This is a genomic window from Synechococcus sp. ATX 2A4, from assembly GCF_024346375.1.
Taxonomy (GTDB): domain Bacteria; phylum Cyanobacteriota; class Cyanobacteriia; order PCC-6307; family Cyanobiaceae; genus MW101C3.
In genome coordinates, this window is sequence record NZ_JAGQCV010000002.1 from 113,949 (window position 1) to 170,223 (window position 56,275).

Here is a 56,275-nt window from a genome sequence, read left to right on the forward strand (position 1 = left end):
CGGCGGAGCTTCGGCCACCGGTGGCCAGTGCCTCCCCCGCCACCCTGCTGGCGCTGCGCAGCGGCGAAAGGCTCAATGGCGAGGTGCAGCGGCGCCTGCGCCTGGGCGGCGATGCCGACAGTGACACCGAACTCGACCTCCTGATCGATCGCCTCCATGACCTCTGTGAGGCGGATGACTGAGCGTGGGAGCCGGCCTGGCCCGTTGCGACGCTTCCGCCGGCTGGCGCACTTCAGCCTGGTTGCCATCCTGGTGACAACACTGTTCTGCGGACCTGTCATGGCGGCCCAATTGCTCACCCCTGAAGAGATCAGGGCGCTGCCCGCCCAGTTGCCGGGCTGGAGCGTGATCAACGGCAAATTGCAGCGCGCCTTCGTGTTCGCTGATTTCAGCGCCGCTTTCGGCTTCATGGCCCGGGTGGCCCTGCTGGCGGAAACCCTCGGTCACCATCCGGAGTGGAGCAACGTCTACAACCGCGTGGTGATCGATCTCACCACCCACGATCCCGGCGGTCTCTCCAGCCTGGACCGGGAGCTGGCGCGGCGCATCAACGGTCTGCTCGTTCCCTGATCATCAGATCCTGAAGGCTGGACCCAAGACGCCTGACTCTCCAGAAGCCGGAACGCTGAGGCACGACTTCAAGACGCCTCCCACATCCAGGACTTCCGGGTTGAAGAAGCCCCAAGCCAAGACCCTGGGTCCGGGATGATTGGGTCCAGGAAGATTGGGTTTGGGAAACAAGGGTCCGGGAGGGCTGAATCTCAATCAGAGTCCTGACCTTCGGCCGAACCGGGCCCAATTTCGGTCGTACCGTCCGAGCCGCCCCTGATGATCCGCTTCCACAGCTCCATCAGCAGCGCGGTCGGCGCATCGCTGGCGTGGAAGCGGAGGGTGTGCCGCTGCTCCAGCGGTGTGAGCGGTTCCGCCTGACGGCGTTGCAGCGCCGCCACGGCCATATCGGCATCGCTGGGGTCGTCGTTGCGCAGCAGGCGCGTCCGCAGGCGTGTCTCGATCAGTTCAGGTGAAGCGTCCACGTCGACGATGCACCAGGGCACCCCCAGCTCCTCCGCCAGGGCGGCGGCCCGTTGGCGGCTGGCCTGGCGCAGGTGGGTGGCATCGAGCAGTAAGGCGCGTCCCGCCTTCAGGCGCGCGGCAGCCTGCTCCAGCAGCTCTGTTTCGGTGCGTGCGTGGGCAGCGGCGCTGTAGAGGCGATCGCGCTGGTCGCCATCGGAGCGGGCCAGGGGATCCAGACCGAACAGCGCCTTGCGCACCCGGTCGCTGCTGAGCGTATCGGCGATCAGCCAGGGGGCCAGCTGGGCCGCCAGGTGGCTCTTGCCGCAGCCCGAAAGGCCCCGCAGCAGGATCAGCGGCGGCGGCTGCAAGCCGCTCCGGGCGTAGGCGAGCGCCAGCGACAGATGGCCGCGCGCGCCGTGTGCGCCCGCCAGGCGTTCGCTGGCGGCGCGGTCGTGCTCGGCCCAGGTCACCGTTTCCACCTTGGCCCGCACATGGGCCCGATAGGCGCAGAAGAGATCCAAGACCGCTGGATCGATTGGGCGGCCGTACCCCGCCAGCAGAGCTTTCACCTGCTCAGGGTGGCCGCTGGCCTGCAGCTCCATCACCAGGAAAGCCAGGTCGGAGGCGCCATCCACCTGCCGCAGCCCCGCATTGAATTCCACGCAATCGACGATCAAGGGGCCTGGGTCGGTGCGCCCCTCTGCCTGGGCGCCGGCAGTGCCGAACCCTGCCTTCAGCAGCACATGTTCAAGGCGCAGGTCGCCGTGGCCGTTCACGCCCCAGTCGGCGGCGATCCGCGCCGCCAGGGCGTGGCGCTGCCGGCGCAGCTGGGCGGCCAGGCTGCTCACCAGGGCGGCATGCACCGGGGCGGGAAACAGTGCGGGCACGGCGCTGGCGGTGGCCTGCACGTTGCTGGCCAGCACATGGGCAAAGCGCCGGATGGCGGCGCGGCCATCGGCGCCAGGCCTCCCATTGGCCGCGTGAAAGCGGGCGATCACGCCCCCCAGCGCCTGCAGTTGCGCGGCGGGCACGGGCCCGGCTTCAAGCCGGGCGCGCAGGGTGCACTGCCGATCGAAGCGACGCATCACCACCACCGGCTCTCCAGCCAGCGCCCGCACGCCCAGGTAAATGGGTGCGGCCAGGCGCTGGTTCAGCCGCACTTCCACTCGGCACCAGTGCCAGCGCCGCTCCAGGCTGCTGTAATCGAGCAGGTCCCAGAGCTGCAGCGGCTTCTTGAGCTTGTAGGCATGGCGCGGGGTGAGAAACACCACGCTGATGTGGGTCTGCACCACCTCCACCCGCCGCTGGCCGGGCGCCACGCCCTGCCAGTCGGCTTCGGGATAGATCGACGGCCGGCTGAGGGCGGCGATCGTGGCGGCCAGACTGGCCGTTGCCGCTGCGGAAGTTGGGGGGGGCGCGTCACTCATCGGCACGCCTCCGGCAGGAGCCTCATGCGAGGGCAGGCTCCACCTGGCGCAGGGGCTGAAAGTGCAGCCGCTCGCCGAGCACCGACACGCCGATGCTGGAGCCCTCGCCGTAGGTGCCGGCCAGGATCGCCTTGGCGATCGGGGTTTCCAGCTCCCGCTGGATCGCCCGCTTCAACGGCCGTGCGCCATACACCGGGTCATAGCCGGCGGTGGCGAGCCAGTCGAGGGAGGCGGCATCAAGTTCCAACCCGATCTTGCGATCGGCCAGCCGCAGCCGCAGCCGCTCCACCTGCAGCTCCACGATCTGGCGCAGTTCCTCGGCCCTCAGGCTGTGGAAGATGATCGTTTCATCAAGGCGGTTGAGGAATTCGGGGCGGAAGTGGCCGCGCAGGGCCTCATTCACCCGCCGCTCCATTTCGCCATGGCGGGCCGGATCACCGGCCAGATCGAGAATCGAAGCACTGCCGATGTTGCTGGTGAGGATCAGCACGGTGTTGGTGAAATCCACCGTGCGCCCCTGCCCATCGGTGACGCGACCATCATCGAGGATCTGCAGCATCACGTTGAACACATCGGGGTGGGCCTTCTCCACCTCATCGAACAGGATCACCGCATAGGGCCGGCGCCGTACCGCTTCGGTGAGCTGGCCGCCTTCCTCATAGCCCACATAGCCGGGAGGCGCTCCGATCAGGCGGCTCACGGCGTGCTTCTCCATGTATTCGCTCATGTCGATGCGCACCATGGCGTCGGCGCTGTCGAACAGCTGGGCCGCCAGCGCTTTGGAGAGCTCGGTCTTGCCCACACCGGTGGGGCCGAGGAACAGGAACGAAGCGATCGGCCGGTTGGGATCGGAGAGGCCGGCGCGGGAGCGCTGAATGGCATCGGCCACGGCGGTCACCGCCTGCTCCTGGCCGATCACACGGCGGTGCAGTTCCGCTTCCAGATGCAGCAGCTTGTCCATCTCCGATTGCACCAGCCGCGCCACCGGAATGCCAGTCCACTTGGCGATCACCTCGGCGATGTCGTCTTCGGTGACCTCCTCGCGCAGCAGGGTCTTGTCGGCACCGGCGGCATTGAGCTCGCTCTCCTTGGCCGCCAGTTTCTTGTTCAGCTCCGCCAGGGTGCCGTATTCCAGCTGGGCCGCTTTGTTGAGGTCGTAGCTGCGCTTGGCCTGCTCCACCTGCAGTTGCACCTGCTCGATGTCTTCCTTGATGGCGCTGAGCTCGTCGATCGAGCCTTTTTCCTTCTGCCACTGGGCATTGAGGCCGCTCTGCTGCTCACTCAGCTCCGCCAGTTCCCGCTCCAGCCGTTCGAGCCGGTCGCGGCTGGCCGTATCGGATTCACGGCCCAGCGACAGCTTCTCCATCTCCAGCTGCAGGATCTTGCGATCGATCTCATCGATCTCTTCGGGCTTGGAGGTGATCACCATCTTGAGCCGCGCTGCCGATTCATCCATCAGATCGATGGCTTTGTCGGGCAGGAAGCGATCGGCGATGTAGCGGCTGCTGAGCACGGCCGCTGCCACCAGGGCGTTGTCGGCGATGCGCACGCCGTGGTGCACTTCGTAGCGCTCCTTGAGGCCCCGCAGGATCGAGATCGTGTCCTCCACGGTGGGCTGATCCACGAACACCTGCTGGAAGCGCCGCTCCAGGGCCGGATCCTTCTCGATGTGCTGGCGGTGCTCATCGAGGGTGGTGGCGCCGATGCAGCGCAGTTCGCCGCGGGCCAGCATCGGCTTGAGCAGGTTGCTGGCATCCATCGCCCCGCCGCTGGCGCCGGCTCCCACCACCGTGTGGATCTCATCGATGAACAGCACGATCTGGCCTTCGGAGGCCGTCACTTCCTTGAGCACGGCCTTGAGCCGCTCCTCGAATTCACCGCGGTACTTCGCCCCGGCGATCAGGGCGCCCATGTCGAGTGACACCAGCTGCCGGTTCTGCAGCGCCGCTGGCACGTCACCGTTGACGATCCGCTGGGCCAGGCCTTCCACGATCGCGGTCTTGCCCACGCCGGGTTCGCCGATCAGGACGGGGTTGTTCTTGGTGCGGCGGCTGAGAATCTGGATCGTGCGCCGGATTTCCTCATCGCGGCCGATCACCGGGTCGAGCTTGCCGTCCTTGGCGGCCTCGGTGAGATCACGCCCGTACTTCAGCAGCGATTCATAGGTGCCTTCGGGGTTCTGATCGGTCACGCTCTGGCTGCCGCGCACGGCTTCGATGGCCTGACGCAGTTTCGTGGCATCCACGCCTGCCTGTGAGAGCAGCTGGCGGCCACAACGGCCGTCGTTGGCCAGGGCGAGCACCAGGTGCTCGATGGAAGTGAAGCTGTCGCCGAATTCCTTCTGCAGGGTGGCGGCGTGATCCAGCAGCAGGTTCAGCCCTTTGCCGAGGTACACGCTCTCGGGCGCCGAGGCGAGGCTGGGCTGGCCGGCGATGAAGGCCTCCACCTTCTCGGCGAGCACAGCAGGGTTGACGCCGGCCTTCTCCAGAATCCGTCCCGCCAGCCCCTGCTGGGCCAGCAGGGCGGCGAAGAGGTGCTCGCTCTCCAGCTGCTGCTGCCGTTTCTGCTGGGCCAACTGCTGGGCGGCCACGATGGCGGCCCAGGCCTTTTCGGTGAAGGTTTCGGAGGTGGGGTGCATGGCGGAGTGTGCGCGTTGCGCCGTCAGGGGGGAGATGAAATCACCCTATGAATCCCTTCCGCGCTGGGTTCAGAGGGAGCACCGAACCGATACCCACAGAAAACCCCCCATGGCGGTTGTGATCAGGGCCCCACTGGGGCGGGGCCGGTGAGCGGGAGCTGTATGCGCCGCAAACTCTCGGTGTTGGTGCAACGGCGCAGGGGGCAGCCATCGGGCCCGTAGATGGCATCAGCCGACGAAAGGCAACCCATGGCGTTCTTGCGTTGCACCTGCTCAGGCTTCAGCTGCAGCGGCTGCAGGTTGGAATCAGGCGTAGGTGGCAGCCGCGGGCAGATCTTCATCGGCGCTGTTGAGGGGCTGATCGCGGCCGGCTGGTTGGGTGAAGGGGCCTGGGCGAGGCCAGGACCTGCCGCTGCCCCCAGCAGGGCGGTGCCGACGGCAGCCGTCAAGGACGCCACGGTGGCCAAGGCGTGGCCCTGGCGGTGGTGAAGCGGCGGTGCCGCGGGGCTCAAGGCCATGGAGTGTGCTGCGCGCCTGCCTAGTCTCGTTGGCTTGACGCGTGGATGGTGCGCCCGCCGATGCCAGAGTTGCCCCCCGATTTCACCCCGACCGACGAGCTGGTGAACCAGCTGGCGGAAGAATCAAGGGTGTTCGATGCCACCGCAAGGGATCCGGAGCGCAATTGCTGGCTGGTGGTGCACCGCTATGCCCATGGGGTGTTGCCCAGCGAGTACGACATCCGCGATGTGCCGGAAGACCTCTATCTATCTGTGCTCGCCCGCCGCAAGCAGCTGGGCTGAAGATCACCACAAGCCGCCGGGCTTTGGATCAGCCCAAGCTGCAGGGCTTTGGATCAGTCCCAGCTCCTGGGCTTTGGATCAGCCCCAGCTGCTGGGCTGCTGCACCGGCATAAAAAATCCGCCCCAGGTAAGGGGCGGATCGCCGGAGGGCTGCTAGGCCCGCCTCACAACTGGGAAGCAAAGCCCCAACCATTGGAGGCCGGGGGCTGAGAGCTGAAAGGAGGGAACCGAAGGGGGTGGAGCCTGATTCAGTGATCAGGACCAGCCTTCAGAGGATTTCTGCTCGATGTAGGCGGCCACATCAGCGATATCAGCTTCGGTGAGCTTGCCGCCGAAGGCTGGCATGGCGTTCTTGCCGTTGGTGACCTGATAAGCGATGGCCGACTCATGGCCTTCGCTGTAGTTGGCCAGGTAGGCCTCGAGGGCTTCTTTCTTGAGTGTGCGCTCGGCGTTCACGACGTTGCCGCCGCCCATGTGGCAAGCCGCGCAGTTGGCGGAGAACACCTGGCCGCCATGGGCGACATCCGCGGCGTACGAAGGAGACGCGGTACCCAGCAGAAACGCCAGGGCAAGGGCAACAAATGACAGCAGACGGCGCATCGAAAAGCGTGCAACGAAAAGAAGTTAGGGTCTCGGGCCCTCACGGCGTTGCAGCACGCGAGAGGATCGAAACAATCTCGTTACGCAAGCGGGGGTTGGCGGCGGGCCTTCAGCCCACAACACCGCGGTGCGGCAGACCTGCGGCGGCGAACACCTGCTCCAGGGTGGGGGCATGGCTCACCAGGCCGAAGCGCTCCGGCGGGCTCACCGGGCTGTGGATGAAGTGGCGCTGGCGGATGCTGAAGCGATCCCAGGCGTTCACCTCGATCGGCAGCACCTTGATCAGGGCTTCGATCAGCCAGCCGCTCAGGGCCAGGCCGAACGGCGGCCGCCAACATTGGCGCCAGCGGCACAGGCTCGTGATGGCTCCGTCCACTGTGACGGCGGGCTGACCGAGCACCAGGCGCCGCACCGGACCCTGGCCGGGTTCCCTGTTGGGCTGGTGCGGCTGCAGGCACAGGTGGACGCACACCCGGCTGATGTCCACGGCATGGATGAAGTGGAAGCTGGCCTCGGCCCTCAACCAGCGCGCCAGCCACAACCAACGCACGCCCTCCTGCAGACCGGCGGTGAGGTAGCTGGTAGGGAAGCGATCACCCGGCTGCACCGAGCCGCCGAACACCAGCGTTGGGAACACCGCCACAATCCGCTCGGCCAGGGGGTGCTGCTCCAGCTGCTGCAGGCACAGGGCCTTGGTCTGGATGTACTCGGTGCCGTAGGCCTGCGCTTCCGGCAGCAGCTGCAGGTTGCGATCCAGGATGCTGGCGGTGGAGAAATAGATCACCTGCTGCAGCCGTTCGGGATCGGTGCGGCCCAGCAGTTCCTTCACCGCCACCACATTCACCTGCTGGGCCCGCTCGGGATCGCCCCAGGCGGTGGCGGTGTGGATGATGCGGTCGGCGGAGGCGATCGCCTCGGCATGGGGTTCTTGGTCCCGCAGGTCGCCCACCAGCAGGGTGATGCGCGGATCATCCGCCGGCACGGCGGTGAGCTTGGTGGGATCCCGTAGCCAAAGCAGCAGGTCCACGTCGCTTTCGCGGTAGAGCTGCTCAGCGATCGTCTGGCCGACGCAGCCGCTGGCGCCGGTGATCAGCACCCGCTGGCGCGGGCCGGGCGATGCGGAGCTGCTCAAACAGCCGCCCCGATCCACTCATTCACCGACTTGCCGGCTTCAAAGAACACGCGGGCGTTGTCTTCGGGGGTGCCGGGCAGGATGCCGTGCCCGAGGTTGAGGATGTGACGGCGGCCGCGGGCCTTGCGCACCGTGTCCTCGATGCGGGCGCGGATTGCCTCAGGCGTGCCGAAGAGCAGGCCGGGATCCACGTTGCCCTGCACCCCGAGGTGCTGGGGCAGGCGGGCGCAGCCGTCGGCCATGTCCACGGTCCAGTCGAGGGAGATGAAATCCACGCCGGTGGTGGCCATGCGTTCCAGCACACCGGCGCTGCCGGAGATGTAAAGGATCAGGGGGGTGTCCGGGTGCTTCGCCTTCACCTGGTCCACCACCCGCTTCTGGTAGGGAGCGGCGAAGGTGTCGTAGTCGAGCGGGCTGAGCTGACCGGCCCAGGAATCGAACAGCTGCACCACCTGGGCGCCGCTTTCGATCTGGTAGCTCACGTAGGTGGCGATCGAATCGGCCAGGTGGCCCAGCAGCTGGTGCAGCAGCGCCGGCTCCTGGAAGGCCATCGCCTTGATCACGGCGTAGTTCTTGCTGCTCTTGCCTTCCACCGCGTAGGCGGCGAGGGTCCAGGGGGCGCCCACAAAGCCGAGCACGGCCGCCTGGTTGCCAACGCTCTGGCGCAATCGGCCCAGCACCTCGCCCACGAAGGGGAGGGCGGCGGCGGGTTCCAGCGGCCGCAGGGCATCCACCTGGGCCTGGCTGCGGATCGGCGGATCGATGATCGGCCCCTTGCTCTCGATGATGTCGAAGTCGATGCCGATCCCCGGCAGCGGCGTGAGGATGTCGGAGAACAGGATCACCCCGTCGGGCGCGAAGGCCTCGAACGGCTGCATCGAGATCTCGTAGGAGAGGTCGGGGATCTCCGAACGCTCCCGGAAGCCGGGGTGGCGGTCACGCAGGTCGCGGTAGACCTTCATATAACGGCCCGCCTGCCGCATCATCCAGACCGGCGGCCGCTCCACCTGCTCGCCTCGGGCGGCGCGCAGCAGCAGGGGGAGGGGTTCGGCCATGAAGGGAGGGAATGCCAGGGGCGAACCTACCCGACCAGCTGGCCTGCTTCGGCGGATTCGTCACACAGGGCCTGGCTGCGGGCGTCGTCCCGTTGCAGCACCAGCACGCTGAGGGGGGGCAGGCAGAGGTTGATGGATTGCTCGTAGCCGTGCATGGCTGACTTGTCGGTGAACTTGCCGCCGAGATTGCCGAGGTTGCTGCCGCCGTAACGACTGCTGTCGGTGTTGAACACCTCGCCGTAATAGCCCTCAAGCGGCACCCCCACCTGGTAGTGGGAATGGCTCTGGGGAGTGAAGTTGGCCACCACCACCAGCCAGCGCCCGGTGGTGCTCTCCCGGCGCATGAAACTGATCACAGAGTGGCGGTTGTCGCTGCAGTCGATCCACTGGAAGCCGTATTCCACGAAGTCGTCGCGCCAGAGCGCCGGCTCCTCGCGGTAGAAGCGGTTGAGGTCGTCCACCATGGTCAGCAGGCCCTTGTGGGCGTCGTACTGGAGCAGGTCCCACTGCAGATCGCCCCACACGTTCCATTCGGAGCGTTGGCCGAATTCCATCCCCATGAAGATGGTTTTCTTGCCGGGATGGGTCCACATATAGGCGAGCAGGGCGCGCACGTTGGCGAACTTCAGCCAATCGTCGCCAGGCATTTTATGCAGCAGGCTGCTCTTGCCGTGCACCACTTCATCGTGGCTGAGGGCCAACATGAAGTTCTCGGTGTAGTGATACCAAATCGAGAAGCTGATGTTGTTCTGATGGAACTGGCGGAACCAATGGTCCAGCTCGAAATAATCGAGCATGTCATGCATCCAGCCCATGTTCCACTTCAGGTTGAAGCCAAGGCCGCCCATTTCGGTGGGTTTGGTGACCATCGGCCAGGTGGTGGATTCTTCCGCGATTGAAAGCGCCCCGGGGAAATGATGGAAGAGCACTGCATTGGCCTGTTGAAGGAAACGCACGGCCTCTAGGTTCTCCCTGCCGCCGTATTCGTTGGCCAGCCACTCACCATCCGGACGGAGATAATCGCGATACAGCATGGATGCCACCGCATCCACTCGGATGCCATCGATGTGGAATTCCTCGAACCAATACACGAGATTGGCCACCAGGAAGTTGCGCACTTCGTTGCGGCTGTAGTTGAAAATTAATGTGCCCCACTCCTTGTGCTCGCCAATGCGGGGATCGGCGTGCTCGTAGAGGTGGCAGCCATCGAAGAAGGCCAGGCCGTGGCTGTCCTTGGGGAAGTGGCCCGGCACCCAGTCGAGCAGCACCCCGATTCCTTCGGCGTGGCAGCGATCCACGAAGGCGCGGAATTCATCGGGTGGGCCGAAGCGGCTGGTGGGGGCATAGAAGCCGGTGACCTGATAGCCCCAGGAGCCATCAAAGGGATGCTCGGCGATCGGCAGCAGCTCGATGTGGGTGAAGCCGCGTGCCTTCACGTAGGGAATCAGGCGGTCGCCCAGTTCCGGGTAGGTGAGCAGGCGGGCGCCGGGCTTGAGATCGGCGGCGGGCACCGGCGGCCGGGGTGTGCCATCAGGCTCGAGGAACGGCTCATCGATGGCCGCATGCATCCAGCTGCCCAGATGCATCTCGTAGACGCTGATCGGCTGCTCCAGTGGATCCCGGCTGTCGCGGTCGGCCAGCCAGGCCTGGTCGGACCAGCGGTATTGGCCCAGCTGTGCCACCACCGACCCCTGCTGCGGGCGCACTTCGTGCTGGAACCCGTAGGGATCCGCCTTCTGATAGCAATGCCCGTGTTGATTGCGGACTTCGTATTTGTAGATCGCTCCCGGCGCCAGTCCGGGGATGAACAGCTCCCAGATGCCGCCGAGGCGCAGCTGCATCGGATGGTGACGGCCATCCCAACCGTTGAAGTCGCCCAGCATCGCCACGCTGAGGGCATTGGGAGCCCACAGGGCGAACTGAACGCCGGCCACACCATTGCGTTCGCACACGTGGGCACCCAGCCGCCTCCAGATGTGGTGGTGGTTGCCTTCAGCGAACAGGTGGCGATCTAGCTCGCCCATCCACTCTTCACGGAAAGCCCAGGGGTCGTGCTGCAGGTGTTCAATGCCACCGCGCCGTACCCAGAGTTGATAGCTCTGGCCGGGATCATGATCCACTTGGGCTTCGAACAGCCAGCGGTGATGGGGGCACTCCATCGCCAGCGACTTGCCGTTCAGGCGCAGTTCCACCCGTTCGGCATCGGGCATCCAGGCCCGCACCACCCAGTGATCATCCAGTGGTTGGGGCCCCAGCACCGCAAACGGATGATCGTGACGGCACTCTTCGAGTTTCTGACCGTCTTGGACCATCCAGTCGAGGCTGGCGGGAGCCATGGGCGCACATGCGGGCGGAGCCGGGAGCTTAGGCCGCCCACCTGCTGGGGGCGCTCAGCGCGGCGGAGTGGTGGGGAAATCGATGCCGATGATGTGGCCCGCGGAATCGAGGATCACAAACAGGTTGTCGGTGAGACGATTGAACTGGGTGGTGACGAGCACCAACTGCTGATCTCCTCCCTCGCTGGCCAGCAGGCTGCCGCGGATCCGCACGAAGCTGCCCGTGCGCTTCTCCAGGTTCTGCCAGCGGTTGGCGAGTTCCTGCGCGGAAATCTGCTCCTGCAGTTCCAGCGAGAGCAGGCTGCGCGCGCTGACCACCTCACCGCGGCTCAACGACCGCACAAAGCTGGTGGCGATCCGGCGGATCGGCGTGTTGGCCCGTTCCCATTCCCAGGCCAGCAAACGGCCCTGTTCGTCGAACACCAGGGTGATCTTGCGCACGCCGCTGGGGGTGGTGAGCTCGGCGTCCACCGTGCTGTCGTCGATCCCGCTCACCACCTCGAGCACCTTGCTGCCGAGGATTTTTTCCTGGTTCTGCAGCCGCAGATTCACCTTGTCGGCGGTGGTGGCTTGGCGCAGCTCCGGAGCGAGCTGCTCGTAAATCACCTGGCTGTTCCTCTGGCTGAGAGCCTTGAGCAGGGTTTCAGCGGCGCGCTGGGCGGCGGCCGGGGTGAGGGTGGTGGTGGCCCATGCCGCCGGCCCCGAGAGGCCGGCGAACAGGGCGGCAGCCAGCAGGGCAGAACGGAGAGCCATGGAGGTGAGCAGGTTGGGTTCAGCAAAGTTTCGCTGATGTGAGTGGCTTGAGGTGCAACTGCGCGTCACGGAGGCTGAACTGCAGCGTGATCACCCGGTGGTCGGGTCCGCTGGGTCCGCTGGGTTGGCGGCCATCGCCTGGGTTGACGGCGATCTGCGGCCAGGCCGCCGCCGCCAGTGACAGGCGCAGGCACTCACCAGCCCGCAATGTGGCCAGCAGGGGCTGGAACTGCAGGCGGCGGCGTTGCAGGCGCAGGGCGTCTTCGCCAAGCCAGCGGCCTACCCCGGTGCAGAGCTGCAGCACCTGGCTGCCCCCGCCGCGCACCACTGAAAGTGCCCCGCAGAGGTCGTGGCCGGGCTGATCGGCGGCCACATCCAGCATCAGTTCCGGCCGGCCCCACAACTGCAGATCCTGCGCCAACGGCGCTGAGGTGAAGCACACCACGTCGCTGCGCTGGTCGATGTCACCGCGCTCCACCAGGCCGGCCTCCAGGGCCAGATGGCCGCCGCGGCCGGGGCAGGGCCGCCAGGGGTCGTGCACGAGCCACACGCCACCGCCCCCCTCCCCGGCCACTGTCAGCTGCCCCTCGCGTGCATCGACGGCCGCCAGCCCGGTGCTGCGCAGGCCCCACACCAGAGGAGGGGAGGCCTCCACTGGGGCATGGCTCCAGGCGCCGCTGGTGAGATCACCAAGCGAGCACACCGCTGGCCGCTGGGCGAGCTCACGGCCGCGCAGGTGCCTGTCGAAGAAGGCCAACTGCAGCCGGTCGATCCCGCCCTTCCAGTTGAGGTGGGTCCAGGGTCCCACCAGCAGGCTTGCTGAGCCACCGGCCGCCTGGCTGCGTTCCAGCAGGTCGAGCACGCCGCCGAGATGCGGGTCGAGCCAGCCGCCGACCAGGAGCATGGGCTGCCGCAGCAGGGCTGTCGGGGGTTGGTGGCAGCGCCAGCCCTGCGGTTGCTGGGGGTCAAGGCGCAGCCAACCGAGCCCCATGCCGCTGGGGTCGTGGCGCTCCAGCAGCGCCAGCCCCTCCGCCAGGAAGTGCCCGCTCTCCAGGCTGCGGCGGATCGTCTGCCAGGCGTCGTGGTCGTTGGCCCGGCGCATGGTTTCGGCGGCCAGCTGCAGGGCCCAGCCCAGTCCCAGCGCCCAGCGGTGCGCCCCGCCATCGCTGGCCCAGTGCAGCCGCTCATCGAGGCCGGTCATGGCCGGGACCAGCGCATCGGGTGGGGGCGTGTCTGCGTGGCCCAGCAGCTGGGTGAGGCCCTGGTAGGAAAAGCCGTAGGTGCCCACCTTGCCATCGGCGCAGGGCAGGCTGCGCGCCCACTCCAGCGCCGTGGCCCCATCCCGCGCCTCCTGGGCGAACCCTTCGAACTGCCCCGCCGAGTCGCCCCGACCGCGCACGTCCTGCACCACCACCGCGTAGCCCTGACGGGCATACCAATGGGGATGGGCGGCGGTGATGGTGGAGGCGATCGCCCGGCCATAGGGCTGGCGCATCAGCAGCACCGGCCAGCGGCCCGGCTGGCTGGGTTTCCAGACGCGGCTGGCCAGCTTCACCCCATCGGCGCAGGGCATCCAGGTGTCGCTGGACTCCACCGGCAGGGCGTCAGGCACGGGCGCGGCTCAGCGCACGTCCGGGCAGTAGAGGCCCACCACGTAGGTGGTCAGCACTTCGGCGTCCTGGGTGCTGACGTTTCGGCTCTGGGCCACCATCGCCACGGCCTGGGGGGAACTGGAGCGCACGCCCTGGGCATTGAGAGCACGCAGCTGGCCGCAGAGGTTCTGGGCCACCTGGGGATTTTGTTTGACCGATTCGAGCAGGGCGGAAGCGGCCCCGGCCGGGCCGGCTGCCAACAGGGCGCAAGACGCCAGAACCGCGGTCAGGGAAAGCAGTGGACGGCTGGGGTCTCCCCAGCGGCGGAGGTGAATCAATGCAGGGCCATGGAGGGAGTGATCCCATTCCAGTCAGCCGGAAGGTCCGGCAGGGGCGCGGCGGGTCAGTTTGGGGAGCGACTGGACGCCTTGCGGGCCCGAAGGATCCAGCCACGGACGGTGTCACGGTCGATTCTGGCCAGAGCGCCTGGCCGCAGGGCCCGCTCCAGCCGGGTGAGCTGCACCTGCAACCGCTCCGGTGAGCATTCCGCCAGGGCGGTGGCGGTGGCGATGCCGGCATGCAACAACAGGGCCGCGTCACCGGCCTCAAGGGCCAGCGCCTCCATCAGCCGTGCCTGGCCGCGCAGCCGGGTCAGCCGCTGTTCGGAGGCTCCCTGCCGGGCCAGTTGGCGCAGAGCACCGTCCTGGAGCCTGGCCAGGCTGCCCCATTCGTTCACACCTGCGGACTGAAGTTGCTCCTGCTCCAAATGGAAGTGCTGGGGCAGGGGATACATCGGGGTGGGGGTGTTCAGGGCTTGATCACCACCACGGTTCCATCGCGGCCGCGGGTGGCTTCCGCCAACACCACCGGCCGGCTGACGCCCGGTGCCACCGTTTCAACACGCCGCAGGCGCACATGCACGCTGCCGTCGGTGGTGATGCGGCCACTGCCGCGCAGGTTGCGGGCCACCTGCTCCACGGTGGGCCCATACGCGGCCGGGCTCAGATCGGCACCGGCGGTGGCCACCACCAGGTTGGTGCCGTTGTCAAACACGATCGGGGCGTTGACCGCTCCTTCCACCGGCTCGCGGGGGTTGTAGCTGATCGCAAAGGCCCAGCAGGAGAGTGAGAGCAGCACGGTGAAGCTGGTGACCCCCACCAGCCGGAAGCGGATGCCCCAGCTGGAGACGAACCCCGCCAGGGTCGCCACGGCCAGCACCGCGCTCGCCCCCGCGAGCCATTGCCCGGCTTTGAGCAGGATCGGATCGGCGGGCATGGGGGCTGGGCGGCAGGGGATTCAACTTATATATTGCGGCCACCTCAGGCGGTGACAGCAGCGAGCCGATGGGGGACGACGCTGAGCGGAAAGCAGGGACCGCGGCAGGGCCATTGGTGGTGGCCGCGCTGCTGGGCGCAGGCCTGGTGGCCACGGGCTGGTTCGGCGCCGATCACCTGGGCCGCACCCTTTACGACCGCTCCCGCCCGCAGCTGGAACGCCAGCTGAGCCTGGCGCTTGGCCATCCCCTTGAACTCGGCCCCTATCTCGGGTTGCGCCCTTGGGGCCTGGCGATCGGCGCCAGCCGCTTCCGCCCCGGCCCGAACGACAACTCCAGTCTGAAGGTGCGCTCCCTCACGGTGGGGTTCGATCCGCTGGCCAGCCTGCAGGCCTGGACCCCGACCCTGCAGCTCACCGTGAAGGGCGCCCGGCTGGATCTGGTGCGCAATGCCGCCGGCGAGTACTGGGTGTTCGGCGGCACCGTCGCCGGCGAGGAGCCGCCGCGGCTGAATCTGAAGGTGCGCCTGGCCGATTCCACGCCGGTCACGATTTCTCCGGCGGGGCTCAACCTGCGGCTGCGGGGTGCGGTGGCGGTGAACCTGCAGGAGCGCCTGGTGAATTGGCGCCTCACGGCATGGCAACGGCCGCCGCGCGGCCCGGAGCCGGAAGCCTCCGCTAGGCGGCCAGCGTCCAGCGGCGTTCCTGCGGGCCGCATCCGCGCTAGAGGCCGTTTCCAATGGGAGCGCAGCGAGCTTGAACTGGCGCTGCGGCTGCGGCAGGTGCAGCTCGAGCCCCTGGCCGGTCTGTTGCCGGCGGGCAGCGGCTTTGCGCGACCAGGGGTTGCCGGAGCACGCCGGTTCAGCGGCCGCGCCGATGGCCGCCTGTCGCTCTCCCTGCCGCAGAACGCCAACCGCTTCCGCTGTGGCGGCAGCCTGCGCCTGAGCGGGCTGCAGTTGCAGGATCCCCAGCTGCCCGCCCCCTGGCAGGCCAACAACGCCCAGCTGCGCTGCCGCGACGATCAGATCACTCTGGGCCCCATGGGCTGGAGCATGGCCAACTGGCGTGGCAGTGCCGGTGGTTCCCTGGTGCCGGGCCGTGCCTTCGATCTCAACGCTGCCGCTGAAGACCCCCAGCGTGGCGATCGCCTGCAGGTGCTGATGCAAGGCCCCTGGCTTCAACCCAGCTTGACGCTCACCGCCCGGGTGCCGCTCGGCAAGGGCACCCCCAGCAGTCCGCCTCCGCTGGCGCTCAGCGCCGATCTGGCCATCGACCGGCGCCGCGCCCTGGCGGTGGAGCTGCGGCGCCTGCAGCTGACCTCCGGCCGCTCCCAGCTGGTGGCCGGCGGAGCGCTCTGGCCCCGGCTGGCGGTGCGCAGCCAATCGGGATCGCTGCATCCCAGCCTGTGGAGCGCCGCTCCCTGGTTGGGTTCGCTGCTGGGCCGTCAGCAGCCGGTGGCGCTGGCGTTGGAGTCGTCGGGAACGCTGCTGGCGCCGCGCCTGCAGGCCTCGCTGGCCCGCCAGGGCCTCCCGCTGCTGAACTTCGATCTGCAGGCCCGTTCCGCCACACCCAGGCCGGACGCCGCCCCTGCCATGCCCGACACGCTCACGGCCGTGGTGCGGGCACCGGCCGGTGTGAACGTGGAGGGCCGGCCCGTGCTGGGGGCCACCACCGCGCAGCTGGGCTGGAGGGACGGGCTGCTGCGTCTTGACGACCTGACGGCACCCGGCTTGACCGCCCAGGGGCGCCTGCCGCTGCGCTGGCAGAACCGTCGCGGCCTGGTGGCCGGCGACCTCGATCTGTTGCTCGACCTGCCCGCTTACCCCCTGCAGCGCCTCAGTCCGCTGGTGGGAGTGCGCCTGTTCGGCACGCTGGGGGCCCGTGGCAGCCTGCGCGGCCCGCTGGCGGCCCTGCGGCCCGACCTGCGCCTGGAGGTGGCGGATCTGGGCAGCGGCCCCCTGCAATTACGTGAACGCTGGACCGGGCAGCTGGTGCCCGCCGGCAGCGGCAGCACGTTGAACATGCGCTCCAGTTGCACCGCCCTTCCCGGCACGCTCACCGCCAGCCTTGATGCCTCCTGGTTGCCGCGCCAGGTGACCCTGCAGCGGCAGGGGGGCACACTCGCGCTCAGCGGCAGCCGTGATCAATACCGCTGGCAGGCCACAGGCCTGCCCCTCACCGGCCTGCAACTGCAGACCACCGCGGGCGGCCGCCGCGAGCCGCTGCAGGGACTGCTGAGTGGCCAGGGGGTGGTAGGCCTGTCGCCGCTCACGATGAACGGCCGGGTGCGGGTGGAGCGCCCGGCGCTGCTGGGGCTGCTCGCCCGCGAGCTGGTGGCCGACGGTGATCTCCGCCAGGGCCGCTACCGGCTCCGCGGCCAGGTTGACCCCATCAGCGGCGGCCAGCTCAGCCTGCAGGCCTCCGGCAGCAGCGGCGGCCCGCTCCAGCTCGCCTTCGAGGGCCGCTCGCTCACAAGTGCCTTCTTTGAGCAGGTGCTGCAGCTCCGGGCCCGCACCGGCGGTGTGGCGGGTCCACCCCAGGGCCGCGCCAGCGATCTGGGCGAGCTGGCGATCGACACGCTCGGCGGCACCCTCGCCGATCAGCTGGCGGCTCTTGCTACGGCCCGCGCCCGCCTGGAGACCTCTGCCCAGGCCGGTGTGGCGCCGAGGCCGAAGTTCCGCGCTGATCTTTTGCGCGGCCTGGTGGACCTCGACGGCAACCTCACCGGGCCCAGCCTCGCCGCCCTCAGGCTGACCCTCAATGCCAAAGGCCACCTGTGGCTGAAAGGAGACGACCGCGACCAGGCCCTGCAGCTGGAGCCCTTCGTGGTGCGGTTGCAGGGACCGCTCGGGCCGGGCCGCGGCCAGTTCGCGCTCGAAGGCCTGTCGCTGGGGCTGCTGGCGCTGATCACACCGGTGCCCAACGGCCTGCGCGGCACGCTTGATCTGAAGGGACGTTTCCGGATCGGGGACCCCAGCGGGGCGGGATCCGCACCGGATCCTCAGTTCGCTGCCGAGCTGGCCCTGCGCGACGGTTCGCTTAACGGCATGCCGCTGGTCCTGGAGAACGCCCAGGTCAGCCTCGATGAGGCGGCCGTCTCGGCCCAGGCCTCCCTGCGCGGTGACAATGCTGCCGACAGCGTGGATCTGAGTGCGCGGGTGCCGCTCGATCCCGCCAATGAGGGCCTGCGCATGCGGCTGTCCAGCCGCGGCGATGGCCTGCGCTTCCTCACGGCTCTGGGCGGCGAGCAGTTGCTGTGGCGCAAGGGCAGCGCCGATCTGGAGCTGCTCGTGCGCGGCAGTCTCGATGACCCCTCCGCCAACGGCTTCCTGCGTTTCCGGGGCGGCGAGCTGTTGCTGGCCGGTCAGGAGGTCACGAAACTTGAGGCCACCGTGCTGTTCGACTTCGAACAACTGTTGGTGCAGGAGTTCAGCGCCCAGGTGGGCGAGAAGGGGGCGATCAAGGCGGCCGGCAACCTGCGGCTGTTCACCCCGCTGGCTGAGGCGAAGCTGCTGCAGGTGGACCTCACCGCTGCCCGCCTGAGTGTGCCGCGCCTCACCGCCCAGACCGACGCCTCGCTCACGGTTGCCGGCACTTTGCTGCAGCCGCTGGTGGGCGGGGAGGTGACGATCAGTCGCGGCAAGCTCAATGTGCAGCCCGGTGAGCTGGCCCAATCGGAGCAGATCGAGGGCGGCGCGGGCAAAACCGTGGCCGTCAAGCCGGTCACGGTGCAGAGCCTGATGGAATCCAACTGGGATTTCCAGCAGCCCCTGGTGCTGTTGGGGGCAGGTGTGGACACGGGGGCGGAGGAGGCGCTGCGCAGCTCGTTCCCCGACCTTTCCTATTTCAACCTTGATGACCTGCGCCTGAACCTCGGCCCAGATCTGGAGGTGGTGATGCCCCCGGTGGCCACCTTCCGCACCGCAGGCCTGCTCACCTTCAACGGCCCGGTCGACAGCAACCTGCAGGCCCGTGGCGTGGTGCGCCTCAAGGGCGGCCGGCTCACGCTGTTCACCACCACCTTCACGCTCGATCCCGATGCGCCCAACGTGGCGGTGTTCACCCCTTCGCTCGGGTTGGTGCCCTTCCTCGACATTGCCCTGCGCACGCGGGTCTCGAACAGCCTGGAGGTGGGCCGCAGCCCGGGCTTCGTGAGCGACCAGGACCTGCGCGGTGGCTTCACGCCCCTCGACCAGCTCAACCTGGTGCGGGTGGTGATGAAGATCAGCGGTCCAGCCGACCGGATCGGCGAATCGCTGGAGCTGCGCAGCAATCCGCCGCTCTCGCAGGAGCGGTTGGTGGCGTTGATCGGCGGTAATTCATTGGCGGGCCTCACCGGCGGCAATGCGGGCGCGGCGTTGGTCACGGTGCTGGGCCAGTCGTTGCTGTCGCCCCTGGTGAGCACGCTCACCGATGCCCTCGGCCAGCGGGTGAGCTTCGCGATCTATCCCACCTATGTGGTGCCCACCGAGAGCCAGAACCCCAACAGCAGCAACGGGCGGGTGCCCTCCCAGCTGGTGCTTGCGACCGATTTCGGCCTGGATCTCAGCGATCGCATCAATCTGTCCATCCTCGCAGCGCCGAACCGGAGCGACATCCCTCCGCAATTCACCCTGCGCTACCAGGCCAGTGATACCTACGGCGTGCAGGGATCGGTGGATGCGGAAGGCCGCTGGCAGACCCAGCTGCAATTCTTCTTCCGGTTCTGATCGCCGTGTCCGTGGCCGACGCCCCATCCCAGGCCCCAACGCCCGCCATGGCTGCCACCGCCCTTGAGGCCTCCACCCTCAGCCTGGGCTTCACGGCACCCCAGCTCTCTTCGCTCGGGCCGCCCTCCGCGGCAGACCAGGCCATCGGGGTGGATCTCGGTGGCACCGCCATCAAGCTGGCCCGCGTCGCCCGCAACGGGCAGGCCCTGGCGGAATTGGAGCTGCCCACCCCCCAGCCGCCGGTGCCTGGCGCGGTGTGCATGGCGATCGCCGAGGCGATCGAGCAACTCGACCCCGAGCGGCAGGCGGCCGTGGTGGGTGTGGGCGTGCCCGGCCCGATCGATGCGGCCGGACGCCTCGCCCGCATCGCCATCAACCTGCCGGGCTGGCGCCGGGTGCCCCTGGCCGACTGGCTGGAGGCCCGCCTCGATCGGCCTGTGGTGCTGGCCAACGATGGCAACGGCGCCCTGCTGGGCGAAGCCTGGCGCGGCGCGGCGCGAGGGGAGCAGAACGTGCTGCTGCTGACACTGGGCACCGGCGTGGGCGGCGGCGTGCTGCTGGGCGGCCAGCTGTTCACCGGGCCCCACGGGGCGGCGGCGGAGCCTGGGCTGATCGGAGTGGATCCGCAGGGCCCCGACTGCCAGAGCGGCAACCGGGGCTCGCTGGAGCAGTTCTGCAGCATCAACGGCCTGCGGCGCCTGTCGTTGCTGGACCCCCGCGAGCTCTGCCGCCGCGCCGATGCGGGCGAGGCCGAGGCCCTGGCGGTGTGGGACCGCTACGGCCAGTTGCTGGGCACGGGCCTCAGCTCCCTGCTCTATGTACTTACGCCCGAGCTGGTGCTGCTCGGCGGTGGCCTCAGCGGCGCCAGCGACCACTTCCTGCCGGCGGTCTGGCGGGAGGTGGAGCAACGGGTGATGCCCGAAAGCCGCCAGGGGCTGAGCCTGCGCCGCTGTGCCCTCGGCAATGGGGCCGGGCGGCTCGGGGCGGCCTGGCTGGCCTTTGAGCGCTTCGCCCCCCTGCCCCCCACCGATTGAGAGGATGGGGCCATGACCAGCCCCGTGCCCGATCCCTCGCCTGAACTGCTGCAGCGCGCCCTGGCGGTGCGGCAAGCAGCGGGCCAGCTCGCCCAGACCAGTGATGCCGAGCGCCAGGCGGCACTGGAGGCGATGGCGGTGGCGCTGGAGCAGGCATCTGAGGAAATCCTCGCCGCCAATGCGGCCGATCGCCAGGCGGCAGAGGCCGATGGCCTGCCGGCGGCGCTGGCGGCCCGGCTGGTGCTGGATGGCCCGAAGCTGGCGGCGGCCGTGGCGGGGGTGCGCCAGGTGGCGGCCTTGAGCGATCCGCTCGGCCAGCGTCAGCTACACACGGAGCTCGACCAGGGCCTGGTGTTGGAGCGGATCACGGTGCCGCTCGGGGTGGTGGGGGTGATCTTTGAAGCGCGCCCGGACGCGTTGGTGCAGATCGCTGCGCTGGCGGTGCGCTCCGGCAATGGCGCCCTGCTCAAAGGGGGCCGCGAAGCCCGCCGCAGTTGCGCCGCCATCCATGCGGCCCTGCAGCAGGGCCTGGCCGCCAGTGCGGTGTCGCCGCAGGTGCTCGATCTGCTCACGACCCGTGAGGAGAGCCTCGCCCTGCTGAAGCTTGATGGCCTGGTGGATCTGATCATTCCGCGCGGCTCCAACGCCCTGGTGCGCTTCATCCAGGACAACACCCGCCTGCCGGTCCTGGGCCACGCCGACGGCATCTGCCACCTCTACGTGGACGCGGAGGCCGATGGCGGGGAGGCGTTGAAGGTGGCCTTGGATTCCAAGCTTCAATACCCCGCCGCCTGCAACGCGATCGAAACCCTGCTGGTGCACCGCGCCATCGCGGCCGATTTTCTGCCGCTTGCTGTGGCGGCTTTTGCGGCGGCGGGGGTGGAGCTGCGAGGCGATGCCGGTGCCTGCGCGCTCGGCGTGCCGCTCCCCGCCAGTGAAGAGGATTGGGGGACGGAGTACTCCGATCTGGTTCTGGCGGTGAAGCTGGTCGACGATCTGGAGGCGGCGCTGGCCCACATCGCCCGCTACGGCTCCCGCCACACTGAGGCCATCTGCACCGCCAATCCGGCCACAGCCGAGCAGTTCCTGGGCGCCGTCGACAGCGCCGGGGTGTTCGCCAATTGCTCCACCCGCTTTGCCGACGGCTTCCGTTATGGCCTGGGCGCCGAGGTGGGCATCAGCACCCAGACCCTGCCCCCGCGCGGGCCGGTGGGGCTGGAGGGCCTGATCACCTACCGCTACCGCCTGCGCGGCCACGGCCAGATCGTGGCCGACTACGCCCGCGGGGATCAGCGCTTCCTGCACCGCCCCCTCCCCCTGTGACTGTCGCCCCGACCCCGCCCGGCCACCCTGCCGGCTTCGGCGCCGATGCCATCCACGTGCGTGGCCTGCGGCTCTGGGCCCATGTGGGTGTGCTGGAGCGCGAACGCCTGCTGGGCCAGTGGTTCGAGCTGGATCTCACACTTTGGTGGCCGCTGGCGCCGGCGGGGCGCGGCGATGCCCTGGATCTCAGCCTTGATTACGGCGTGGCGATCCAGGCCCTGCAGCGGCTGGCCCGGGAGCTGTGCTGCCTCACGCTGGAGGCCTTCGCGGAGCAGGTGCTGGATCTGATCGAGCGCTTGTACGGTCCGGTGCCGCAGCGGCTGGAGCTGCGCAAGTGCCGGGCCCCGGTGCCTGGCTTCCGCGGCACCGTGGCGGTGGAACGCTGGCGCCACCTGGAGCGGCTCACCCAGCCTGCTGCGCTGGCTGCTGCAGCGGCAGCTTCAGGTTCTTCCAGCGTCCGCTGAACCCCCCGGCCATCAGGATGGCCCGATGACGGCGCTTCCCCCCCTTGTTCTCGTCCACGGCCTCTGGGACACCCCGCGGTTATTTGAACGGCTGACCCGCCAGCTGGCTGGCGCCCGTGATCCACTGCTGATACCCCACCTGCCCCACCGGCTCGGGGCCACCCGCATGCGGCCGCTGGCCGAGCGCCTCGGCGCAGCGATCGAGGCGGCCTTCGGCCCGGATCAGCCGATCGACCTGTTTGGCTTCTCGATGGGTGGGGTGATCGGGCGCACCTGGATCCAGCTGCAGGGTGGCCACCGGCGCACGCGGCGCTTCATCAGCGTCGGCAGCCCGCAGCAGGGCACGCTCGCCGCCCAGCCGTGGCCCTCCTGGCTGGTGGGAGGCATCGCCGAGTTGAAGCTGGGCAGCCCGCTGGTGCGCGAGCTCAACGGCGATCTCAGCGGCCTCGATCAGGTGGACTGCCAGAGCTACTACTCGCCCCGGGATCAGGTGGTGGTGCCGGCCTGGCGCGGCGTGCTGCCAGTGGGCCCTTCCACGGCGCTGCCGCCCACCCTGCACCAGCACATCCTCAGCGACCCGCGCTCGCTCGAAGCGCTGCGGCAGGCGCTGCTGGCCCCCTGAACAGGGCAGGCTCAGGCCGCCGGTACCAGGCCCGAGTGCCGGATCAGCGCCTCCGGCGAGGGCTGCCGACCGCGGAAGGCCTCGAACACCTCGGCCGGATGGCGGCTGCCCCCCAGCCCCAGCACCGTGGCGCGGAAGCGGCGCCCGGTGGCCTGGATGGCGTCCTCGTTGTCGAGGCCCACATCTTCAAACGCGCTGAAGGCATCGGCGCTGAGCACCTCAGCCCACTTGTAGGAGTAGTAGCCGGCCGCGTAGCCGCCGGCGAAGATGTGGCCGAAGGAGCAGAGCAGCGCATCTTCCGGGATCGGCGCGATCACGGTGGTGGTGGCGGCGAGCTCACGGCGCAGCGCCTCCGGGGAGCGGCCGCCCTCCGGGCTCCACTGGCTGTGCAGGCGCAGGTCGGTGAGCGCCAGGTGCACCTGGCGCAGGGTGGCGGCACCGGTCATGAAGGTGCGGGCCGCCTGCAGCTTGGCGAACTCCGCTTCGGCCAGCGGCTCGCCGCTCTGCCAGTGGCGGGCCATGCCCAGCAGGGTGGCGCGGTCGTAGCACCAGTTCTCCATGAACTGGCTGGGCAGCTCAACGGCGTCCCACTCCACGTTGTTGATGCCTGCCGCCTGGGGCCGCTCCACCGTGGTGAGCATGTGCTGCAGGCCGTGCCCGAACTCATGGAAGAGGGTCTCCACTTCCTCAAAGGTCATCAGGCTGGGGATGTCCCCCACCGGCGGGCTCTGGTTGCAGATCAGGTAGGCCACCGGCAGCACCGGCTGGCCGTCGTCCGCCACGCTGCGCACCAGGCATTCATCCATCCAGGCGCCGCCCCGCTTGCTGCCGGGCCGGCTGTAGGGGTCGAGGTAGAACGCCGCGATCGGCTCGCCGCTGCCGGCGTCATCGACGCGGAAGTAGCGCACATCGGGGTGCCACACGGGGGCGGTGCCATCGGCGGCGCTGATGCGGATGCCGAACAGCCGGTTGCAGAGCCCGAACAGCCCATCCAGCACACGCGGCAGCGGAAACCAGGGGCGCAGCGCCTCGCTGTCGAGGGCAAAGGCCTCTTGCCGGCGCACCTCCGCCCAGAAGCTCACATCCCAGGCACGCAGCTGCTCGGCTTCGGGAGCGCCGGCTTGGGCGGCGCAGGCGCGCAGCTCGGCCAGTTCCTGAACGGCCACGGGATGGGCGGCGGCGCGCAGATCCTCCAGCAGCTGCTCCACCTCCTCCACCGAGCCGGCCATCTTGGCGGCCAGGCTCACATCGGCCCAATGGGCGTAGCCCAGGCGCTGGGCCTGCTCGCGCCTCAGGGTGAGAATCCGCTCGATCAATGGCCCGTTGCCGCCCTCCTCGCCGGAGGCCCGGCTCACATGGGCTTTGTAGAGCCGCTCGCGTAGATCACGGCGCTGGCTGTATTTGAGAAACGGGGCGTAGCGGGGCATGTCGAGACCCAGCAACCAGGGGCCTGTGGCGGCGCTGGCCTCGGGATGACCGGCCTGGCGGGCCGCCTGGGCCAGCTGCCCGCGCAGGCTCTCGGGCAGCCCTTCCACCTCGGCCGCTTCGGTGAGCAGCAGGCTCCAGCTGTTGGTGGCATCGAGCAGCTGGTTGCCGAAGCGGGTGGTGAGGTCGGCCAGCTCCTGGGTGGTGGCGTTGAAGGCGGCCTGGGCGTCGCCATCGAGCCCCACGCCGCGCAGCTCCATGTCGCGCCGTTCGGCGGCAAGAATGCGCTGCTGGGTGCCATCGAGGCTGTCGCTGGCTTGCAGGCTTTCCAGTGCCCGGTAGAGCACCCGGCTCTGGCCGACGCGGCTGCCGAAGGCCACGACTGCCGCCTGCTGGCCGGCGTGGGCGGTGCGCAGCTCCGGCCCGTTGCAGACGCCGTTGAGGTGGCTCACCACCCCCCAGCTCCAGCGCAGGCGTTCGCCCAGCCGTTGCAGCGGCCCCATCACCTGCGGCCAGCTCAGCGGATCGCCAGCCTCAAGAGCTGCTGTGAGGCTGGCTTCCAGGTGGTTGAGCTGCTGATCGAGCTCAGCGAGCAGGCCGGGCATGTGCGCGGTGACCTGCTCAGGGGTGATCGCTGCGTAATCGGGCAGGCCCTCGCCGGCCAGCAGGGCCACAGGAGCTTCGAGGGTGGGGGGCATCGCCGGGGGGCTTGGGGTTGTTGTGGTCCCATTTCACCCCAGCGCTGCAGGCTGCGGCGGCTCAACCCAGGACGGGAAGCCGGCCAAGGGCCAACTGGGCGTGGGCACTGAGCTTCTCGGCCAGGGCGTTGGTGCTGGCACCGTAGAGATCGATGGCCAGGCGGGGCCAGAAGCCGATCGCCAGCGTGGGCACCAGCAGCACCAGGCCGATCACCAGTTCGCGGGGTTTCATGTCACCCACCACGGCCAGGGCCGGAATCCTGGGGCCGAAGAACACACGCCGGCTCATCGACAGCAGATACACGGGGGTCAGCACCAGGCCGACGGCGGCCAGCAGGACGGCGATCACGCGGAAGCCGATCGTGAAGCTGTCGTTGCTGGTGACACCCAGGAACACGGTGATTTCGCTGATGAAGCCGCTCATGCCTGGCAGCGCCAACGAGGCGAGCGAACTGGCCAGGAAGAAGGCGAAGGTGATCGGCAGCACCTTGGCCAGGCCGCCCATGTTGGGGATCGAGAGGGTTTTGGTGCGCTCGTAGAACACACCGGTGACAAAGAACATCGAGGCCGCGATCAGCCCGTGGCTGATCATCTGCAGCATCGCTCCGCTCAGGCCGAGGGTGTCGATCGCACCGATGCCGAGCAGCACGAAGCCCATGTGGCTCACCGAACTGCAGGCGATTCGCCGTTTCACGTTGTCCTGGCCGAAGGCGTTGAGCGCGCCGTACACGATGTTGACGATGCCCAGCACGATCAACGCCGGCGCCAGACGCAGGTGGGCGTCGGGAAGCATCTGCACGTTGAAGCGCAGCAGCGCATAGCCGCCCATCTTGAGCAGCACCCCGGCCAGCAGCATCGATACCGGCGCATTGGCTTCGCCGTGGGCGTCGGGCAACCAGGTGTGCAGGGGGAACATCGGCAACTTCACGCCGAAGCCGATCAGGAAGCCGAGGTAACAGAGCAGGGCGAAGCTGCCGCCATAGGAGCGCTCACTGAGCTCCTGCAGGTTGAGGGTGAAGCTGTCGCCGCCGAGGGCCAGGGCCAGGCCGCTGATCAGGATCAGCAAAGATGCAGTGGCCGTGTAGAGGATGAACTTGGTGGCGGCGTATTGGCGCTGTGCACCGCCCCAGATGGCGATCAACAGGTACACCGGCACCAGCTCCAGTTCCCAGGCCAGGAAGAAGAGCAGGAAATCCTGCGAGAGGAACACCAGCGATTGTGCTGAGGCCTGCAGCAGCAGCAGGCCGAAGTAGAGCTGGCATTTGCGGTTGAGGTTCCAGCTGGCGGCCACCGCCAGCAGGGTGACCAGGCCGCTGAGCACCACCAGCGGGGCGGAGAGGCCATCGGCGGCCAGCGACCATTCCAGGCCGAGGGCGGGCAGCCAGGGCACCCGCTCCACCAGCTGCAGGCTGCTGAGGCTGCTGTCGAAGCGCTGGCTGAACACCCACAGGATCAGCAGCAGGTCCACCAGCAGCACGCCGAAGGCGATGGTGCGGGGCGCACGGGGATCGGTGCCATCGCCCGGCACCAGGGGCATCAACAGGGCTCCCGCCGCCGGAATCAGGGCGATCAGCGTGAGCCAGGGAAAGTCAGCAGGGAGAGAGGACGCGGCCGTCAGGGGCAGATTGGCGTCCATTTCAGCCTGCGAGGGGAACGTTCGGTCCGCCGGTGGGGCGGTTCAACCTGGAGAATTTATCAGTTGCAAGAACGGCACTGAGTAGTTGTACTCAGAAGGCCCGCTATCGCCGCTGGCGAGAGAGGCCGCGCTCTCGGCGATGGGGATTGTGGCGAAGCCCCGGGCTCAGCTGCGGTCGGGCAGCGGCCCCCAGCGGCTGCCGCCCAATTGCAGATTCAGCACCTGAAAGCGGGAGGCCACCCCTTCCCGTTCCCAGGCCTGGGTCATGGCGCGGCCCACTGCTGGCGCCTGCTCCCGGTTGCTGAGCGCCAGCAGGGTGGGCCCGGCGCCGCTGATCACACACCCCCAGGCGCCCGCGTTCAGCGCCGCCTCACGCACCTGCCGGCCGCCCTGGATCAGGCCCCAGCGGTAGGGCTCATGCAGACGGTCGTGCATGCCATCGGCGATCAGGTCGCCATTGCCGGTGCGCAGGCCCTGCAGCAGCAGCGTGAGCGAGCCGAGGTTCACCACCGCATCGGGGATCGGCACCACCCGCGGCATGGCCCGGCGCGCCTCACTGGTGGACAGCCGGATTCCCGGGATCGCCACCACGGCTTTCACCGCCTCATGCCATTCGCAGCGCACCACGCGCCAGCGGTGTGAGGCGGCCTTGGCGGTCATGCAGAGGCCACCTAACAGGGAGGGCACCACGTTGTCGGGGTGGCCCTCGATATCGATCGCCAGCTCCAGCAGCTTCTCGCGGCTGAGCGGCTCTCCCACCAGCGCATTGGCGCCAAGCAGGCCGGCCACGATCGCCGTGGCGCTGCTGCCCAGTCCCCGCGCCGGCGGCACCGCCAGCCGCACGCGGGCTTCGAGCGCCACCGGCTCTTCGCCCGCCTCCTTCCAGACCCGCTGGGCCGAGCGGTACATGAGGTTGTCGGGGCCACCGCGCAGATGGGCGCCCTCGCTGCCCTCGATCAGCAGCTCAAAGCGCTCTCCATCCCCTTCGATGCAGGTGAGCCTGAAGTGGTTGTTGAGCTCGAGGGCGGCGCCGAGACAATCGAACCCCGGCCCCAGATTGGCGGTGGTGGCGGGAACATCCACCGCCACTCCCTGCCCGATGCGGGGCCTGACCATGCGCTGCTTCCTGTCCTACTGATCTTGATGGGTTTCAGTGTCCCATTTGCTGGTGCGCGCCGATACAAGCCAGCCGACGCCAGCCAGCCGATACAAGCCAGCCATGCCAGGGCGCCGTCGCAGGGCCGCCCGTTCCACCCCTGCCCTCAGCCCATCAAGGCGCAGGCGCGGCAGGCGGCGCTGAACAGGCCAGCCTCCGGATCCACCAACGCCCGCAGGGGGATGGTCTTCAGCACCGGCGAGAGCCGCCCCTTCGCCCCAAAGGCCGCCAGGAAGGTGGGGGAACGCAGCTGGGGGAGCAGCTTGGCGGCCGTGCCGCCGCCCACCCACAGGCCGCCGCTGCAGAGCGTCTGCAGGGCCAGATCGCCGGCGACGCTGCCGTAGGCGCCCAGCCAGAGATCAAGCGCCGCAGCGGCGAGGGCATCCCCGGCCTGGGCCGCCTGGGCCACCAGGGCCGGCAGATCCGGCCGCTCCGCCTCCCCCTGCCGTTCCGCCTCCCACCAGGCCTCGGCGGGTGCGCGCAGCTGGTGGCTGCCGCCCGGATCGCGCTCCCGCAGCATCCAGCGCGCCACATGGCCAAGCCCGGTGCCGCTCACCACCCGTTCGATCGAGACACGCTCCAGCTCCAGCTCGTTGAGCAGCCACTGGCGCAGGCGCCATTCCTGCTCCTGGCGCGGCGCAAAGGCGGCATGGGCCGCTTCGCTGGCCAAGGCGATCGGACCGTGCGGGCCGGGCACACCGATCGCCACCCCCAGGCCGGTGCCGGCCCCGAGCACGGCAACCGGCCCGTGCATGGCGCTGGCGGGGGGCGGTGGCGCTGCATTGCCCCGCAGGGGCTGTTGCTGCGCGGCCGAGAGGTGTGGCAGGCCATGGATCAGCACGGCGAAATCATTCACCAGTTCCACGGCTTCGAAATCGCAGGTTTTGGCCAGGGCGCCGGCATCGAGATGCCAGGGGAGGTTGGTGAGCTGTACCTGGCCGTTCTGCACGGGCCCCGCCACCGCGAAACAGGCCTGGTGGGGCCGGGCCCCATCGCCTTGACCACCGCCTTGGCCTCCGCCTTGGCCACCGCCGCCGCCTGCACCAGAGCCTTCCGTCAGAAAGTGGCGCACCATGGCGCTGAAATCACCCCAGGCGGCCGAGGTGTAGCGGGCCGAGCGTTGTCGCACCAGCTGGCCCTCGCGCACGGCATAGGTGGCCAGCAGGGTTTTGGTGCCGCCGATATCGCCGGCCAGCAGGGTGGGCATGGGGAAGGTGCGCCGTGGTGGGATGCTGCCAGGCCCGATGACGACGCGCCGCAGGGCTGAGGGCTCAGCCGGCCGGCAGCTCGAGGCCCGCGGCACGCACGCTGTTGGCCTGGGCGGCGGCGGCCAGCAGGGCAGGCAGGGCCACGGCGCCTAGATCGCCGTCGCGGCGGCTGCGGAGGTTGACGCTGCCTTGCTCGGCTTCCTGGGCGCCAATCACGCCGAGCAGTGGAATCTTCATCTGCTCGCCATTGCGGATCAGCTTGCCGAGCCGTTCGCCGCTGCGATCAAGCGTGGCTCTCACCCCAGCGGCGTTGAGCTGGGCCAGCACCGTCTGCGCATAGGGCAGCACCTCATCGGTGACCGGCAGCAGACGCACCTGCTCCGGGGCGAGCCAGAAGGGGAAATCACCGGCGTAGTTTTCCACCAGGATTCCGAAGAAGCGCTCCAGCGAACCGAAGATGGCGCGGTGAATCATGATCGGCCGTGCCCGCTGGCCATCGGCGGCCACGTAGTGCAGATCAAAGCGCTCAGGCAGGTTGAAATCCAGCTGAATCGTGGAGCACTGCCACAAGCGGCCGATCGCATCTTCGATCTTGATATCAATCTTGGGGCCATAGAACGCGCCACCGCCTTCATCGATCCTGTAGGCCCAGCCCTTGCGATCAAGCGCCTCCACCAAGCCGGCAGTGGCCAGCTCCCACACGGCATCTTCGCCGATCGATTTCTCGGGCCGGGTGGAGAGGTGAATCTCGTAGTTCTGGAAATCGAAGGTGGAGAGAATGGTTTCGGTGAGGTTGAGCACACCGAGGATTTCATCGCCGATCTGCTCGGGCAGGCAGAAGATGTGGGCGTCGTCCTGGGTGAAACCGCGCACGCGCATCAGGCCATGCATCACCCCCGGCCGCTCGTAGCGGTACACCGTGCCCAGCTCTGCCCAGCGGATCGGCAGCTCCTTGTAGGAGCGCAGGGTGTTGGCGTAAGTGAGCACATGGAAGGGGCAGTTCATCGGCTTGAGCTGGAACTGCCGCTCATCCACATCCATCGGGCCAAACATGCTCTCCCGGTAGAAATCCAGGTGCCCGGAGGTTTTCCAGAGGCTCAGATCGGCCACATGGGGTGTGTAGAGCAGTTCGTAGCCGGCGGCGAAGTGCGCCTGCCGCCAGAAATCCTCGATCAGCAGCCGCATGCGGGCGCCGCGCGGATGCCAGAACACCAGGCCGGCGCCGGCCTCGTCTTCGATGGAGAACAGGTTGAGGTCGATGCCGAGGCGGCGGTGATCGCGCCGCAGGGCTTCCTGCTTGCGGCGCTGGTGCTCCGCCAGCTGCTCAGGCGATTCCCAGGCGGTGCCGTAGATGCGCTGCAACTGGGCGCGCTTTTCATCGCCGCGCCAGTAGGCGCCGGCCACGCTTTCGAGCTCGAAGGCCTTGGGGTGCAGCTCGCTGGTGTTGGCCACGTGGGGCCCGGCGCAGAGATCCCACCATTCCTCGCCGAGCGTGTAAAGGGTGATCGGCTCGGTGAGGCCCGCGAGAATCTCCAGCTTGTAGGGCTCGTTCTGGGCCGAGATGCGCGCCTCCGCTTCGGCGCGGCTCACCTCGATGCGCTCCAGGGGCAAGCGGCGGCCGATGATCTTGCCCATCTCCTTCTTGATCGCCTTGAGATCGGCTTCGGTGAAGGGTTCGGGATGGTCGAAGTCGTAATAGAAGCCGGATTCGGTCCAGGGGCCGATCGTGACCTGCGCCTTGGGAAAGAGCTTCTGCACCGCCATGGCCAGCACGTGGCTCATCGAATGGCGAATCTTGAGCAGCTGGGGGCTTTCGCTCGTTTTGGGCAGCAGCACGGGGGTGGTGACCGTTTCCCCAGAGCGGCTGGCGGGCTCGGCGGCAGGGGAAGCGGCAGGCACGGCAGCAGGCGAATGGCACCCGATCCTAAGCAACGGCTACGGAGTTGCCCTCTGGGCGGGTGGGCTGGTGCGGCCGAAGCCAGCCTGGCCGGAGGCTTTGCCGATGGGCCGGCAAAAATGATGCTAGCCTGAGAAAACCATGAAACTCTCTGAGAGATGCTGGTGCCTTGCCTTAAGCCTTGGCTAGCGCCTTTGGTGGTCGGCGTCGTCATCGGCGCATCACCGGCCCAAGCCAATCAATATCTCTACGGCGTGAGTGTGAGCAATCGGCTGTACTCCATCAACATCACAACCCAGAAAGAGCAACAGTTTTCCTTGTTCGTAGATCCCACAGCCAAGTTGGCGAACGGGGTTGCTGTGGACCCCAACAGGTTCAACCTGTTTGTGATGGATGGGAACAACAATCTCCGCATCTGGAGAGACGGGACAGACACCTTGGACATTGCTGCCACGCCCAAGCAGATGGGTCTTGATGACAACAGCTTTAGCGGCGCCAACTCCAATGCCCAGAGTGCAGCCTTCTTTGACGACGCTTATTGGTTTTTCCCAAGAAACTCCAATGTTCTGAATCGGATCAACCTTGATGACAATGGCAAGTTCATATCCAGGCTCACTTATCAGTTCCAAGGCGTTCCAGATGGGGCGGGTAACCAGTTGTTTGGTGATATTGCCATCAACCCACTGGATGGTCGCCTCTATGCTGCCACGTCGATCCTCAACAGCAAAGATATCACCCGTAGCACCGGAAACTTCTATTCCTTGAATCTCAGCAAACTCCCTGCTGAAGATTCAACTTTCGAACGTAAAGATCCGCGCTACACCGCAATCTGCAGCAGGTGCGTTCCTGGCAATCTCCAGCTGGGCTACGACGCAGACAAGAAAGTGCTGTATGGCGTGTCCAACATCACCGATAAGTGGTACACCGTTAACACAGCCCTTGCCAAGAACTCCAGTCCTGCCACGCATGTACCTGGTTGGACCTCATCCCTTGATTTCTTCGATCTTTCCGACGTTGCCCTGACGCGTGAGATCAGCACGAGTGCTCCTCTCCCCGTCCCGGGGCCCCTGCCGCTGCTGGGCGCGGCAGCGGCTTTTGGCTGGGGCCGAAAACTCAGGCGAAGGATTGTGGCCAGCCAATCGCAAGCTGGCTGACGCCACGCCGATCTGGTGCATTTTTCGCATTTTCCCGCCTTTCCGCTTCAGTTCTCCGAAAGCCCGCCACCTGCCCATTAGGGGTGTCGTTCCTAGGATGGATCGGTGTTGGAGCGAGATGATTCCCGACTCTCCCTCGCCGTTTTCGCAGCCTGCGGGTGCCGGCCCTCTGCTGAACCAGGTGCTGGATTCTCTGCTGGATGATTTCCAGCATTGGTTCGAGCGAGGGCTTGATCTGGTGGCCCATTGCCCAGAGTCGGTGATGCCGCTTGCTGAGCAGCAGCAGCTGCGCGACACCCTCACGAGCTCCTTGCAGGAACTGCGGGCGGCACGCGCCCTGCGTGGCGCCATGAGCGAAACCCTGGCGCTCGACATGCAGGCGATGGCCCCTTGGCATCGGCGGGTGATGCAGGTGTGGGGCCTGTCGGCCGCCCTGCGCGAGGCGGGGGTGCCGTTGCCGCCGGATCGCCAGAAGCCGGCCCTGTTCCCGCCACCGGCTCCGCCACCTTCACCGCCACCGTCGCCACCGTCGGCCGCTTGACGCCAGCGCGGCCGGGGCCCAGCCACGGCCTCGATAGCATCAAGTTCCGCTGCGAGCACCGCTGAGTTTGGGCATGGCGAGCACCTCGATCGAGCGGCGCCACGTGGCCCTCGGCTACCTCTTCTGGGTGTGCGGCCTGGTAGGCCTGTGCGGTCTGCATCGCTTCTACGCCCGCAAGCCAGTGAGCGGCACGTTGTGGCTGCTCACTTTTGGCTTTTGCGGCATTGGTCAATTGATCGATGGCTTGCTGATCAGCTCCATGATCGAGCAGGCCAACCAACCGCTGGCGCTACAGGAAGCTCTCGCGATGGCCGAGGCCAACCGCCCCGATCCACTGGCGCGCCAGCTGCTGCTGCTGGCTCGCTCCTCGGGCTCCAGCGGTTTCACCCTCAATGACGCGATTCTCACGGTGCAGCTGCCGGCCAACGTCGACCGTGAGGCTGTGAGGGCTGAGATCGAAGTGCTGCTCAATGAGCAGCTGCTGGATGTGGGCAACGACGAGCGCGGCCGCGTGGTGTATCGAGAACCGTAAAGGCGGGTCTCTAGGCTCCCTGATGGTTTTATGGCATGATGTGAGCGCAATGCGAATATGCGAAAATCGTGGGCAAAACGAGGCTCCTCTTTGCTTGCGCTGTATCCGTTGCTGCAGCGCTTGTGCCTCAAGCCGCGAAGGCAGATTTTATCTACGGCATCGCAGACGATAACAATATTTATCAAGTGGATACAAACGCTGAAACCAGCACGAGCGTTTTCAACGCTGTCCCTTTTCTCGGGGACCCAGGGGCGTCGACCCGGGCTAACGCGTTTGCTTATGATGCCGGCAGGAAACAATTCTGGTTCCTTGATTCCGGCAACAACCTCAGGTTCTGGAATGGGACAGCTACCAGCACTCTTCCCACCATCGTAGCCGGCTCCATTGTGCAATCTTCAGGAGCTCAACCAGCGAGCGCTGCATTCTTCAATAACTCCTTTTGGTATTTCTCGGAGAGTGTTAATACCTTAAATCGAATCACACTTACTTATGATGTTAATAATAATCCAGAATTCGGTGCAAAGACATCCTTCACAGTTAATTCTCCTGAAACACCTATACCGAATAGTGATTACGCCTTCGGCGACATCGCGATTAATTCCGCCGGCATTTTATTCGGTGCGACAGTCAACGGTCGTTTCTTTAGGGTTGATCTAACTGATCTTTCTGAGCCAACATTAACGGCCACCTCTTTGCTCGCCCCTGGTACCAATCCAAGCCTGCAGATTTCGTTTAGCTCAGATTTCATGAAGCTCTACGGCCAGAGCTTTAACACAGGTCAATGGTACGAGTTAAATACGGGTACGGGTGTAGCCACGCTGACCACTGGTTTCCTGCAGTTACCAGGCCTGCGTGATCTTGGTGGAGCAGGTGCCGTGCCAATTCCTGGCCCACTGCCTTTGGCGGGTGCAGCTGCGGCTTTTGCATGGTCACGTCGTTTGCGGCGTAGGGTCAGCCAAACCAATCGGCGCTGAATTCGATATGGTGTGTCTGAGCGAGTGATCTGATCAGGGCTTCCTCAAGTCATTCGGGTACTCTCTCGAGCCGTTCGGATACTATGTAATCAATGGTTTACTTTTTGATCACTACGCGATCACCAACTTAAAGTCAGTTCTGTTTTATAACCACTAGTTGATTGTTGTCTGATTCGGTGAAATTTGAAGCCCCTGTATTTATCAGAATCATGCACACGAGTTCCATGATGGTTTTCAGTGCATCTACCAGCAACTTGTATTGAATCAACTGTTCTGATGAACGGTGGTTATCGCACCTGACGCTCCAAGCGTGCTGCATCGAATGGCACTGAGCTTCGCTAATCCCCTGATGCCAATAGCGGTTGTAAAGGAAACGCCAAGCAGCTTCTGGCATCAGTATGCACACTTCTCAATCCTGGCACCAACCCCAGCCTGCAGCTTTCCTTCAGCGCAGATTTCACCAAGCTCTATGGCCAGAATTTCGTAGGCGGCCAGTGGTACACCATCGACACAGACACGGGCATAGCCACAGTGATCCCCGGTTTCCTCGAGCCGATCGTGGGCACCACTGCCCTCCGAGATCTAGGCGGTGCAAGAGCGTTGCCGATCCCCGGCCCCCTGCCTGTTCCTGGCCCATTGCCGCTCGCGGGTGCCGTGATGGGCTTCGCCTGGTCGCGCCGGCTGCGGCGCAGGATCCGGTCCGGTGATTCTCGCTGAATCCCACAGCAGGGCGGTGGACAAAGGCGCCCACGTTGTGTGCACGTGATGTGGCGCCGGTGCGGGATGTGTTAATCGTGCGGATGGATCAATGCCCTACTCCACGCCCATCAAACTTGCCACATGCTAAAAAAACCTCCCGGCAAAGGGAGGAGAAGAAAGAAAGCCAGAAAGTGCTTCCCTGAACAACCACAAGCGTGGCGATGAGTTGATTGATGTTTGTTTGCTGAGCCCGTAAGCCGGCAGGTGTAAGCCCGCCGGCAGTCTTTCTGATCTCAGACCGAAACCGACGCCTTCGAGGCCTTGATGCGGCGACGCAGGGAACGGCTCCAGGCGAAGGCAGCACCAGCGCCGGCCAGGGGCAGGGGGCCAGGCACGCTGTAGTAACCGCCGACTGTGGAGCCTGGTGAAGGAATGCCGTCGGGGCCCACACCAAAACTGATGATGGTGTTGGTGCTGTCGGTGGCGCCGGTGAGGGTGCCTTCAATGATGAAGCTGGTGACCTCTGTCAGGCCGATCAGATCAGGTGAGGCCTTGCCGCTGCCGAAGCCGCCGAAGGCTTCACCGAAAGAGAAGGCCACTTCTCGGTAAGCACCCAAGGGCCCGGCCGGAGTGCTGGCGAGGTAATTGACGGTGGGGAAATCACCGGAAGGCGCTGAACCGAACGGATTGTCTGGACCGGTGCCGATCATCATGGTGTCCTCTCCGCCCCAGATCGCGATCGGTGACATCATGAAAGGGAACCCTCCCGCAATGCCGGTGACCCGGGCCAGCACGTTCGAAAACGTCAGGCCAGCGCCGGTGCCTTTGACGATGCCCACACCGAAGTTGGTGGCGTTAAATTCTTCGTTGCCAAGATCGGCGAAAAACGACGTGACGTCGATCGAGAAGCTTTCGCCTACGGCGAGGGTGCCGCAGTTAGCGCCGGCGCCGGTTTCAATGCCTCCAAACGTGTTGTTGCCCACACAGGCTGCTTGTGCGGGTGCAAAGGCAAAAATAGCAGGGGCGGTAGCGGCAACAGCCAACCCCTTCAGGAGCGAGGTGCGCAGGGAGGACATACGAGACGATTAACGTTCCGACGGCACAGTAGGCGAAGCTGCAACCAGATGCAACCGAAGTCATCATGCGGTCATGGGCCTTCAGTGGTGCTGGATACCTCTGCGCATGCCGACCCGTTCAGCCGCCCCTGATCAGCCCGCCGGCAGAAAGCCAAGGGCCGCCTTCACGCGCCCCAATGTGGCAGTGGCCACCGCTGCCGCCCGCTCCCTGCCCTCGCGCAGCACCTGGCTCAGGTAGGCCTCGTCGCCTCGGATCTCGGCATAACGCGCCTGCAGCGGCTGGAGGGCGGCCACGGCGGCTTCCGCCAGCAACGGCTTGAACTGGCCCCAGCCCATGGCGGCGCACTCGGCGGCAGCGCTGGCGCGCGATGTGCCGCTGAGCAGGGCGTAGAGCCCCAGCAGGTTGTCGGCTTCGGGGCGCTCGGGGTTGCCGAATTCCAGGCCCAGCACCGGATCGGTCTTGGCGCGCTTGATCTTCTTGGTGATCAGCTCCGGCGGATCGAGCAGGTGCAGGCGCGAGCCCTCATTCGGCTCGCTCTTGCTCATCTTGCTGCGGCCGTCGATCAGGCTCATCACCCGGGCGCCCTCCGCCAGGATCAGGGGCTCGGGCACCTTCAGCAGCGGCTGGTCTTCCGGCGCGAAGCGGGCATTGATGCGCTGCTGGGCGATGTCGCGGGCGAGTTCCAGATGCTGCTTCTGGTCTTCGCCCACCGGCACCAGATCGGCGTCATACAGAAGGATGTCGGCCGCCATCAGCACGGGGTAATCGAGCAGCCCCACCGACACGTTGTCGCCCTGTTTGCGCGCCTTCTCCTTGAACTGGATCATGCGCTCCAGCCAGTTGAGCGGCGTGACGCAGTTCAGCAGCCAGGTGAGCTCGCTGTGGGCCGGCACCTGGCTTTGCACGAACACCGTGGACCGCTGCGGATCGATGCCGCAGGCCAGATAGAGGGCGGCGGTGCGGCGCGTGGCCTCCGCCAGCAGGGCGGGATAGTGCGGCACCGTGATCGCGTGCAGATCCACCACACAGAAAAAGGTGTCGTGGCTGTCCTGCAGCTGCACCCAGTTGCGGATCGCCCCCAGCCAGTTGCCCAGGTGCAGGGATCCGGTGGGTTGCACGCCCGAGAGCACGCGCGGCCGGACCGTCACGGTTGCGTCTCGGTGTCGGGGGCTGGCGTGGTGTCATTCATGGCGTCGCCAGCCGGGGTGGGTTCCTCAGCGGCCTCGCTGGGTTGGGCCACCGGCTCGGGCTCGCGCACCAGCTCCGGCCGGCTCGGGCGGGCGAAGGGATCGGGCCGGCTGATCACGCGGCGCTCGCCACGGCCCTCGGAACGCCCTTCCGAACGCCCCTCACCAGCACCATCACGCCGGCCGCGCCGGATCGCGTTGCCTTCACCGGAGCGGCCGCCTTCCGAACGGCCCCCTTCTGAGCGGCCGCCTTCGGGGCGGCTGCGTTCGGGCCGGCTGCCCGCCTGCGCGCGCATCTCGGCCACCAAGGCATCGAGGGCCCCTTGCTCCAGCAGCTGGGCCACGGTGCGGATCGAGAAGCCGAGCGCCGCGATCGTGGAGCGCAGCTGGAACGCTTCCTGAACCACCTTGGCGGCCCGTTGCTCGTTCTCGCTCAGGCGGATGCGCAGGCCGCCGCTGTCGCGGTTGGTGCCGGCTTCCCGCCCACCACCCGGCGGGCGACCGCCGCCCCGGCGTTGGCCCTGTTGCTCTGCTTCACCAGGCTGCTGGTCTGCGTCGGTGGGCGTCAGGTCAGCGGCCACGAACTCTGTTGGCAGAGATTCCGTGGGCAACGGTGCTGTCGTCACCGAGTCGCTGGTCACAGAGTCGGTGGGCATCGCGTCTGTGGGCACCGATGCGTTCTCCAGGTCGGCCATGGCCGCAAGCCTTCAATCAGGGGGCAAGTGTGCCGCATCAAGGGCTCCAGACTCCACCAGCCAGTGGATGCGGTGCGTTTCCTGGCTGCCGTGCCGGCCCAGCACCACCAGCGGCAACGGTCGTTCCCGGCTGGCCGCGAACCGCTCGCGGTAGGTGCGCAGGAAGGCCAGGTAGGCGCCCAAGGTCCAGCCGTGATGGGGCCCTTCCAGGGCCTGCCAGTGGCGGCGCAGGGCGAGCTGGCAGGCCGCCGGCCCGAACTCCTCCCAGCAGCGGGCCTGGGCGGCGCCCTCGCTGAAGCCCTGCTGGCGCAGCTCGCGGAAGCGCACCAGTTCCGGGGCCTCGGCCGTGCTGTCGGGCGGCAGCAGCCGGGCCAACTGCTCCACCGGCGTGGCCCGCAGCCGCAGCCAGCAGCGCTCCAGCAGCAGCACCGGCACGCCCCCGTGCCAGCGGGCCTGGCCCTGCTGCTCGGCCAGCAGCTGCTGCACGCGCGCCTGCTGGCGTGGCGTGAGCCGTGCGATCAGCTCACGGTTGCGTTCAGCCATGGGCTCCGCGAAAGGTGATCTCCGAACGCGCATATTCGCGCGGTTCCAGGTGGATCGTGCAGCGCACCGGCCCGAACCTCTCCTCCAGCCGTACCTCCACCCATTCGGTGATGCGGTGGGCGCTGGGCAGGTCGTCGGCGTCCACCACCATGTGCATGTCGATGAACACCTGCTGGCCAAGCACGCCGCGGCTGGCGATGTCATGGCAGTTCAACACCCCTGGCACCGCCATCGCCACGCTGTGGATGGCTTCGGGCGCGATGGCGATGTGATCGACCAACCAGGGCAGGTTGGTGCGCACCACCTGCCAGCAGGAGCGCACCAGCAGCAGGGCCAGGGGTGCCGCCACGGCCACATCGAGCCAGTTGAGCCCGAAGGCTTTGGCGCCGGCCAGCCCGGCGAGCACCATCAAGGTGGTCCAGATGTCACTGGTGGTGTGGTGGGCATCCGCCAGCAGCAGGGCGCTCCCGAGCCGGCGCCCCTGCCGCCGTTCGTAGGCGGCCAGCAGGATGTTGCCCAGCAGCGACACCACCAGCAGCACGAAAGCGCCGGTCTCGATCCGCAGCGGTTCGAGCCCGGACAGCAGCCGCTCCACCGCCGACTGCAGAATCTCGATGCAGGCGAACAGGATGAAGGCCGCGATCGCCAGGGCGCCGATGCCTTGATACTTGTGGTGGCCGTAGGGGTGGTCGCGGTCGGGGAGCGGATCGGAAAGGCTGTTGGTGATCACCCCCAGCAGGCTGGAGAGCCCATCGGTGGCGCTGTGCATCGCATCGGCCAGCACCGCCAGCGAACCACTCCAGAGCCCTACGAACAGTTTCAGAAAGCTCATCGCCACGTTCACGCTCAAGGCGATCAGCAGCACCGTGTTCACGGCTTCACGGTTGTCTGTCAGCCCGTGGTGGGTGCCAACGCCTGCGTCGGGACGGTTCCGCTCAGACATTGTCGGAGAGGCCCCCGGGCCTGGCTCGGTTGCCCCCAACCTATTGAGCCCCTGGGCAGGAGCGGGTAGCTGAGCTAGAGATGCTGACGTTCGTTCGCAGCGGGCGTTGCTCTCCTTGCCCACTTCCGCTCGCCCCCTGGACGTCCCTTCCTGGCGCGGCCTGATTCCCTTCCTGCCGCTGGCAGCTCCTGCTGCCGCCATGTTTGGGGGCTGGCTGCTGCTCGACAGCCTGCACACCCCCCTCTCCGGCGGGCTCACTGTGGTGGCGGCCGCCGGTGCCTGGTGGTGGTGGCGCCGTCCGCGCGGTCCGATCACACCCCAGCTGCCCAGCTCCTGGGCTGGCTGGATCGAACGCTGCGAGGGGCTGCTGCCCCAGTTCGAGCAACTGGAGAGCGCCACCACAGCCGCCACTTCAGCCGCCACCACGGCTGCCTCCGAAGCCTTCCAGGCGGCCCAGCAGCTGCGGCGAGACGCCCTTGAGCAGCTGCGTGGCCGCCAGCATCGCCAGGCCCTTGATCTGGGGCTGGTGGGGCTGCGTCCGCTGGAGCGTGACCTGGAGGGCCCGTTGGTGCAGGGGGTGCGCGCGCCCCTGCCGATCACCCTGCACTGGGGCCATCCGCTCGCCTCCCACAGCCCCGATTGGAGCTGGCCGGCCCCCTTCCTCCGCTGCGATCTGCTGCTTCATGCGGTGCACCCACCGCTGCAGGCTGCCGATCTGCGCTGGCTGGAGGCGCTGCCTGCCGGCCAGCCGGTGTGGCTGTTGGTTGCCGGTGAGGGTCCGCAACTGCTGGCTGATCTCCAGGCCCAGCTGCCGGCGCACCTGCGCGAGCGGCTGCTGCCCTGGAGCGGCGAGCCCGAGGCCCTGGCCGCTGCCCTGGCGCCCTTGGCGCAGGAGTTGCGCCAGCAGGGCCACACCCTGCTGCACCGCACCGAGCAGCGCCTGCTCGAACGGCTCCACGGCGACTGGCAGGGAGCGCTGGAGCGCCTGCGCCGTGAGCGCTGCAAGGCGCTGGTGCAACGCACCCAATGGCTGGTGGCCGCTGGCGTGTTCGCTGCGCCGCTGCCCAGCATGGATCTGCTGGTGCTGGCGGTGGCCAATGGGCTGATGCTGCAGGAGATGGCCCGGCTGTGGGATTGCCCCTGGGGGATGGAGCAGCTGCGGGCGGCAGCCACCGAACTGGCCCGCGCCGCCTTGGCGCTGGGGGTGGTGGAGTGGACCGGCCAGGCCCTCACCAGCGTGATGCGGCTGGAGGGCAGCGCCTGGCTGGTGGGCAGCAGCCTGCAGGCGCTCAGCGGCGCCTACCTCACCCGGGTGGTGGCGCGCGCGATGACCGATGTACTGGCCCTCAGCAGCGGTGTGGCGGAAGCGGATCTGCAGGCGATCCGGCTGCAGGCGCCCCTGCTGGTGGCCCGAGCCGCCGAGAGCGAACGGCTCGACTGGCCGGCGTTCCTCCAGCAGGGCCGTCAGTGGGTGCTGCGCCAGGCCACGGCCTAGGGCTGGCGATTGTTGCGTTTGATCTACTGCTGTATGTAGTTGCATGAAGTTCGCGGTGGTTCTGTTGAACATCTGCGAAGAGATGGTGGCCGCACGCCTCACATCGGCAGGCCTTCCGTAGCGTTTTTGTACGGTGCCTTTTGCCGCTCTCTCGTTACGGTTGCTGGCGGACTTTTCGTGGCTGCCTGAGGCGAGCAGAGGGTGAAGGAACCGTTTCCTTCCGTCCTCCTTCCTCCAATGGCCACGGCTGTTCGCAGCGGACGTCTCAGCTCCTGGGAGAGCTTCTGTCAGTGGGTCACCTCCACCGACAACCGCATTTACATCGGTTGGTTCGGTGTGCTGATGATCCCCTGCCTCCTGGCAGCCACGATCTGCTTCATCATCGCTTTCATTGCCGCTCCCCCCGTCGACATCGACGGCATCCGGGAGCCCGTTGCCGGTTCCTTCCTTTACGGCAACAACATCATCTCCGGCGCCGTTGTTCCTTCCAGCAACGCCATCGGCCTGCACTTCTATCCCATCTGGCAAGCCGTGAGCCTCGATGAGTGGCTCTACAACGGCGGGCCCTATCAACTGGTGGTGTTCCACTTTCTGATCGGCATCTCCTGCTACATGGGCCGCCAGTGGGAACTCTCCTATCGCCTCGGCATGCGCCCCTGGATCTGTGTCGCCTACAGCGCGCCGCTCTCGGCTGCCTTCGCGGTGTTCCTGATCTACCCCTTCGGTCAGGGTTCGTTCTCCGACGGCATGCCCCTCGGCATCTCCGGCACCTTCAACTTCATGCTGGTGTTCCAGGCGGAGCACAACATCCTCATGCACCCCTTCCACATGCTGGGTGTGGCTGGTGTGTTCGGCGGCTCCCTGTTCTCGGCCATGCACGGCTCCCTCGTCACCAGCTCGCTGGTGCGTGAGACGACCGAAAGCGAGAGCCAGAACTACGGCTACAAGTTTGGCCAAGAAGAAGAGACCTACAACATCGTGGCGGCTCACGGCTACTTCGGTCGCCTGATCTTCCAGTACGCCTCCTTCAACAACAGCCGCAGCCTCCACTTCTTCCTGGCCGCCTGGCCGGTGGTGGGCATCTGGTTCACCGCCCTGGGCGTGAGCACGATGGCCTTCAACCTGAACGGCTTCAACTTCAACCAGTCGGTGCTGGATGCCCAGGGCCGTGTGATCAACACCTGGGCCGATGTGCTCAACAGAGGCAACCTCGGCTTCGAGGTGATGCACGAACGCAACGCCCACAACTTCCCGCTCGACCTGGCGCTGCTGGAGTCGGTGCCGGTGGCGCTGCAGGCTCCGGCGATCGGCTGACGCCCAACGCCTCTGCCAGCAGGGATCCCTCTCACCTTGCGCCCCTGAAGGCCCTCGCTGCGGCGCGGGCCTTTTTTCTGGCCCCAGCTGGGCTGCGACTGCGGCTGCGGCAGTGCAGACCAGCTCAGTGCAGACCAGCTCAGTGGAGCTCAGCTCAGGGCAGTGCCGGCACCCATCACAGCTGCACGGATTACGTCAGCGCCTTGTGTGTTCCCCTAGACCATTTCAGTGTTTGATGTTGTGGCCTGCATGACGGCCCGCACGATTCTCCGGCGCCCTGGCCTGATCCTTTCCGGCGCGCTGATGCTCACCAGTGGCGTCCTGCTGGGATGCACGCCCACGCCGGTCCCGGTCGAGCAGGTGCAGGCCAAGCCGCGGGTGCTCACCACCTTCACGATCCTGGCGGACATGGCCAATCGGGTGGCGGGTGACCATCTCCAGGTCGAGTCGATCACCCGGCCCGGCGCCGAGATCCACGGCTACGAACCCTCCCCCAGCGATCTACGGCGCGCGGAGGGGGCCCAGTTGGTGCTGGTCAACGGCTTCGGGCTTGAGCGCTGGGCTGACCGCTTCCTCTCCGGTCTGCCGGATGTGCAGCGGGTGGTGCTGACCGAGGGCATTGAGCCCCTGCCGATCGCCGGCGATGTTGCTGCCGGCAAGCCCAATCCGCACGCCTGGATGTCCCCTCGCTTGGCGGAGGTGTATGTGGAGAACATCCGCAAAGCCTTCAGCGCGCTCGATCCGGCCCACGCCGCCGCGTTCAAGCGCAATGCCGAGGCCTACCGCGCTGAGCTGCGCGTCCTCGACCAGGAGCTGCGCCGGGATCTGGCCACCCTGCCGAGCCAGCACCGCCTGCTGGCCACCTGTGAAGGCGCCTTCTCCTACCTGGCCCGCGATTACGGCCTCACCGAGGCCTACCTGTGGCCCGTCAACGCCGAATCCCAGGTCACCCCGCAGCGCATGGCCCGGCTGATCGCCACGGTGCGTGAGCGCCAGGTGCCGGCGGTGTTCTGCGAAAGCACCGTATCGGCCGAGGCGCAGAAGCAGGTGGCGGCCGAGAGCGGCAGCCGCTTTGCCGGTGTCTTCTTCGTGGATTCCCTCTCGCCGGAAGGCGGCCCGGCCTCCTCCTTGCTGGAGCTGCAGCGGCACAATGTGTCCACACTGGTGAACGGACTCAAGGGGCGCTGATCCGATGCAACACCGCCCGCCCCGCCCGCCTCAGCACCACCCGGCCCAGGAGCGCATCGTCGTCGACAACCTCTGCTACGCCTACAACGGCGTGGTGGCCCTGCACGACGTGTCGCTCCGTGCCTACGCCGGCAGCATCTGCGCTTTGGTGGGCATGAACGGCGCCGGCAAATCCACCCTGTTCAAGGCGCTGATGGGGTTTGTGCGCCCTTCGCGCGGCACGATCGCCATCAATGGCGTGTCCCTGCGGGAGGCCCTGCGCCAGCAGGCGGTGGCCTACGTGCCGCAGACCGAAAGCGTCGACTGGAACTTCCCGGTGAGCGTGGCGAACGTGGTGATGATGGGCCGCTACGGCACCATGAACCTGCTGCGCATTCCCCGCCGCCGCGATCACCAGGCCGTGCGCGAGAGCCTGGAGCGGGTGGAGCTCTGGCCATTGCGCCACCGCCAGATCGGCCAGCTCTCGGGGGGGCAGCGCAAGCGGGCCTTCGTGGCCCGGGCCCTGGCCCAGGAGGCCTCGGTGATGCTGCTTGATGAGCCCTTTGCCGGCGTGGACATCCGCACCGAGAAGCTGCTGATCCAGCTGTTCCAGCAGTTCCGCCAGGAGGGCCGCACGCTGCTGATCTCCACCCACGATCTGAGCCATGTCACCGGCTTCTGCGACGACGTGGTGCTGATCAACAAGACCGTGCTCGCCTACGGCGAAACCTCAGAAGTGTTCACCCAGGAGAACGTGGCCCGCACCTTCGGCGGCGGCCCGCTTGATTCACTCACCTTCACCCCGCCGGATCTGCCCGGTGAGGGCGACCTGTGATGGATGCGCTTCCCTGGCTCACCGAACCGCTGCAGCATGCCTTCATGCAGCGTGCCCTGCTGGTGAGCATGCTCGTGGCCTCCGTCTGCGGCCTGCTCTCCTGCTATATGACCCTCAAAGGCTGGGCGCTGATGGGCGATGCGGTGTCCCATTCGGTGATGCCCGGCGTGGTGATCGCCTACGCCCTCAACCTGCCCTTCGCCCTCGGCGCCTTCGTGTTCGGCGTGGGATCCGTGGCGGTGATCGGTTACATCAAGCAGATGACCCGCATCAAGGAAGACACCGTGATCGGGCTGGTGTTCACCGGCTTCTTCGCTTTCGGCCTGATCCTGGTGTCGAAGGTGCGCAGCAGCATCGATCTCACCCACATCCTGTTCGGCAACGTGCTCGGCATCAGCCCCTCCGACATCCAGCAGACCCTCTGGATCTGCGCCCTGGTGCTGGCGGTGCTGCTGCTGTTGCGCCGCGATCTGATCCTGTTCTGCTTCGATCCCACCCACGCCCGCTCGATCGGCATCCACACCGGTATGCTGCATTACCTGCTGCTGGCGGTGCTGTCCCTAGCGGCGGTGGCCGGCCTGCAGACCGTGGGCATCATTCTGGTGGTGGCGATGCTGGTCACCCCGGGGGCCACAGCCCACCTGCTCACCGATCGCTTCGACCGGATGACCTGGATCGCCGTCGGCTCCGCCGTGCTCTCCAGCGTGCTCGGCATCTACTGGAGCTACTGGATGGATGCTTCCACCGGCGGCTGCATCGTGGTGGTCCAGACCCTCCTGTTCCTGGTCAGTTTCCTGTTCGCGCCGCGCCATGGGCTGGTGGCGCAGCTGCGCCAGTGAGCGTCACCCAGGCCTCGCCAACGACACCGCCAAGGCTGTGCCAGGGCTGGCCCTGGTGGCCGCTGCTGCCGCTCTACCCCTACGGCCACCGCCGCACCCTGGTGCGGGAGCTGGTGCCTGGCCAGGTCTGGAGTTTCGAGCAGCTGCAGGGAGTGCTCTACGTGGCGGTGCCGATCCGCATGACCGTGGTGCGGCTCACCGAAGGGTTGCTGCTCTACGCGCCGGTGGCGCCCACCCAGGAGCTGTTGCACCGCCTGCGCGAGTTGGAAGCCCGTTACGGGCCAGTGCGCACGATCGTGCTGCCCACCAGCTCCGGGCTGGAGCACAAGCTGCCGGTGCCGGCGATGGCGCGGGCCTTTCCTGCCGCCGCCGTGTGGGTGAGCCCGTGCCAGTGGAGCTTCCCGTTGCCTTTGCCCCTGCCCTGGCTTGGTTTTCCCGCCGGCCGCACCCGGGTGCTGTTCGAGCAGGGGTTGCCCCATGCCGACCAGCTGCACTGGGAGATGCTCGGCCCGTTGGATCTGGGGCTCGGCACCTTCGTGGAGGTGGCCTGCCTGCACCGGGCCAGCGGCAGCTTGCTGGTCACCGATGCGCTGGTGGCCATCTCCAGCGAACCGCCGGAGATCTTCAGCGCCGATCCCACACCCCTGCTGTTTCACGCCCGCGAGCTGGGCACCGAGCCCCTCACGGATGGCCACGAGCAACGGCGGCGTGGCTGGATGCGGCTGGTGCTGTTCGCCTCCTATCTGCGGCCGTCTGCCCTGGCGGTGCCCCCCTGGCCCGAGGTGATCGCCGGCAGCTTCCGCCCGGGGGTGCGCGCCGCGAAGGCCTATTTCGGCCTCTATCCCTTCCGCTGGCAGCGGGGTTGGGAGGCGGAGTTTGAGGCGCTGCTGGCCGGTGGCGCTCACCCGCTGCAGGTGGCGCCGGTGCTGGAGCGGCTGGTGTTCCCCAGGGCCCGCACCGCCCTGGTGGCGTGGCTGCGCCGCCTTGCCCGGCTGCCGGGCATCGCCCAGCTGGTGCCCGCCCACTACACGGCGCCGGTGGCGGCCAGCCAGCAGGATCTCCAACGCCTCGCCGATGCCCTGGAGCAGCGCCCGTGGGCGCCCTCCAGCGGGTCATGGGAATTCCTTGCCGGCGTTGACAGCGCCCTTGTGCGTTGGGGCGTGGTGCCGGACGTGCCACCTGCTGCCCCTGAAGCCACCAGCGAGGGCTGAAGAGCTCACTTTCAGAACGCCCCACTGGCGGGGCACTGGCAGAACGCCGCAGTACCGATATCAGAGGCTCAGTTCGCCCGGGTCGGCATCGAGGGAGCCTTCGCCGAACAGGCTGCTTTCCAGCTCCATGCGCTGCTCCATCTGGCGCAGGAAGTAGCCCGTCATCATTGCGGAGGCCAGCAGGCCGGCCAGGTTGTCGCGGCTGGCCTGGATCTTCACTTCAAATTGCTCACCCGGCAGCATGCCGAGCAGGCCCTGAACGTTGTGGCGAATGATGTCCTGGATGTCGCCGCTGGCGGATCGGGCCACACGCTGCAAAACGTCCGGAGATTGCTCCTGCAGGTACTGGATCAGTGAGTTGCCGCTGATCGATTCGCTGTCGGTCGTCAGGAACTCCGGGTTGAACATCTCCGGTGTGCTCTGCGTCACGGCTTGCACCATAACGCAGGCCCCCGGGTCAACCCATCGCCCCAGAGGGGGAGAACCGAATCGGTCCCAGCTGGTTCCAGGGCCAGTAGCGGAACACGGCGGTGCCGATCACGTGGTCGGCCGGCAGGGGGCCCCAGAGGTGCGAATCAAGGCTGGCGTTGCGGTTGTCGCCAAGCACCAGCAGGCAATCCGGCGGCACGGCCAACGTCGCCAGTTCGTAGGCGATCGGTTCGGCCCGCCACGGCTCGGGCACTGGCTGGCCATTGCGGATCAGCTGGCCGTCGTGGACGGCGATCCGATCCCCCGCCGCCCCCACCACCCGCTTGATCAGGGCGGCATCGGGGTCGTAGCCGGCCGCCAGCAGCGCCTCGGGAGGGTGGAACACCACGATCGTGCCCACCGGCAGGGGCCGGTGCAGCCGCGCCCGCAGCTTCTCCACCAGCACCCGGTCGTTGAGCTGAAGGGTGGGCAGCATGGAGCCGGAGGGGATCCAGCGGGGCTCGATCACCACCCAGCGCAGCAGCAGCGCCAGGCCCACCCACAGCAGCAACAGGCCGAACTGGCGCAGCAGTCCGGAGCGGCCACCTCTGGAGGGGCCACCGTTGGTGGGAGCGGCGCTCATGGGCTGTCGCCGCTTGAGGGAGTGGCGCTCATGTCGGGGGGTGTTCGGTCGTGGGCATGATCAGGCCATCTTGAACAGTCACGTGTCCCGGTGAGCGGCGACCACGGCCCCAGCTGCGAACCCCATGCGGCGGCGAATCTGGACGCGGCCCATGCGCTGCTGCTGGCGTTGCGGCAGCTGGGGCTGCGGCGGCTGGTGCTCTGCCCCGGCAGCCGCTCGGCACCACTGGCGATTGCGGCCGGCCTGCTGGAGGCCAAAGGCGAGGGCCTGCGGCTCTATACCGCGATCGATGAGCGCTCCGCCGCTTTCTTTGCGCTGGGGCTGAGCCGCGCCGATGGCCGGCCGGCGGCGGTGATCACCACCTCCGGCACGGCGGTGGCCAACCTCCTGCCAGCGGCGGTGGAAGCCGACCATGGCGCGATTCCGCTGCTGCTGCTGAGCGCCGACCGGCCGCAGCGGTTGAAGGGCCGCGGTGCCAACCAGACGGTCAACCAGGAAGACTTCCTGCGCTGCAGTTGCCGCTGGGCCGGTGCCGGCGCTGATGCGGGCCTGGCTGTCATGACGCCCGCCAGCCTGCAGGCGCTGGCGCTGCGGGCCTGGCAGGAGGCCAACGGCCGGCCGGCCGGCCCCGTGCATCTGAATCTGGCCTTTGAAGAGCCGCTCCATCCCTCGGCGGCAGCCATTGCGGCGCTGCTGGCCCGCACACCGAGCATCAGGGCGCTGGGGGCCCAGCCAGAGCCTTCCGTGCCCTCGGAAGCCTTGCCGCTGCTGGATCCCGATCAGCCCGGCGTGATTGTGGCCGGGCCCTGGCGCGGTGCCCCGGAGCAGTGGCCGTCCCACTTGCAGGCCCTGCAACGCTGGCAGCGGCGCAGCGGCTGGCCCCTGCTCGCCGATGGCCTGTCGGGCCTGCGGGGTCAGCCGTTGCTCGAGCTGGTGGCGGGCTACGACCTGCTGCTGGAGGAGCGCACGGAGACGTTGCAGGTGTCCCAGCTGCTGCGGCTCGGCCCCCTGCCCGCCAGCCGCCGGCTGCAGCACTGGATCGGGCGCAAGTCCGTCAGCCAGCTGGTAATCAGTGAGGGCGACCCGCGCGATTTCGACCCGCTTGGCACTGCCAGCCACCGTTTCGGCCATGGGCTGTCGGCCTGGTGCCGGGCCCTGCCCGCGGCCCTCTGGGCAGGAGAGCCTCCAGCAGCCAACCTCGCCTGGCAGCGGCGCTGGACTGCGCTTGAACAGACGGTTCAGGCGAGCCTCAGCCAGGCCCTGCCCGCCTCGGGACCCGCCAATGAACCCGCCATCGCCCGGGCCCTGAGCCAGCTGTTGCCGCCGCAGCTGCCGGTGATGCTGGCCAGCAGCAGCCCCGTGCGTGACTGGGAGAGCTTCGCGGCCCCGGCGGGGCCGCCACGGGCGCTGTTTGGCTTCAGGGGCGCCTCCGGCATCGATGGCACCCTTTCCCTGGCGGCCGGCCTGGCGGAAAGCGCCGGCGCCCTGGTGCTGCTCAGCGGCGATCTGGCCCTGCTGCACGACAGCAACGGCTGGCTCTGGCGCCAGCAACTGCGCGGCCGCCTCACCGTGGTGCTGATCGACAACGGCGGCGGCGGCATTTTCGAGCAGCTGCCGATTCGCTCCACCGGCTGCTTGCCCGTTCCGCCGGAGATTGCCGCGCCCTTCGACTTCGAGCGCCTGTTCGCCATGCCGCAGCGCCTCGATCAGGGCGCCCTGGCGGCGCTGCATGGCGCGCCCGTGCGGCGTGTGGCGCGGCTGGAGGAGCTGGAGGAGGCGCTGGCCTGGGCGCTTCCCCAGCCCCTGGCCCTGCTGGAATTGCGCACCGATCGCCAGCTCGATGCCCACCTGCGGCGGCAGCTGCGGGCTTCGTTGGCGCACGGCTCCACAGACTGAACCGGCCCACGGCTCCGCAGAATGCGCGTGAGCCGCCGCCGTTGTCTGGCCTGATGCGCCCCGATTCCGCCGCCACCCCCCCCCAGCCCGCGCCGGCGGATCCCGTGCTGCCCGGCATGGCGCCGGTGCTCTGGACGCCGGCCGCCACCTACACCGACATCCGCTTTGACACCTGCGCGCAGGGGATGGCCCGCATCGCGATCAACCGGCCGGCCAAGCGCAATGCCTTCCGCCCGCTCACGGTGCAGGAGCTGTGCGATGCCTTCTCGCGTGTGCGCGACGATCCGAAGATCGGCGTGGTCCTGTTCACCGGTGTGGGGCCAGCCGCCGATGGTGGCTACGCCTTCTGCTCCGGCGGCGACCAGAGCGTGCGCGGCGATGGGGGCTACCTCGATGCCAGCGGCCTGCCGCGGCTCAACGTGCTCGACCTGCAGCGCCTGATCCGCTCCTTGCCCAAGGTGGTGATTGCCCTGGTGGCGGGCTACGCGATCGGTGGCGGGCAGGTGCTTCACCTGCTGTGTGATCTGAGCCTGGCGGCGGACAACGCCGTGTTCGGCCAGACGGGGCCGCGGGTGGGCAGCTTCGATGGCGGCTTCGGCGCCGGTTACCTCGCCCGCGTGGTGGGGCAACGCAAGGCGCGCGAGATCTGGTTTCTGTGTCGCCGCTACGACGCCAGCCAGGCCCTGGCCATGGGACTCGTCAATGCGGTGGTGCCGCTGGAAGAGCTGGAGGCGGAGGGGGTGCGCTGGGGCCAGGAAATCCTGCAGCACAGCCCCACGGCGATTCGCTGCCTCAAGGCGGCCTTCAATGCCGAAACCGATGGCATGGCCGGCATCCAGGAGCTGGCGGGCCAGGCCACCCACTTCTTTTATCGCACCGAAGAAGGGCAGGAAGGGCGCAATGCCTTTCTGGAAAAACGCGAGCCTGACTTCAGCGACGTTCCCTGGCTGCCGTGAAGGGCGAACCCGGTTTATGGTCCTTAAAACCAGATGAAAGCCGCCAAATGAACGCCGATGTTCATGTGATTGCCCCGGCGGGCGCGTTGGATCAAACCACCGGCCACCTGCTCAAGGCCCAGCTGCAAGATGCCATCACCAGCGGCCACCGCCACGTGCTGGTGGATTGCGGCGGGATCACCTTCATGGACAGCAACGGCTTCGGTTGCCTGGTGGCCGCTCTCAAGACCACCCGTGAACATGGGGCCTGCTTTGCCCTCTGCGGTGTGGGCAGCCAGGTGCGCCTGGTGCTGGAGCTCACCGGCACCGATGCGGTGTTCACGATCGCCCCCGATCAGGCCAGCTACCTGGCAACGCTGGAGGGAGCGGCCCTCAGCTGAGTTTCCAGGGGCGGCTGCAGGTGTGGACCAGTAAGCCGAGCTGAATCGCAACGAGCTACGGCGATTAGGACGGCAGCTTGTCGAACGGAAACGCTCATAACTCCAGTGCGATCAGAACCACGTCGTCGTTGAAGCGTGGGTTGGCGGTGTGAGCGAGAACGTTTGCCACCAGTTGCTCCGGAGCCCTCACGCCACCATCCAGCAGATCTTTGACAAACATCAGAAACTCGTCATATTCCCATAACCTGCCGTCGATCAGGTGAATCTCAAAGATGCCATCGGTGCAGAGAAACAGCTGACTTGAGGCATCCAGGATGAGCGTTTGGGGCAGATACACCGCCTCATCAAACAATCCGATCGGAAGCCCTGGCGCCTTCAGTTGCTTCAGTTCTGAGTTTACGCCAGGGATGTAGAGCAAGGCGGGCGGATGTCCCGCGCTGGCGAATTGCAATTCGCGGGTGTCCTTGTCATAGATGCCGCACCACATCGTGAAGTATTGGTCGTTCTGGCGATCCATCTGAAAGCAGGCATTCAGGTAGGTCAGCAGGCGGCCAGGATCAGCGAGCAGATCCTTCGGCAGGGCGCGGGAGCGCAGCAGGTTGTGAACGGAGATGGAGGTCAGCGCTGCGGTCACGCCATGGCCTGACACATCGAGGATGTACACCAACAGGCGCCGGTGATCCAGCCAGTAAAAGTCGAAGCAATCGCCGCCCAGTTGCTGGGAGGGCAGGAACAGGCTTTCTCCCCCTACGGCTCCATCCAGCCGGGCCGGCAGCAGGGAGCGCACATAGCCGGCAGCGCGGGCCAGTTCTGCTTCCAGATGATGTTTCTGCTGCGCCAGATCGGCGCTCAGCTGGCGCAGTTGGGCATTGGCCTGGTGAATCCTCAGCCCCGAACGGATTCGCGCCTTCAGTTCGCTTGGATCCAACGGCTTGCTGAGGAAGTCGTCGGCGCCGGCATCGAGCCCGGCCACCCGGTCGTCCACCTCTGATCGGGAGGTGAGCAGGATGAAGAAAGCTTGCTTCAAGCCGGGATCCGCCTTGAATTGACGGCACACCTCCAGGCCATCCATGCCGGCCATGACCCAATCGCAGATCACCAGATGGGGCGGCTGCTCTAGCGCCCGCTGCAACCCGCTCTGCCCGTCGCTCGCCAGCTGAACGTCGGCGCCCAGTTCACGCAGAATTCGCGTCAGCACCACCTGCAACAAGCGGTCATCGTCGATCACCAGGATCCGCAATCGGTCCTTCATGGAGCTAGAGCCAACTGGGCCAACGCCGCGCGCACCCGCTCAAACTCCGTCAGCAGGGGTTCGATCCGTTCGGCACTGGCCAGCCCCTCGCTGCGGGCCGCCAACTCCACCAGGCGGCAGCATTCGGCGAGCGGCAGGGCGCCGAGGGTGGCGCTGGGGGAGCGCAGGGCATGGGTGGCGTCCGCAAGGCCTGGGGCATCGCCGGCAGCGGCGGCCGCGCGGATGGTGGCCACCAGGCCAGCCGCATCCTCCTGATACATGCCGATCAGTTCGGCCACCATCGCGTCGGCCTCATCGCCACCGAGGGCACGCAGCTCTGCCCAGGCGGTGGGATTGATCGCAGGCTCAGGGGTGTGGCGCATTGGGGTCAATGGTGTCGCTGGAGGGTCAAGGGGAAGGCAGTGGCTGCTCGCTTGAGGTCTGGGCGGCCGCACCAGTGGTGTCGATGGCTGCGTGGCCAGCGGTGGCTGGGCGTGCATGAACGGCCTGACGAAAGCCTTCGAAGCGTTCCAGGCTCGCCTGAAGCTCAGGAAGCCGGATGGGCTTGGTAAGAAAATCATTCATCCCGGCCGCTTCGCATTCGCGCTGGTGGCTGCTGAAGGCGAAGGCGGTAAGGGCCACGATGTAGGGCTGGTGGGCGCCAGAACGAATCCGCCGCGTGCCTTCCAGCCCATCCACCTCCGGCATCTGCAGGTCCATCAGCACCAGATCAATGCCGCCGAGGGCCACCCGCTCCGCCGCTTGCTGGCCATCGCCCGCGAACTCCGCCTTGAGGTTCAGCTTGGCCAGCATCAGTTCCAGCAGGCGTTGGTTGATACGGTTGTCTTCGGCTACCAGAATCTGCAACGGTTTGGTGTCGCTGCCCTCGCCGCCCGGCTGGGTGGGAGGCCGACGTGCGGTGCGTGGTCCGGCGGCGCGCTTGAGCGGCAGCGTCACCAGAAAGCGACTCCCTCGGCCAAGGGTGCTGCTGACGCTGATGTCCCCCCCCCATGAGTTGGCACAGATTGCGGCAGATGGACAGGCCCAGACCTGTGCCCTGGCTCGGGAACACGCTGCCCGTGTCCTGCATGAAATCTTCGAAGATGCAGGGGAGAAAGTCGGGTGAAATCCCCTTGCCGGTGTCTTCGACGATGATCTCCAGCTCTTCGTCGCCAGAGGATGTGGTGCAGCTGAGCAGCCCCAGGCTCACCTCGCCTTCCTGGGTAAACTTAATGGCGTTGCTGAGCAGATTCAGAATGATCTGGCGTAGACGCAGACCATCTCCCACCAGACGATCGGGGACCTGTGGATCAACGCTAGCCTTGAACTGCAGCCCCTTGGCAATGACACATGACTCCATCATTGCAGCGCACTCATTCACGAGCTTGCGCAGGGAATAGGGTTCGGCTCTTATCAGCATCTTGCGTGCCTCGATCTTGGATAGATCGAGGATGTCGTTGATCAGTTGCAATAACAGTTCGCCGCTCGTCTGCAGGGTCTGGACCAGCTCCTGCTGGCCATCGTCCAAGTCGGAATCGAGCAGCAGGTCAGTCATGCCGATCACGGCATTGAGGGGGGTGCGGATTTCATGGCTGATGGTGGAAAGGAAGTCGCCCATGGCCCGATTGGCCGCGATGGCGGTGGCGTTCGCGTTTGTGATTGCCACGCAAGCCCCATGACCTTTGCCGGACCCTTGATCGTGACACCAAGGCCACCGCTGCCACGCGTGTCGGTGGTGGTACCGATCTACAACGCCGCCGACCATCTGGCGGCCACCATCGGCTCGGTTCAGCGGCAGAGCCTCAGCCATTGGGAGCTGATCGCCATCGACGATGGCTCCACCGATGACAGCGCCACCATCGTGGCCGCCATCGCCCGCGCCGACCCCCGCGTCCGCTTGCTGCGCCAGCCCAATGGCGGCGTTTCGAAGGCCCGCAACCACGGCGTGGCGCACAGCTTGGCCCCCCTGATTGCTTTTCTCGATGCCGACGACCAGTGGCACCCCGACAAGCTGCGCCTGCACGTGGAGCGCCACCAGAGTGAGTCCGATCTCGGCGTGAGCTTTGCGCGGGTGGAATTTCTCACCCCCGAGGGAATGCCCACCGGCCAGGTGGCTTCCCATCCCCGCAACCGCCTGCGGCCCGTTGATTTCCTCAGTGAGAACCCCACCACCACCACCTCCAACTGGGTGCTGCGGCGCGAACTGTTTGCTGTGCTCGGCGGTTTCGTGGAGACGATGAGCTATTCGGAAGATCTGGAGTGGCTGCTGCGGGTGGCCTGCGACGGCAGGTGGCGGATCGCGCCGCTCGATCAGGTGCTCACCTTCTATCGCACCTCCACCGGTGGACTTTCTTCCAGCCTGCAGCGCATGGAGCAGGGCTGGCTGCGTTTGATTGAGGAGGCAGGTTGCTACGCGCCGCAACTGGTGGCCCAGTACGGCGCCGCCGCCCGGGCCGTGCAGTTGCGTTACCTGGCCAGGCGCTCGCTGCGGCTTCGCGGCGATCCAGGCATCGGCGCTGATTTCATGTGGCGCGCGCTGCGCTCCGACTGGCGCCTGTTGATCCGCGAACCTCGCCGCACCGGCCTTACGGCGCTGGCGGTGTTCGCCCGCTGCTTGGCCAAGGCCTGCCGCCGCTGCCTGAAGCCGGTGACAAAACAACCCCAATCCACCCAGGATCAGCAAACATGATTTCTGCACTTCTGCAGAGCGACCACTGTTTCCTGCCAGCTCCCCCGATCCCCGCCTGGTGGCAGATGTCGCTCCCGCTGGTGCCAGGCGCCGTCTTTGCCTCACCCCTCGGCAATCTCTTTCCTCTTCACTCACCCTCGTGACCCGATCCACCCTCTCCGGTGAGCTGCCCCTGGTTTCGGTGGTGATGCCGCTGTACAACTCCGCCGCCACGGTGGAGGCCAGCCTGGAATCGGTGTTGGCGCAGACCTACCAGCAACTGGAAATCCTGGTGGTGGACGACGGCTCCACGGATACGGGCGTGGCGCTTTGCCGCCGCTACGACGACCCACGCATCACGATTCTCAGCCAGAAGAACCGCGGCCTGGCCGGCGCACGCAACACCGGCATCCGCGCGGCCAGCGGAGCGATCCTGGCCTTCATCGACAGTGATGACCTCTGGCTGCCCGAGAAGATCGAGCGCCATGTGCAGCACTTTCTCCAGAACCCGGCCGTGGGGGTGAGCTACAGCCGCTCCGGCTTCATTGACAACGCTGGTGAGCCGCTGGGCATCTATCAGATGCCCCAGCTCACGGACATCACCCCGGAGGTGCTGTTCTGCCGCAATCCGATCAGCAACGGGTCGTCGGTGGTGATCCGCCGTGCCGTGCTCGAGGCGATTCGCTTCGAGGCCAATCTCTACGGCAGCGTGGAGAGCTTCTACTTCGACGACAGTTTCCGCCAGTCGGAAGACATCGAATGCTGGTTGCGCATCGCCTTGCAGACCGACTGGCGCCTTGAGGGAATTCCCGAGGCCCTCACCCTTTACCGTGTCAGCGAGGGCGGACTTTCGGCCAATCTGATGAATCAATACGCCGCCTGGGAGCGCATTCTCGTGAAAACGGCGGCCACCCATCAGGCCTTCATTCACCGCTGGGGCAACAAGGCCCGTGCCTATCAGCTTCGCTATCTCGCCCGACGCGCCACCCGTCAGAAGGATGGCGCCATGGCGCTGAAGCTGCTGCGTCAGTCGCTGGCTGCCCACCCGGCGATCCTGCTGGAAGAGCCGCAGCGCACTTTGATCACCCTGGCAGCCGCCCTGCTGCTGGTGGTGCTTCCCCCTCCTCTTTACCGGCGGCTTGAGGCATTGATGCTGCGGCTCACCGGCTCCAGCCAGCGCCGCCGCATCGCCAGGGAGCAGGGCCGCATGGCGTCCGGCGCCGGGGCCACCCCATGACCGTACTGCTGGTGTGCTCCTCAGGGGGGCATTTCAAGGCGTTGTGCCAACTCCGGCCCTTCTGGGAGCAGCACGACCGGCTCTGGGTCACGTTCCGCACGGCCACCACCGAAGCGGAACTGGAGGGCGAGCGTGTGTGCTGGGCCTACAGCCCCACCAACCGCAACCTGCCCAACCTGGCCCGCAACCTGCTGCCGGCGGCGCGGGTGCTGGTGCAGGAGCGGCCTGCGCTGGTGCTCAGCACCGGCGCCGGTGTGGCGGTGCCCTTCCTGATCCTGGCCCGGCTGCTGGGCCGTCAGGTGGTGTTCATCGAATCGGTCACCCGCATCCACACGCTCAGCCTTTCGGCCCGGCTGGTGCGCCCCTTCCTCACGGTGCTCTACGTGCACTGGCCCCAGTTGCAGCGCCGTTATCCCCGCGCCGAACTGATCACAGCGGAGGCGCTCGAATGATTCTGGTCACGGTGGGCACCGAGCAGTTTCCCTTCAACCGCCTGATGCATTGGATCGAGCTGCTGCTGGAGCACGGTCTGATCGATGAAGAGGTGGTGGTGCAGTACGGCACCTGCACCGAGCTGCCCAGTGGCACCACGGTGTATCGCCTGTTGAACGAAGACCGCTTCCGGGCGCTGATCGACCGGGCTCGGCTGGTGATCTCCCACTGCGGCGAGGGATCGGTGTTGCTCCTCGATCGTCTGGCCAAGCCCTATCTGCTGGTGCCCCGCGCTGCCCGATTCCAGGAGCACGTCGATGACCACCAGGTGGAACTGGCCATGGCCCTGGCCCAGATGGGGGTGCCGGTGGGCTGGACCCCGGCCGATCTGGTGCGCTTCCTGGTGGCGCCGTCTCATGTGTCAGTC

Annotated in this window: 53 protein-coding genes (2 of these 53 only partly in view); 25 read left to right on the top strand and 28 right to left on the bottom strand. The window is 67.1% G+C overall.

The annotated features are described in order from the left end of the window. Together KBY97_RS02405 and KBY97_RS02410 are read left to right on the top strand one after the other, a co-directional pair. Positions 1 to 182 carry the end of a hypothetical protein gene (locus tag KBY97_RS02405; RefSeq protein ID WP_255145091.1) on the top strand. It extends 358 nt beyond the left edge of the window, so only the last 182 of its 540 coding nucleotides appear in the window; the start codon falls outside the window, past its left edge; it ends in the stop codon at positions 180 to 182. Between the two features lie 97 nt (positions 183 to 279). After that, positions 280 to 570, top strand: a complete 291-nt coding sequence (locus tag KBY97_RS02410; RefSeq protein WP_255145092.1) for a 4a-hydroxytetrahydrobiopterin dehydratase — start codon at positions 280 to 282, stop codon at positions 568 to 570. A 191-nt stretch (positions 571 to 761) separates the two neighbouring features. Here KBY97_RS02410 and KBY97_RS02415 read toward each other — a convergent pair whose 3' ends face one another. From KBY97_RS02415 to KBY97_RS02425, 3 genes are all read right to left on the bottom strand, one after another. Further along, positions 762 to 2,441, bottom strand: a complete 1,680-nt coding sequence (locus KBY97_RS02415) for a bifunctional aminoglycoside phosphotransferase/ATP-binding protein (RefSeq protein WP_255145093.1) — start codon at positions 2,439 to 2,441, stop codon at positions 762 to 764. Positions 2,442 to 2,463: 22 nt separating this feature from the next. Continuing rightward, complete coding sequence (clpB, locus tag KBY97_RS02420; protein ID WP_255145094.1) at positions 2,464 to 5,079, bottom strand: ATP-dependent chaperone ClpB; 2,616 nt, start codon at positions 5,077 to 5,079, stop codon at positions 2,464 to 2,466. A gap of 122 nt (positions 5,080 to 5,201) precedes the next feature. Then, a complete protein-coding gene (locus tag KBY97_RS02425; protein WP_255145095.1) occupies positions 5,202 to 5,597 on the bottom strand; it encodes a hypothetical protein in 396 nt (131 codons plus the stop codon). Positions 5,598 to 5,657: 60 nt separating this feature from the next. Here KBY97_RS02425 and KBY97_RS02430 point away from each other — a divergent pair, with 60 nt between their 5' ends. Further along, positions 5,658 to 5,879, top strand: coding sequence for a hypothetical protein (locus KBY97_RS02430; protein WP_255145096.1), 222 nt, complete (start codon positions 5,658 to 5,660; stop codon positions 5,877 to 5,879). A 255-nt stretch (positions 5,880 to 6,134) separates the two neighbouring features. Here KBY97_RS02430 and KBY97_RS02435 read toward each other — a convergent pair whose 3' ends face one another. The 9 genes from KBY97_RS02435 to KBY97_RS02475 form a co-directional block, all read right to left on the bottom strand. Then, positions 6,135 to 6,479, bottom strand: coding sequence for a c-type cytochrome (locus KBY97_RS02435; RefSeq protein ID WP_255145097.1), 345 nt, complete (start codon positions 6,477 to 6,479; stop codon positions 6,135 to 6,137). A gap of 109 nt (positions 6,480 to 6,588) precedes the next feature. Continuing rightward, positions 6,589 to 7,611: an NAD(P)-dependent oxidoreductase gene (locus tag KBY97_RS02440; RefSeq protein ID WP_255145098.1), complete on the bottom strand. Its 1,023-nt coding sequence runs from the start codon at positions 7,609 to 7,611 to the stop codon at positions 6,589 to 6,591. Beyond that, the gene (hemE, locus tag KBY97_RS02445; RefSeq protein WP_255145099.1) at positions 7,608 to 8,666 is read right to left on the bottom strand and encodes a uroporphyrinogen decarboxylase; all 1,059 of its coding nucleotides are present in this window, start codon (positions 8,664 to 8,666) and stop codon (positions 7,608 to 7,610) included. Before hemE ends, KBY97_RS02440 begins: the two co-directional genes overlap by 4 nt. A 26-nt stretch (positions 8,667 to 8,692) precedes the next feature. Beyond that, complete coding sequence (gene glgB, locus KBY97_RS02450; RefSeq protein ID WP_255145100.1) at positions 8,693 to 11,002, bottom strand: 1,4-alpha-glucan branching protein GlgB; 2,310 nt, start codon at positions 11,000 to 11,002, stop codon at positions 8,693 to 8,695. 54 nt (positions 11,003 to 11,056) lie between these two features. Next, positions 11,057 to 11,755, bottom strand: coding sequence for a DUF3887 domain-containing protein (locus KBY97_RS02455; RefSeq protein WP_255145101.1), 699 nt, complete (start codon positions 11,753 to 11,755; stop codon positions 11,057 to 11,059). A 19-nt stretch (positions 11,756 to 11,774) separates the two neighbouring features. After that, positions 11,775 to 13,367: a CocE/NonD family hydrolase gene (locus KBY97_RS02460; RefSeq protein WP_315857132.1), complete on the bottom strand. Its 1,593-nt coding sequence runs from the start codon at positions 13,365 to 13,367 to the stop codon at positions 11,775 to 11,777. Positions 13,368 to 13,376: 9 nt separating this feature from the next. Further along, entirely contained in the window at positions 13,377 to 13,607 is a 231-nt protein-coding gene (locus KBY97_RS02465; RefSeq protein WP_255145102.1) for a hypothetical protein, read from the bottom strand. A gap of 143 nt (positions 13,608 to 13,750) precedes the next feature. Beyond that, on the bottom strand, positions 13,751 to 14,140 hold the full coding sequence (locus KBY97_RS02470; RefSeq protein ID WP_255145103.1) for a DUF4332 domain-containing protein: 390 nt from the start codon (positions 14,138 to 14,140) through the stop codon (positions 13,751 to 13,753). 14 nt (positions 14,141 to 14,154) lie between these two features. Then, positions 14,155 to 14,622 carry a Ycf51 family protein gene (locus KBY97_RS02475; RefSeq protein WP_255145104.1) on the bottom strand — a complete coding sequence of 156 codons (468 nt, stop codon included), beginning with the start codon at positions 14,620 to 14,622 and terminating at the stop codon, positions 14,155 to 14,157. 68 nt (positions 14,623 to 14,690) lie between these two features. On the opposite strand from KBY97_RS02475, the gene KBY97_RS02480 reads away from it, so the two are divergent. From KBY97_RS02480 to KBY97_RS02500, 5 genes are read left to right on the top strand one after another with little or no spacing between them, the layout of a single operon-like run. Further along, positions 14,691 to 19,328, top strand: a complete 4,638-nt coding sequence (locus KBY97_RS02480; RefSeq protein ID WP_255145105.1) for a translocation/assembly module TamB domain-containing protein — start codon at positions 14,691 to 14,693, stop codon at positions 19,326 to 19,328. Positions 19,329 to 19,375: 47 nt separating this feature from the next. Continuing rightward, positions 19,376 to 20,362: an ROK family protein gene (locus KBY97_RS02485; protein ID WP_255145106.1), complete on the top strand. Its 987-nt coding sequence runs from the start codon at positions 19,376 to 19,378 to the stop codon at positions 20,360 to 20,362. Positions 20,363 to 20,374: 12 nt separating this feature from the next. Further along, complete coding sequence (locus KBY97_RS02490; protein ID WP_255145107.1) at positions 20,375 to 21,685, top strand: glutamate-5-semialdehyde dehydrogenase; 1,311 nt, start codon at positions 20,375 to 20,377, stop codon at positions 21,683 to 21,685. After that, positions 21,682 to 22,149: a dihydroneopterin aldolase gene (locus KBY97_RS02495; protein WP_255145108.1), complete on the top strand. Its 468-nt coding sequence runs from the start codon at positions 21,682 to 21,684 to the stop codon at positions 22,147 to 22,149. Before KBY97_RS02490 ends, KBY97_RS02495 begins: the two co-directional genes overlap by 4 nt. Positions 22,150 to 22,174: 25 nt before the next feature. Next, positions 22,175 to 22,771, top strand: a complete 597-nt coding sequence (locus KBY97_RS02500) for a triacylglycerol lipase (RefSeq protein WP_255145109.1) — start codon at positions 22,175 to 22,177, stop codon at positions 22,769 to 22,771. An 11-nt stretch (positions 22,772 to 22,782) separates the two neighbouring features. On the opposite strand, the gene KBY97_RS02505 is transcribed toward KBY97_RS02500, so the two are convergent. From KBY97_RS02505 to thrS, 5 genes are all read right to left on the bottom strand, one after another. Beyond that, positions 22,783 to 24,894 (bottom strand): M3 family metallopeptidase, encoded by a 2,112-nt coding sequence (locus KBY97_RS02505; protein WP_255145110.1) that lies wholly within the window; start codon positions 24,892 to 24,894, stop codon positions 22,783 to 22,785. A 61-nt stretch (positions 24,895 to 24,955) separates the two neighbouring features. Continuing rightward, positions 24,956 to 26,530 (bottom strand): NAD(P)H-quinone oxidoreductase subunit 4, encoded by a 1,575-nt coding sequence (locus tag KBY97_RS02510; protein WP_255145111.1) that lies wholly within the window; start codon positions 26,528 to 26,530, stop codon positions 24,956 to 24,958. A 165-nt stretch (positions 26,531 to 26,695) separates the two neighbouring features. Beyond that, complete coding sequence (gene thrB / locus KBY97_RS02515) at positions 26,696 to 27,646, bottom strand: homoserine kinase (protein WP_255145112.1); 951 nt, start codon at positions 27,644 to 27,646, stop codon at positions 26,696 to 26,698. A gap of 146 nt (positions 27,647 to 27,792) precedes the next feature. After that, the gene (locus KBY97_RS02520) at positions 27,793 to 28,893 is read right to left on the bottom strand and encodes a glucokinase (protein WP_255145113.1); all 1,101 of its coding nucleotides are present in this window, start codon (positions 28,891 to 28,893) and stop codon (positions 27,793 to 27,795) included. 64 nt (positions 28,894 to 28,957) lie between these two features. Next, positions 28,958 to 30,793, bottom strand: a complete 1,836-nt coding sequence (gene thrS, locus KBY97_RS02525) for a threonine--tRNA ligase (protein ID WP_255145114.1) — start codon at positions 30,791 to 30,793, stop codon at positions 28,958 to 28,960. Positions 30,794 to 30,985: 192 nt separating this feature from the next. Between thrS and KBY97_RS02530 the strand changes: the two genes are divergently transcribed. The 4 genes from KBY97_RS02530 to KBY97_RS02545 all read left to right on the top strand — a co-directional run bounded on the left by KBY97_RS02530 (position 30,986) and on the right by KBY97_RS02545 (position 33,992). Further along, positions 30,986 to 31,945, top strand: a complete 960-nt coding sequence (locus KBY97_RS02530) for a hypothetical protein (RefSeq protein WP_255145115.1) — start codon at positions 30,986 to 30,988, stop codon at positions 31,943 to 31,945. A gap of 118 nt (positions 31,946 to 32,063) precedes the next feature. Next, positions 32,064 to 32,486 carry a DUF2605 domain-containing protein gene (locus KBY97_RS02535; RefSeq protein WP_255145116.1) on the top strand — a complete coding sequence of 141 codons (423 nt, stop codon included), beginning with the start codon at positions 32,064 to 32,066 and terminating at the stop codon, positions 32,484 to 32,486. 73 nt (positions 32,487 to 32,559) lie between these two features. Then, positions 32,560 to 33,018, top strand: a complete 459-nt coding sequence (locus tag KBY97_RS02540; RefSeq protein ID WP_255145117.1) for a TM2 domain-containing protein — start codon at positions 32,560 to 32,562, stop codon at positions 33,016 to 33,018. 122 nt (positions 33,019 to 33,140) lie between these two features. Continuing rightward, positions 33,141 to 33,992: a hypothetical protein gene (locus KBY97_RS02545; protein WP_255145118.1), complete on the top strand. Its 852-nt coding sequence runs from the start codon at positions 33,141 to 33,143 to the stop codon at positions 33,990 to 33,992. 992 nt (positions 33,993 to 34,984) lie between these two features. On the opposite strand, the gene KBY97_RS02550 is transcribed toward KBY97_RS02545, so the two are convergent. From KBY97_RS02550 to KBY97_RS02570, 5 genes are all read right to left on the bottom strand, one after another. After that, a complete protein-coding gene (locus KBY97_RS02550; RefSeq protein WP_255145119.1) occupies positions 34,985 to 35,674 on the bottom strand; it encodes a hypothetical protein in 690 nt (229 codons plus the stop codon). 225 nt (positions 35,675 to 35,899) lie between these two features. After that, positions 35,900 to 36,916, bottom strand: coding sequence for a tryptophan--tRNA ligase (gene trpS, locus KBY97_RS02555; RefSeq protein ID WP_255145120.1), 1,017 nt, complete (start codon positions 36,914 to 36,916; stop codon positions 35,900 to 35,902). Beyond that, positions 36,913 to 37,650: a hypothetical protein gene (locus KBY97_RS02560; RefSeq protein ID WP_255145121.1), complete on the bottom strand. Its 738-nt coding sequence runs from the start codon at positions 37,648 to 37,650 to the stop codon at positions 36,913 to 36,915. Before KBY97_RS02560 ends, trpS begins: the two co-directional genes overlap by 4 nt. Before the next feature lie 12 nt (positions 37,651 to 37,662). After that, complete coding sequence (locus KBY97_RS02565) at positions 37,663 to 38,193, bottom strand: hypothetical protein (protein WP_255145122.1); 531 nt, start codon at positions 38,191 to 38,193, stop codon at positions 37,663 to 37,665. Further along, a complete protein-coding gene (locus KBY97_RS02570) occupies positions 38,186 to 39,136 on the bottom strand; it encodes a cation diffusion facilitator family transporter (RefSeq protein WP_255145123.1) in 951 nt (316 codons plus the stop codon). Before KBY97_RS02570 ends, KBY97_RS02565 begins: the two co-directional genes overlap by 8 nt. A gap of 115 nt (positions 39,137 to 39,251) precedes the next feature. On the opposite strand from KBY97_RS02570, the gene KBY97_RS02575 reads away from it, so the two are divergent. From KBY97_RS02575 to KBY97_RS02600, 6 genes are all read left to right on the top strand, one after another. Beyond that, a complete protein-coding gene (locus tag KBY97_RS02575) occupies positions 39,252 to 40,631 on the top strand; it encodes a YcjF family protein (protein ID WP_255145124.1) in 1,380 nt (459 codons plus the stop codon). A 237-nt stretch (positions 40,632 to 40,868) separates the two neighbouring features. Further along, entirely contained in the window at positions 40,869 to 41,945 is a 1,077-nt protein-coding gene (gene psbA, locus KBY97_RS02580; RefSeq protein WP_094512903.1) for a photosystem II q(b) protein, read from the top strand. A gap of 249 nt (positions 41,946 to 42,194) precedes the next feature. Further along, a complete protein-coding gene (locus KBY97_RS02585) occupies positions 42,195 to 43,133 on the top strand; it encodes a metal ABC transporter substrate-binding protein (protein ID WP_255145125.1) in 939 nt (312 codons plus the stop codon). Between the two features lie 4 nt (positions 43,134 to 43,137). Then, positions 43,138 to 43,947 (top strand): metal ABC transporter ATP-binding protein, encoded by an 810-nt coding sequence (locus KBY97_RS02590; RefSeq protein ID WP_255145126.1) that lies wholly within the window; start codon positions 43,138 to 43,140, stop codon positions 43,945 to 43,947. Further along, on the top strand, positions 43,947 to 44,786 hold the full coding sequence (locus KBY97_RS02595; protein ID WP_255145127.1) for a metal ABC transporter permease: 840 nt from the start codon (positions 43,947 to 43,949) through the stop codon (positions 44,784 to 44,786). Before KBY97_RS02590 ends, KBY97_RS02595 begins: the two co-directional genes overlap by 1 nt. Further along, positions 44,783 to 45,997, top strand: a complete 1,215-nt coding sequence (locus tag KBY97_RS02600) for a DUF4336 domain-containing protein (RefSeq protein WP_255145128.1) — start codon at positions 44,783 to 44,785, stop codon at positions 45,995 to 45,997. The genes KBY97_RS02595 and KBY97_RS02600 overlap by 4 nt, the downstream gene beginning before the upstream one ends. A 60-nt stretch (positions 45,998 to 46,057) precedes the next feature. On the opposite strand, the gene KBY97_RS02605 is transcribed toward KBY97_RS02600, so the two are convergent. Together KBY97_RS02605 and lepB are read right to left on the bottom strand one after the other, a co-directional pair. After that, complete coding sequence (locus KBY97_RS02605) at positions 46,058 to 46,405, bottom strand: DUF760 domain-containing protein (protein WP_255145257.1); 348 nt, start codon at positions 46,403 to 46,405, stop codon at positions 46,058 to 46,060. Positions 46,406 to 46,454: 49 nt separating this feature from the next. Continuing rightward, a complete protein-coding gene (gene lepB / locus KBY97_RS02610; protein ID WP_255145129.1) occupies positions 46,455 to 47,048 on the bottom strand; it encodes a signal peptidase I in 594 nt (197 codons plus the stop codon). Between the two features lie 90 nt (positions 47,049 to 47,138). Here lepB and menD point away from each other — a divergent pair, with 90 nt between their 5' ends. The 3 genes from menD to KBY97_RS02625 are packed head-to-tail and all read left to right on the top strand — an operon-like array spanning position 47,139 to position 50,280. Next, positions 47,139 to 48,944 carry a 2-succinyl-5-enolpyruvyl-6-hydroxy-3-cyclohexene-1-carboxylic-acid synthase gene (gene menD / locus KBY97_RS02615; protein WP_255145130.1) on the top strand — a complete coding sequence of 602 codons (1,806 nt, stop codon included), beginning with the start codon at positions 47,139 to 47,141 and terminating at the stop codon, positions 48,942 to 48,944. A gap of 53 nt (positions 48,945 to 48,997) precedes the next feature. Next, positions 48,998 to 49,900 (top strand): 1,4-dihydroxy-2-naphthoyl-CoA synthase, encoded by a 903-nt coding sequence (gene menB / locus KBY97_RS02620; RefSeq protein WP_399217145.1) that lies wholly within the window; start codon positions 48,998 to 49,000, stop codon positions 49,898 to 49,900. Positions 49,901 to 49,947: 47 nt separating this feature from the next. Next, positions 49,948 to 50,280 carry an STAS domain-containing protein gene (locus tag KBY97_RS02625; protein WP_255145131.1) on the top strand — a complete coding sequence of 111 codons (333 nt, stop codon included), beginning with the start codon at positions 49,948 to 49,950 and terminating at the stop codon, positions 50,278 to 50,280. 94 nt (positions 50,281 to 50,374) lie between these two features. On the opposite strand, the gene KBY97_RS02630 is transcribed toward KBY97_RS02625, so the two are convergent. Genes KBY97_RS02630 through KBY97_RS02645 form a run of 4 tightly spaced genes read right to left on the bottom strand, consistent with a single transcriptional unit; the run spans position 50,375 to position 53,177 of the window. Continuing rightward, positions 50,375 to 51,532, bottom strand: a complete 1,158-nt coding sequence (locus KBY97_RS02630) for a PP2C family protein-serine/threonine phosphatase (protein WP_255145132.1) — start codon at positions 51,530 to 51,532, stop codon at positions 50,375 to 50,377. Then, on the bottom strand, positions 51,529 to 51,894 hold the full coding sequence (locus tag KBY97_RS02635) for an Hpt domain-containing protein (RefSeq protein WP_255145133.1): 366 nt from the start codon (positions 51,892 to 51,894) through the stop codon (positions 51,529 to 51,531). The genes KBY97_RS02630 and KBY97_RS02635 overlap by 4 nt, the downstream gene beginning before the upstream one ends. Before the next feature lie 25 nt (positions 51,895 to 51,919). Then, positions 51,920 to 52,324 carry a response regulator gene (locus KBY97_RS02640; RefSeq protein WP_255145134.1) on the bottom strand — a complete coding sequence of 135 codons (405 nt, stop codon included), beginning with the start codon at positions 52,322 to 52,324 and terminating at the stop codon, positions 51,920 to 51,922. After that, complete coding sequence (locus tag KBY97_RS02645; RefSeq protein ID WP_255145135.1) at positions 52,242 to 53,177, bottom strand: ATP-binding protein; 936 nt, start codon at positions 53,175 to 53,177, stop codon at positions 52,242 to 52,244. The genes KBY97_RS02640 and KBY97_RS02645 overlap by 83 nt, the downstream gene beginning before the upstream one ends. A gap of 9 nt (positions 53,178 to 53,186) precedes the next feature. On the opposite strand from KBY97_RS02645, the gene KBY97_RS02650 reads away from it, so the two are divergent. The 4 genes from KBY97_RS02650 to KBY97_RS02665 all read left to right on the top strand — a co-directional run. Next, positions 53,187 to 54,200, top strand: coding sequence for a glycosyltransferase family 2 protein (locus KBY97_RS02650; RefSeq protein WP_255145136.1), 1,014 nt, complete (start codon positions 53,187 to 53,189; stop codon positions 54,198 to 54,200). Between the two features lie 139 nt (positions 54,201 to 54,339). Then, positions 54,340 to 55,416, top strand: a complete 1,077-nt coding sequence (locus KBY97_RS02655) for a glycosyltransferase family 2 protein (RefSeq protein ID WP_255145137.1) — start codon at positions 54,340 to 54,342, stop codon at positions 55,414 to 55,416. Beyond that, entirely contained in the window at positions 55,413 to 55,868 is a 456-nt protein-coding gene (gene pssD / locus KBY97_RS02660; RefSeq protein ID WP_255145138.1) for a PssD/Cps14F family polysaccharide biosynthesis glycosyltransferase, read from the top strand. Before KBY97_RS02655 ends, pssD begins: the two co-directional genes overlap by 4 nt. Next, positions 55,865 to 56,275 carry the 5' portion of a glycosyltransferase gene (locus tag KBY97_RS02665; protein ID WP_255145139.1) on the top strand. The gene runs 111 nt beyond the window's last position, so 411 of the gene's 522 nt are visible here — the first part of the coding sequence; the start codon lies at positions 55,865 to 55,867; its stop codon lies beyond the right edge, outside the window. The genes pssD and KBY97_RS02665 overlap by 4 nt, the downstream gene beginning before the upstream one ends.

Bases quoted from the DNA above. Each gene is read 5' to 3' on its own strand.
- KBY97_RS02630 (WP_255145132.1), bottom strand. From the start codon at position 51,532: ATGAAGGACCGATTGCGGATCCTGGTGATCGACGATGACCGCTTGTTG.
- KBY97_RS02480 (WP_255145105.1), top strand. From the start codon at position 14,691: ATGGGGGACGACGCTGAGCGGAAAGCAGGGACCGCGGCAGGGCCATTG.
- KBY97_RS02605 (WP_255145257.1), bottom strand. From the start codon at position 46,405: ATGTTCAACCCGGAGTTCCTGACGACCGACAGCGAATCGATCAGCGGC.
- KBY97_RS02570 (WP_255145123.1), bottom strand. From the start codon at position 39,136: ATGTCTGAGCGGAACCGTCCCGACGCAGGCGTTGGCACCCACCACGGG.
- KBY97_RS02455 (WP_255145101.1), bottom strand. From the start codon at position 11,755: ATGGCTCTCCGTTCTGCCCTGCTGGCTGCCGCCCTGTTCGCCGGCCTC.
- KBY97_RS02520 (WP_255145113.1), bottom strand. From the start codon at position 28,893: ATGCCCACCCTGCTGGCCGGCGATATCGGCGGCACCAAAACCCTGCTG.
- glgB (WP_255145100.1), bottom strand. From the start codon at position 11,002: ATGGCTCCCGCCAGCCTCGACTGGATGGTCCAAGACGGTCAGAAACTC.
- hemE (WP_255145099.1), bottom strand. From the start codon at position 8,666: ATGGCCGAACCCCTCCCCCTGCTGCTGCGCGCCGCCCGAGGCGAGCAG.
- KBY97_RS02470 (WP_255145103.1), bottom strand. From the start codon at position 14,140: ATGTATCCCCTGCCCCAGCACTTCCATTTGGAGCAGGAGCAACTTCAG.
- KBY97_RS02505 (WP_255145110.1), bottom strand. From the start codon at position 24,894: ATGCCCCCCACCCTCGAAGCTCCTGTGGCCCTGCTGGCCGGCGAGGGC.
- psbA (WP_094512903.1), top strand. From the start codon at position 40,869: ATGGCCACGGCTGTTCGCAGCGGACGTCTCAGCTCCTGGGAGAGCTTC.
- KBY97_RS02565 (WP_255145122.1), bottom strand. From the start codon at position 38,193: ATGGCTGAACGCAACCGTGAGCTGATCGCACGGCTCACGCCACGCCAG.
- KBY97_RS02510 (WP_255145111.1), bottom strand. From the start codon at position 26,530: ATGGACGCCAATCTGCCCCTGACGGCCGCGTCCTCTCTCCCTGCTGAC.
- KBY97_RS02585 (WP_255145125.1), top strand. From the start codon at position 42,195: ATGACGGCCCGCACGATTCTCCGGCGCCCTGGCCTGATCCTTTCCGGC.
- lepB (WP_255145129.1), bottom strand. From the start codon at position 47,048: ATGAGCGCCGCTCCCACCAACGGTGGCCCCTCCAGAGGTGGCCGCTCC.
- KBY97_RS02590 (WP_255145126.1), top strand. From the start codon at position 43,138: ATGCAACACCGCCCGCCCCGCCCGCCTCAGCACCACCCGGCCCAGGAG.
- menB (WP_399217145.1), top strand. From the start codon at position 48,998: ATGCGCCCCGATTCCGCCGCCACCCCCCCCCAGCCCGCGCCGGCGGAT.
- KBY97_RS02625 (WP_255145131.1), top strand. From the start codon at position 49,948: ATGAACGCCGATGTTCATGTGATTGCCCCGGCGGGCGCGTTGGATCAA.
- KBY97_RS02415 (WP_255145093.1), bottom strand. From the start codon at position 2,441: ATGAGTGACGCGCCCCCCCCAACTTCCGCAGCGGCAACGGCCAGTCTG.
- KBY97_RS02475 (WP_255145104.1), bottom strand. From the start codon at position 14,622: ATGCCCGCCGATCCGATCCTGCTCAAAGCCGGGCAATGGCTCGCGGGG.
- KBY97_RS02430 (WP_255145096.1), top strand. From the start codon at position 5,658: ATGCCAGAGTTGCCCCCCGATTTCACCCCGACCGACGAGCTGGTGAAC.
- KBY97_RS02650 (WP_255145136.1), top strand. From the start codon at position 53,187: ATGACCTTTGCCGGACCCTTGATCGTGACACCAAGGCCACCGCTGCCA.
- KBY97_RS02560 (WP_255145121.1), bottom strand. From the start codon at position 37,650: ATGGCCGACCTGGAGAACGCATCGGTGCCCACAGACGCGATGCCCACC.
- KBY97_RS02640 (WP_255145134.1), bottom strand. From the start codon at position 52,324: ATGCTGGCCAAGCTGAACCTCAAGGCGGAGTTCGCGGGCGATGGCCAG.
- KBY97_RS02500 (WP_255145109.1), top strand. From the start codon at position 22,175: ATGACGGCGCTTCCCCCCCTTGTTCTCGTCCACGGCCTCTGGGACACC.
- KBY97_RS02425 (WP_255145095.1), bottom strand. From the start codon at position 5,597: ATGGCCTTGAGCCCCGCGGCACCGCCGCTTCACCACCGCCAGGGCCAC.
- KBY97_RS02535 (WP_255145116.1), top strand. From the start codon at position 32,064: ATGATTCCCGACTCTCCCTCGCCGTTTTCGCAGCCTGCGGGTGCCGGC.
- KBY97_RS02540 (WP_255145117.1), top strand. From the start codon at position 32,560: ATGGCGAGCACCTCGATCGAGCGGCGCCACGTGGCCCTCGGCTACCTC.
- thrB (WP_255145112.1), bottom strand. From the start codon at position 27,646: ATGGTCAGGCCCCGCATCGGGCAGGGAGTGGCGGTGGATGTTCCCGCC.
- KBY97_RS02485 (WP_255145106.1), top strand. From the start codon at position 19,376: ATGGCTGCCACCGCCCTTGAGGCCTCCACCCTCAGCCTGGGCTTCACG.
- KBY97_RS02410 (WP_255145092.1), top strand. From the start codon at position 280: ATGGCGGCCCAATTGCTCACCCCTGAAGAGATCAGGGCGCTGCCCGCC.
- KBY97_RS02435 (WP_255145097.1), bottom strand. From the start codon at position 6,479: ATGCGCCGTCTGCTGTCATTTGTTGCCCTTGCCCTGGCGTTTCTGCTG.
- clpB (WP_255145094.1), bottom strand. From the start codon at position 5,079: ATGCACCCCACCTCCGAAACCTTCACCGAAAAGGCCTGGGCCGCCATC.
- KBY97_RS02595 (WP_255145127.1), top strand. From the start codon at position 43,947: ATGGATGCGCTTCCCTGGCTCACCGAACCGCTGCAGCATGCCTTCATG.
- pssD (WP_255145138.1), top strand. From the start codon at position 55,413: ATGACCGTACTGCTGGTGTGCTCCTCAGGGGGGCATTTCAAGGCGTTG.
- KBY97_RS02490 (WP_255145107.1), top strand. From the start codon at position 20,375: ATGACCAGCCCCGTGCCCGATCCCTCGCCTGAACTGCTGCAGCGCGCC.
- KBY97_RS02635 (WP_255145133.1), bottom strand. From the start codon at position 51,894: ATGCGCCACACCCCTGAGCCTGCGATCAATCCCACCGCCTGGGCAGAG.